Here is a 56,996-nt window from a genome sequence, read left to right on the forward strand (position 1 = left end):
CGAACCCCACCGGGGACCGGGAACCGGCCGACACGGGAACCGAACCCACCGGGGACCGGGAACCGGCCGACACGGGAACCGAACCCACCGGGGACCGGGAACCGGCCGACACGGGAACCGAACCCACCGGGGACCGGGACCACTCGGTCCCCCTCCGGCGGAGGCCCACCCCGCGGTCCCCGGGCACCGGGCAGCGGAGCGGACGGCCCCGCACCTCCCAAGCGAAGCGTCGACCCAACAGGCCAGAGCCGTCCGTGGACCAGCTCGTCGAGCAGGTCCTCCCCCATATCCCCGCCCTGCTCAAGCGGGACGGCAACGCATCCCTCACGCGCGTTCAGCTGCGGGAGATCCTGCGCCGCGAAGACCTCAAGGGCGGCCGAAACGAACGGCTGAGCCTCGTCCTCGCGAAATTGCGCGACGACAACGCCTCAAGAACAAGGACCACCGCCGGATGAAGACCTGCACGCGATTCACGACCCTGCGCTCGGAATACGAGCGGGAGATCACATTCATGCTCGCCCACTCCGCGCGACACGAGGGACGACCGGCGGCGAAGTCCAGCGCAAAGCAGGCCGTCTCCACGAAGGCGCGGATGGCCCGCGCGCTCAACGTCCACGTCGGACGATGCCCTGAATGTGGGTGAACACGCAAAGACGCAGCTCACCGCCACTATCCGCCCCAGGTGACCCGGCTGGAAGCCGGGTCACCGCCCCCTCCCCCACTTGTAGGAGACACTCCGTGACGTCGCCCCATCGACGCTCATCCGGACCCACCGCCGCCGAGGCCAGTGCATGGGCGGACGCACTCGTCCGTCAGCAAGTCCTGCACGCCGCCGTCCTCATGCCGACGGGCCAGTGGCTCGTCCAGCACACGCACGCGGGCCGCGTGCAGGTCCTGGCGGGGGCGGCCGACGTCCTCGCGCTGGTCGCCACCGTCCAGCACCGCATCCGCTCCACGAGGCCCGCGTCCTGATGGCGAACCCGATCCGGAACGACCCGACCTCGGCACCTGCCGCCGACCCCAACTCGGTCTCAGGCAGAGCAAGTTATCCCCTTGGATACTCCGCCCAGGCCGGAGTATCCAAGGGTTCCCCTGCCCCCGTGGGGCAGGGGCTCGTCCGGCGCCGGGGGACGCCAGACGAGGAGGCTGCGACCGAGGGCGGATCGCAGCCAGCAGGGACATGGGAGAGACCTGAGCAGCCGCGCACCCGCCGCCGCAAGTACCAGCGCCGCCAGCGTCCGCATGTCCGCAACACACGCTTCAGCGATGACGAACTCGCTCTTGTGTCCGCCGGCGCGAAGGCCGCCGGGCTCACCCTCGCGGGCTTCCTCGCCCGCGCCGCGCTCTCCGCCGCCCAGGACCTCGAACGGACCGCGAGCGCCGTCGCCGATGAGCGTGCGGTGATCGCCGAGTTCTTCGCCGCCCGCCGGTACCTGGGACATGTCGGCAGCAACCTCAACCAGATCGCCCGCGCGATCAACGCCGGTGCCCACCCGCCGGAACTCGATGCGGTCATCGCGGCCACCGACCGGGCGGTCCAGCGTGTCCAGCACGCCACCGACCGGCTCCTCCACCAGCACTAGGACCCCGTCACCGGCATGATCCCCAGGATCCAGAAGCGCGGACAGCGCACCATCGGCCTCCTCTCCTACCTGTACGGGCCAGGTAAGTACGAGGAGCACACCGACCCCCATCTGGTCGCTTCCTGGGACCACAATGCCCCCGACCCCGGCCGAGATCCGGCCGCCACCCTCAAGCATCTCCAGCAGCTCCTCGACCAGCCCGTCGAGAACATCGAGGAGGCTCACCGGCCGACGAAGCACGTGTGGCATCTCTCGGTCCGCAACGCCGCGGAGGACCGAATCCTGACCGACCAGGAGTGGGGTGAGGTCGCCAGGCGCATGGTCGCCGCCGCCGGCATCGACGACCCCGAACTGGGCGGTGGCTGCCGGTGGGTGGCCGTACGGCACGCCGACGACCACATCCACATCATCGCCACCCTCGTTCGGGAAGACGGCTTCAAGCCCGACCTCGACCACGACGCCGTCCGCGTCCAGGCCCAGGCCCGCACCCTCGAACGGGAAATGGGCCTTCGTCGCCTGACCAAGGGCGATGGCACCGCCGCGAAGCGGCCCACCAGCGCCGAGCGCCACAAGGCCGAGCGGCAGGGCCGCGAGCGCACCGCCCGTGAGGAGCTGAGGGAAACCGTCCGGCGCGCGGTGGCCGGCGCGCGCGGCGAGGACGAGTTCTTCGCCCGGCTCGCCTCGGCCGGCCTCCTGATCCGCAAGCGCTCCGCACCCTCCGGTGACCTCCTGGGGTACAAGGTCGCCCTGCCCGACGACCGGAACAAGAACAGCGAGCCGGTGTTCTACCCCGGCGCACGCCTGGCCCCGGACCTGTCCCTGCCACGCATCCGGCAACGCTGGTCCGCCGACAACACCCAGTCAGAGCCTCAGGGCGTACAGCCGGAGGCACTCGCACGCGGAGGGCCCGGTGCCCCCGCCGCCGCCCGGCGCACGACGGCGGCAGCCGCGTGGCAGGCCGTGCGCATCATCGAGCAGGGCAAGGATGCGGCCGTCGCAGGGTCCATCGCAGCGGCAGGCGAGGTGCTGGACGCCCTCGCCACGACCTCGGCCGCTCACACCCGTCGCGAACTGCGCGACGCCGCCTTCGCCTTCGAGCGGGCATCCCGCTCTCACGTCCGCGCCGAGCGCGGCCACGACCAGGCCCTGCGGCAAGCCGCCCGCGATCTCGTCCACGGCGGCCCCGCCCTGGGCCGTGGCGAGGACGGAGCGACAACCGCGATGGCGATCGACATGCTCGTCTTCCTCGTCACCGCCGCCGTGCACTGGCACGCGAAAAAGGGCCACGCCCAGCAGGCCGCCGCCGCCCGGCAGACCGCCGAGCACCTGCGCGCCGCCTACCAGAATGCAGCCGCACAGCCCCTGGCCGTCCTCCACCAGCGGGGTCGGCGACTGAACCGAACCGTCCTCCACCGGCAGAGCGTGGTGATCCGCGATGCCGTGCCCGCCCTGGCCGACCAGATCCTCGCCGAGCCCGGCTGGTACGCCCTGGCCGCGACCATCGCGGACGCCGAAGCAGCAGGCCGCGACACGGCGGCCCTCCTGTCCGCCGCAGTCGGGCACCGCGAACTCCACAGCGCCGACTCCATCAGCGATGTGCTGATGTGGCGGCTGCGTCACCTGGGCGAGCTGCCCGCCGACGCCTCCGCTTCGCCCGCGAACAACGCCGTGACCAGCCCGTCCGCAACCCGCAGGTCGGTGTCCCGACCCAGCTCGCCCGGCCGTACTCGTGGCGAGGAGGCAACGGGCAACATCCGGTGAGCACCGGCCGCCGCCCGAACACAGAAACGCTCCCCGTCTGGCCGCCGGGCATGAAGGGTGCCTCGCTCTCACGGAACCCGACTGTCGACTTTGTGAATTGAAGTCGCCGGGCGCACTGAGGGACGATCATGACGCGAGCAGGACCAGGCAACGGGAGGGCTGACAGGTTGCTGCACCGGATACGCCGACGGGCCACCAAATCCAGCGAGGACCAGCGCGAGTTTCTAGAGATGTCGGCGCAACTCGAAAGCCAGGTGCCGCGGGAAGTCGACCAGGTACGGGCGGAACTGGAGCGAGCCGAGTCGTCCACCACGGTGGACGACTTCCTCCCGCCGGAGCTGCGTGTGCTCAGCCACGACCAGGTCGACGGCAAGATGATGCCGTGGAAGCAGCCTCTCGCTGTCGGCGGTGAGCTGGTGGCATGCCAGCAGTGCGGGGCGTACCGGGACTGGCTGGTCCTCTCGACCCGGGACCAGATCTGGCTGCGCTGCCGGGCCGGCCACCAGCAGCAGGAGCCCCGACTCGACACCGCCTGGTTCAACCGGAATTCCGGCCCGGCCGACGCAACGTACGCCACGTTCGAGGAGTGCCTGCGCCACCACGGCCGCTGAACCCCACCCCTACGACCCCACCGGGCCACGAGGCCCGTACTGACCATCAGTCACCTACCGTCAAGGGGTCCATTCATCGTGCGCGTTCGCGTCGCCGCCACCGTCCTGGGTATCACCGCCGCTCTCCTCGCGGTGCCCGCCTGCTCCACCAGCACCACCGGGGCCGAGCCCCGCACCCCCACCCCCACCCCCTCGCGTACGCCGGCCGATGCCCTCCCCAACGCGGCTCCGCTCTCGTCGGCGGCGCTGGAGAAGCGCCTGCTCGACCGGCAGGACCTGGGCAGCGGCTACCTCCGCAAGCCGGAGCAGCCCGCTGAGCACGAGGACGTGACCGTCATCGGCTGCCCGGCCCTGAGCAAGCTGGGCGGCAACGCGGCCACCGGCGGCCAGCTCACCTTCCCGCGCAACGCGAAGACCACCTTCGCCTACGGCTCCGGCAGCGACTCGGAGGTCTCCGAGGCGCTTTACAGCGACAGCCCGAACAAGCTGTCCGACGTCATCGGTCGAGTCTCCGATGCCATGACCCGATGCTCCGCCTATCAGGTCGTGGCGGGCGGAACCTCGATCGACGTGACCTCCCGGAAGCTGCCCGCGCCCGTCAGGCTCGGTGACGAGCAGTGGAGCCAGCTCCTGACGTTCTCCGCCGCGGGGCGGAGCACCGTGGTGCAGCAGACTGCGATCCGCGACGGCAGCGTCCTGCTGATCGTCTCCGGCTCCCCGGCTCTCGTCGACCGCCACCTCGACAAGGCCCTCACCAAGGCGACAGCAGCCGCCTGATCCTCGGGCCCCGGCCGTCACCGTGCGGCCGGGGCGCCGTCCCACCCCAGCGTGGGTGCACGAAAGCCCGGCCTCCCCTAGGGGAGGCCGGGCTTTGCTGATCGAGCACGGCCACGCCGCAGTTCGTGCCTGCCGCGGGCGCCGGGCCTGAACGAGGCGGACGGGATCCGAGGGCGCCATTCCCACGTTGGGGCTCCAGGGGCCCAGGGATATCTTCGGGCGTCCCCCGGCCCGCCCGCCTCTCCTGCTCTGGCCGAGAGCAGGGGCCTTCACCGCCGCACGGTGAACGCCTCCACTCTCGGGCCGAACAGGTCGGCCCCGGGTGTCACCGCTTCCAAGAGCGGTGGAGAACGTGTCGGTAGATCGTCTGCGGGCTGACTCCGAAAGCCCGTGCCGTAGCGGCGACGGTCGTGTGAGGCGTGGCGAGCATCTCGCGGGCGCGTGCGATCTGCTCTTCGTCGAGCGGCTTCTGCCGTCGGAGGTATGGGACCCCGCCCGGCTCCGGTTCGTAGCCGAAGGCGAGGGCGTCCTCGTACGGTGTGCCGGTAGCCATGCAGTGGTAGAGGCTCAGCAGGACTTTGCGTCCCAGCTTCCTCAGCGCGGTGGCGTGCGCGTCCCCGGCGTCACGGCGCTTCTGGTAGTACGCGCGGGCGCCCGGCGAGTGACTGGTCATGGAGAAGGCCACCGTGTGCAGCGTGCTGCGCAGATATGTGGAGGACGCCCGGCGGAAGGCGACCCGTACGGTCTGGCCGGAGGCCCAGGTGACCGGCGCCACGCCGGCGTAGGCGGCAAGGGAGCGGCCGCTGCCGAAGCGCTGGAGCGGCCGGTCACCGATCTCCGCGAGGAGGTAGGCGCCGAGGACCGTGCCCACTCCGGGAATGTGGGCGACCAGCGGGTGGAAGGGATGGGCGGCGTAGTGCTGCCCCAGCTCCCGCTCGAGATCGTCGGCTCGCCGGACTGCCTCGTGGAGAGCGGCAACAAGGTGGCCGATGCGCAGAGCCTCGGCCTCCTCGACCCGGGGATCGAGCAGCATCACCGGTCGGGCGAAGATCATGCGCAAGCGCTCGGCTTCGTCCTCTACCCTGCGCTTCCTGCCCCCTGCGATCAGCAGCGCAGCCAGCCTCGTACGGTCCAGCCGGGCGGCCGCGCGGGGCCCGGGGGCGGCGGCCAGGACGGCCAGTGCCTGGGGACTGCGCAGGCCACCGACACCGGCCGGCCACGCGGATACGGCCGCTGGCCAGATCCGCGTCAGGGAAGCCCGTAGAACGTGCAGGGCTTCGACACGGGCGTTCACGGCGGCCCGATGGGCGTGCGTGACCACGCGAAGTGCCTCTGCGCCCGGGGAGTTCACGACGATGGGGCGGCCTTCCCCGGCGCGGGTCATCGAGGCGATCAGCCGCGCGTCAGCGCGATCGGTCTTGGGGGTGCCGAAGGCGGCGCGGTGGCGGGCCGCGCGGGTGGGATCCACATGAACGACGTCCATGCCGGACGCTGCCAGGGATCGGGCGAACAGGATGTTCACGTCCTCGATCCCGGTGACCGTCGCTCGCCACCGGCGCCCGAGTGGCGCGAGGAACTCCCGGTAGCGGGCGACCGGATCTGAAGTTTCGGCGTAGACGATCCGGGTCTCGCCGACGACAGCTCCGGACCGGTCGACAACGGCGACGTCGAGCCACTGGTCCGACCAGTCGCATCCTGCAAAGAGCAAGTAACCACCTCCGAGTGGCGAGGAATGAGACGCGAGTGAGTTCTAGCTGGCTGGGACTCGCACGAGTCGCTCCTTGGTTGCTGCGGGCAGTACCCGCCGGAGCACCGGTGCGGTCGAGCTGAGGGAGGCGGCGAAAGCGGCCACGAGGTCGTGCGGCACGCTGGCTCCGAATGACGCCACCCAGAAGCACGGAGCACCGAGCACGGGCTCGGCCCATGCCTGCCATCCGGCCTGACCGGCGTCATCGACTCCCTCAGTCAGGGCTCGAGGATCGCCGTCCTGGATCAGGGACGGCACCTCGCCGAGGCTGATGTGCGATGCGAACGTAGGGTCTGCGGCTCCCATGTGGGGCCGGTCGATATCGCGGAACCAGTTGTGCCTGGACACCGCGTTGAGAACCAGCTCGGGGGCGACGAGGGGTTCGGCGGGCTGGTTGCGGGCGTCGAGCGTGACGAGGAAGTCGGCCACCGCCTCGCCGGGGACCTCCGGAGTGAAGTAGGCGGACCACGTCGCGATCGGGCTGCTCGCGTCCTCGCGGGCGGATATCTGCCAGGCGATCGGCAGATCTCCCAGGCTGACCGGTTCGTCCGCCAGGCTCCACTGAGCCCAGCGCAGGGCATCGGGGCTGATATGCAGGACGGTGCTGCGCAGCACCTGCCGGTCCTCATCTGCTTCGTCCGGCTCCTGGCGTCCCCGGACGATCGTCAGGCTCGTCCAGCCCAGACCGCCGAGCGTGTCGGCGACGACGTCGTAGAGGCGGCCGTCGTCTCCCGCCAGGTGCCGGGGACCGACCCAGAACGCGGTCTGCCCGTCAGCCGGAGTGGACGGGTCGCACGGGGGGTCGGGGTACAGGGGCGCCTCCAATGGGTTGATGGGGTTCTACTTACCGCCGGCACTGCGACGGGGACGGGAAGGGGGCGACTCGGTGTCGCCCTGCCAAGCGAGGGCGACAGCGACCTCGGGCGGCAGCAGGCCGAGCTGCGTGGCCTCGTCCCGCCCTTCGGCGAGATAGACCACGGTCTGACCGCCGCGGTCCACCGCCTGGACGACCTGGGCGAGGCGGTGTGCCATCGGGAAGAACGGGTTCATGGCCTGACGGACCGGAGAACTCCGGTCGCATTGCGACAACAGGTCGATGAGTTCGCCGACGGTCATTTCCGGGGACAGCACGAACAGCCTCCTGAAACGTGAAGATGGGGGGCGGAGGGACGCTCCGGGCGGCATAAAGGCAGCCGCTCTCGGAGCGAAAACTGCCGGGGGGGCGCGCTTTCAAGCGCGCTGTGCGGTCTCCAGCACACGTGCTACGGCGGCGGCCACGATGTCGGCCGGCGTCTCGGTGTCGAACGACAGGTGGTAGCCGGGCACCGAGGCCGTGCCGGTGACCGCTACCACCCAGCCCACGCCCTCGGTTCCGGGGCGCCCAAGAGGGAACCATCCGAGATAAAACCGACCGTCCTTGGAGCTGACGTGGACGTCGGCGCGGTCGTCCACGACGAGGTGGAAGTCCTCAGCTGAGAACAAGTTTGTAACGAGCGCGGGCTGACCGGCGCCGAGCTGCCACTCGTGCAGTCGCAGGGCCTCGATCGTAGTGGAGAATCCAGGGCCGGCAGGCGCCACGGACACGGGTAATCACCTCTCTGACCTGGGGTTTCTTGCAAGGTCGTCTACGTTGACATGGCCTCGCACACGTTGGCCAGTCTTTCCGTGGTATTTCCTGTCTGCCCCAGGCGAACTGTCGCCTCATGGCCGCACATGGCCAACCTCCGCAGGAAGGGCGGTCTCGGGAAAGACCCGAAGCGCGCGGCGGAGCGCGGGAAGCAGCTGGCGGCGGTCGACCCGGACTGGAACTGCCCCTGGCCGCTGAACTGGCAGCGCCACTACCGGGTGCTCGCCGACCTTGCCGACGCCGACGGCGTCCTGCCCTGCATCGCGCCCGGCGTCACGTTCGAGGGCGACGACATCGGGACGTGGCGGTGGAGGCAGCAGGAGGTGGGCGCCTGGGCGCAGCTGATGCCCGAACAGCGCGAGCGGCTGGAGGCGCTGGGCGTGCGGGGCGCGGCCCTCCCCGTGGCGGCCGCCGCCACGCCGGAGCTCACTTTGGCGCTTGCCGCCCTCCAGGGCGCGCGTAAGGCCGGGAGCAAGGCGGAGGCCGCCTTCCAGCGCGGCCTGACCGCCCTCACCCAGTGGGTGGAGAAGGAGGGACAGCGGCCCGTCCCGCGCGACGCCGTGGTGGACGTCGTGGTCGACGGCGAGGCGGAGCCGGTGAAGCTGGGGGTGTGGCTCTCGAACACCAAGAGCCGGCGGGACAAGCTCACTGCGGAGCAGCGCGCCGCCCTCGCCGCGCTGGGCATGGAGTGGGCGGGCCCCGCCCCGGCGAAGGCCGCCCCGGAGCCGCCCGCCCAGGAGCCGCCCACCGCGCAGCCCGCGCTGTCGGCGGCCCCAATGAAGCGGCCGGTGCGGGAGCACCACGAGGAGTGTGACGAGGAGTTGTACGAGGGCGGGAACTGCACCTGCGGGCCCATCACGCGGTTCGGGCCGCCCTCCGAGCGGGAGAGCTACTGGGACAACCTCTAACCGCTCCCCACCCGCCGTGAGACCCCGGGCCCGCCGACAGGGCCCGGGGTCTCGTACGTCACCGCCTGGCGGCGCGGGCCGCTACCAGCGGCGGGGAGGATGCCCCGGACCCCCGCCAGACGGTCCGGTCACGGGTGCGCCCGCCTGGTCAGGTCTCTTCCTTGGGGAAGAGACGCCGCGCCATCTCGATCACGAAGGCCGAGGGGCCAAGGGACATCCAGTATCCGTTCTTGGTTTCGTACCCGGGGCCGACGATCATGGTTACGGTCGACTCGGCGCGGGTGAGGGCGACGTAGAAGGTGCGCCTTTGCTCCTCGAGCTCGGCTTCCGTGGGCTTCCGCCACTGCTTCCCGCTGGGGACATCGCGCGGTATGAGGCCTTGGAGGAGGCCCGGCAGGATCACCGTGTCGAACTCTCGTCCCTTGGCCGCGTGGTAGGTGGCGAGCAGGACTTTCCCGACGACTTCCTCGCCGCGCGCCAGGTCCTGCAGCACAAGGTCCTTGGACCGGCACAGACCGGCCAGGTCGGCGAGGCTGCTCGTGTTGTCCTGATCAGGGTGTCCTGCGGCTACTTCGTCGAGGGCCAAGGCGGCGCGCAGCTGCTCCAGCCAGGCGAGGGCCGGGGCGTCGGCGGGGTAGAGCGCCGCGGGGTCGAGGCACTGTTGCAGAGCCCTGGGCAGGAAGAGCCGCGAGGGAGGCGGGGGGAGCTGGGCCTCGGTGTGCAGTGTGGTGAGGGCGCGGGACAGGGCGGCAAGGGACGGTGCTTGCGCACGGCGCAGCATGTCGGCGCGGTCGGCGCCGGATGCGGCGTGGATCTGGTAGTTGGTGACGGCGCGGGCCGCACAGCGCTGGACGAAGCGGGAGAGGCTGCCAGCGGGCAGCTTGTCGTCGCCCTCGTGCCGGAAGTCCAGCGTCCGTCGTGTGAGTTCACGGCGTACCTCGTCGAGCAGGCGTCCCCGAGCGGGGTAGAGGATGGCGATCCGCTCGGGGCTGATGCCCTTGCTCTGTGCCTGTTCGACGAGGTCGCAGGTCACTCGGGCATGGTCTTGGAGGCCTCCCTCGACCTGTTCGAGGTTGACGTCGCCGGGGGGTGCGCCTTCGCGGGCGAGGCGGCCTCTGGAGAGTCCGAGGGCGGCTTCGGCGGCGGTGATGATGTCCTGGCCGCTGCGGTAGTTGACCTCGAGTTCGAGGTCGCGGAAGTCCTCTCGGTCCGCCAGTTCGGTCAGGTACTTGGCGTCGGCGCCGGTGAAGCCGTAGACGGACTGGTCGGTGTCCCCGACGGCGAAGACGGTGATGCCGGCCAGGTCGCGCAGGGCGAGGACGAGCTCGTGAAGGACTCCGCCGAGGTCTTGGTACTCGTCGACGACGAGGTGGGGGAAGCGGGCACGCAGGAGGTCGCGGACATGTGCGTGCTCCCTGACGAGGTGCACGGCCCGGATGACCATGGCCTCGAAGTCGATCTCGCCTCGAAGGATGAGCTGTTCGTCGTAGAGGCGTGCGGCCTGGACTTCCCGCGGGTCGAAGCTGTCCAGGGCTTCGTTGCAGGCTAGGGCCCGGCGGATCTTGGTGCTCTGTGGCACGCGGTGCTGGGCGAGGACCTCGCCAATGCCGGCCTGGTCGAAGCAGCGCTGCAGGAGTGCCTCGATGGCCGCCTTGCTGAGGACTTGTCCCGCCTCGGGCGTCGGCTGCCCGGTCAGGTGTCCGAAGGCGCGCAGGATTTCGTTCAGGCAGAAGGCGTGCACGGTGGAGCAGGTGATCCGTCCCTCGGCGCGCACGCCGCTGCGGTGAACGCGGCGGCGGATCTCCTCGGCCGCCGGGTTGGTGTAGGTGATGCAGGCGACGCCGCGGAAGGGCGAGATCTGCGTCTGGAGGACGTAGGCGATCCGGGCGACGAGGGTGCGTGTCTTCCCGCTTCCGGGGCCGGCCCGCAGAACGACGTTGCCGTCGTGGAGAACGGCGGCCCGCTGCCTGGGGTGCAGACTTTCGAGCTCCGCGAGCAGGGTGTCACTGAGCTGCATCGCTGCCCTGCCCGTTGACGTGCGGCGTCGAGGAGTCGGGGAACAGTGACGTTCCACGGGCCGCGAGGCTGATGCGTTCCATGGCCAGGAAGATGTAGGAAGCCGTGCCCAGGCGACGCAGGGCCTGCTCGTCGAGTGCAAGGTTCCAGGGGGTCTGGGTTGCGGCTCGGATGCGTCCGTGGAGGTCGACCCGTGCGATGTGTGCGGCGAGGCGCTGTGCGAAGCGGCCCTTGCCGAGGGCGCCGATCCGCTTGAGCATCTTCTTCCGCAGCTCGGGGTCGACGGTCGTATTCCGCTCGTTGGCGACCCCGCGGCTCACGTCGTCTCGCGCGGTGGTGTTGCTGTTCAGCTCCTCGAAGGCCTGGATGATCTCCTCGCCGAACAGGGAGCACAGGTCGGTCTCCAGGGTCTGGGCGCCGATGAAGATGCCGTGGCCCTGGAGCTCTGCGGCGAGGGGATCGCGGATCGTTCGGTAATCGGCCGCACCGCCGTCCGGAAGCAGGGCAATCTGCTTCAGGAGTGCCGTGCTGCGCGATGCCTCGGGGTGGAGTTTCGCGCCCCGCTTGAGGCCGGCTTCCCGCACACCGCGCTTATCGAGGGCGGCGTCTCCGTCGGTGAGGACCACATGGGGGGTGTCAAGGCCCTTCGGGCCGAGGAGCGCCCGGTATGGCTTGAAGTCGGTGCCGTGGGCGCTGGCCACCACGATGCCGTAGCCGTCCAGGTCGAATCCGGCGGCCTCGGCCAGGGCGGGGAGGATGTACAGCTCGGCCAGTCCTTCGACCAGCACAACGGCGGAGGCGAAGAGGACCTCGGCACGGCTGACGTCGAGGTAGCGCTCCAGGTCCGCGGCTTCCTCGTCGCTGACGGGGAGGGCGGACGTGGTGGCTCCGGTCGTGCCGTTCTCCGTGGCGCGCAGCACGATGAAGGAGCGGACCGGGGCGACGGCGGCGATGTGCGGGCTGTGGGTGGTGAGGAGGAGCGACGGCCCGGTGCGCAGCAGATACCCGAAGAGGTGTCGCTGGAGGGTGACGTGGAGGTGGGCCTCGGGCTCTTCCACGGCGACCAGGGTGGCGATGAACTCTTCGTCGAGTCGCTGCTGGCTGAGGGCTTCGAGGAGCAGACCGAGGTAGATGACGTTGGCGCTGCCCAGGCTGGTGTCGGAGATACTCCTGCGGCGGGCCGTGTCGAAGAACAGGCGTACGGCGCGGATCAGTTCGTCCGGCTTGGAGGAGGCGAAGCCGAGGGTGGGCTGGACGGCCAGGCGGGGCCCGAACATGTCTCCCAGCCGGTCCGTCAGGTGTCTCTCCAGCTTGGCGACGTTGTCGTCCTTGGTGAGCTGGTCGACGGCTACGGCGATCGCCGAGGCGGTGGCTTCCAGGTTCGCCGGGTCCAAGGGAAGTCGTTCGAGGAGGTCCCGCATCGGGCTGCGCCGCCAGTTGTGGAGGTCTCCTTCAGCATCACGCAGGGCCGGAAGGACGCGCAGGGCCACCGCGCGGCGGATGGCCCGCACGTCGTTGGTCTCACGGTCGCCGGCGAAGACGACGACATCGTAGTCCTTCGCGGTCAGCGGCCGACCGGCGGGCTGCACCTGGGAACCGTCAGCGGTTGATACTTCAGTGCGCGGGGCGAAGCGGTAGGTCAGCCGCGCTACATAGGGGTCGAAGTCCACCGTGGCGCTGGACAGGATGCTCTTGGCGCCAGCATCGTCGTCGAAGCCGCGCAGCTCGACCACGATGGTCACTTCTGCTCCGCCGGCGAGGCCTGCGGGGTGCCCTTCCCAGACGTCTTCCTCGCGCAGCATCCGCCGCGCATCGGAGATGGACGGGTCGAGGACTAGGCGGATCGCTTCCAGCAGGTTCGACTTGCCGACGCCGTTCTCGCCGACGATCACGGCATGGGTGGGGAAGTCGTCGACGACGAGGTGCCGGAAGTTGCGGAAGTTGCGTATCTCGATCCGCGAAATGTGCAGGCCCATTCGTCCCCTTTGGCCATCTGGTGCGATGTGGTGATTCATCATTCCAGGGCCGCCTGTGTCGGCGGGCAAATTCTCGGCTCCCAGGAAACACAGTCCCGCGAGTGAGGTCGTTCACCGTCGGTGCGCGGACTCTGTCCACAGGGCTGCGGTTCGAAGACAGCGGCCTGGACCTGCTGATCTACGACGAGGCGGGCGCACTGTTTGACGTGTCCTACGTCCCGCCAGAGCTGATGAGCGTCAACCTGCGGCGACGAGGGGGGCCAGACGCTCGGCTTGTGATCGAATCGTGAATGCGGGCGGGCTCTTCGGGCTGAGAGGCTAAGTGCTCACACGGACGCACTGGAGAGCTGGAGCCGCCCACCTTGATCATCTTGGACACGAGCATCCTGTGGAGCATCACCCCCGATAGGGCGAGCGCCGACCTGCTCAAGACGATCCGCGCGACGGGGGTCGAGAGTGTCGCCGTCCCGTGGACGGTGATGGAGGAGCTGGCCGCGCAGAGGGCGTTGAAGCACAAGGCCAAGTACGACGCGGCGTACGCGGCCGTCGAGGCACTGCGAACCAACACGCCCTGGGGCCTGCCCACTCAGCTGCCGGACTACGAGCCGGAGCGTGTACGCCAGCACGAACGGGACTCCTTCGCCGCCATCGTGGACGTGCTTCCACAGAGCGCCCAGGTTCTGCAGGAAGCCGCGTTTCGTGAGGCCAACGTACTGGCGCCGTGCAAGCAGCTGGAGATGAAGGCAGGGAAGAAGCCGGTCAAGACCGGCGCTCGGGACGCTGCGATCTGGCTGACCGCTGTCGAGTACGCGCGCGATCACCCCGACGAGACGGTGTACTTCATCAGCAAGAACACGGACGACTTCGGGCACGGCACGTCGTACGCTGAGCCGATGGGCTCGGACCTGAAGGGGCTGGAGGGACGGTTCAAGCACTACACGTCGCTTGACCCGGTGGTCGCCCAGTTCACTCAGCCCACGGAGGTGGACGAGGCCGCGGTTCAGGCCCGTCTCGGTGTGCCCCCGGCGGCGGCGACCATCGCGCGGGAAGCCCTCTGCCGGTGGGCGTTCGACGTGGCCGACACCAGCACGGTCGCGTTCTTCGGCTCGCTGTGGCCAGAGATGAACGCGGACGGCACCAACGGTCCTAGTGAACGGGCGGCCCTGCGGGGCTGGCTGGTGGCGCCCACAGCCCATTTGGGGCCAGTCAACGATGTGTGCGCCTACCAGAGCGGTGGGCACGTGTGGTACACCGCCACGGTCCGCTGGGTGCTCACCGGGCTTGCGCTGAACGTCACCGAGCCGCGGATCAGCCGAGTGGCCTGCTCCTGGGAGACGGGCGTCTTGCTCAGCACGACCAACGCCGACTCACAGATCACCGTCCTGCGCAGCGAGTCGCCCAAGCCCATCCCTGTTGCAGACTTCCAGGGGCTCGGGGACCCTCTCGCCGCTCCCCTTCCCGACAGCGCCAACAGCTCCATGGAAAACGTGTGGCGGCGGGTCGCGGAAGTGAGAACAGGGACGGGGCCGGAGCTCACCGGCATGGAGGCCATTGCCGCCCTGGTTGCGCTGGGCGTGACGAGCTACACCTCCTTGCGCCGGGACCGTAGCGACGCCTAAGCCGGAGCCGAGCGTGTCCTGGGCGAAGTCGGCCGAGGCCGGGGGACGGAGCGCCGTCCGGGCGGGCGGCCTTCCAGCGCTCGGCCAGCTCGTCCTTCCAGCCCTTGGGCGGGGCCGTAACCGAGTGTAGGACCCGCCCTGACCGTGAACCAGCCGTTGACCCACGGGGCGTCGGTGGACGTCAGCTCGATCCCGGCGAGCGGGCTACCCATGAATCGAACAGTCACAGCAGTACCTCCGTCTGGCGGGAGTGTCCCGCCTCACCCCTTGGTGGGGCTTGCCGTCCGGAGGACAGCACCACGGCATCGGCGACTTTCGTCCCGGCCCGGCCGCCGGGGCCGGCGGCGGGGTGGCGCGGCGGGTCCGGCCGCCGCGCCACCGGCTGAGCGCGCCCCGGTCCCCGGCCGCGGCCTCGCCGCCCATCCCGCCCGTCCCTTCCTCCTTCACTCCAGCCAAGGGACATGGGCAGAGCAGCCGCAACGGGGATGTTCAGCAGGCCGACCACTCCCTCGCGAGCAGCGAAGAGACGTCGTCGCCTCACTTCGGGCGGCTGGCCTGAGCGTGCGTGCCATCGCGTCCGCAACGGCCTCCGGCGTCGGGACCGTCGCAGATGATCTGGCGAAGTGTTCACTTCCGAACACCTCGGTCATCGTGGGCACGAACGCAAAGCAATACCGCGCCTCAGCTCCTGAACCCGCACGTACGGAACCCGGTAAAGCACGCTGCTCTCGTCCGCCGCCTCGTCGCAAGCTCGCCAGGGTGGCTCGCCAAATCGAAAGGACGGCCCTGCCCGACGCGTGAACATGCTACTCAGGCCCACCATGACGGAATCGCGTCCTTCCATCGGACGCAGGCGAAGCTCACTCGTCACCGGGAATGCCGTCACCTCTCAGCGCGAACAGCGCCGCCGAGACAGAGCAGCACGGAGGTCTTGCCTGAGCAACAGAACGAAGGGGCACCGTGCTACTCATGCGACGTCAATGCCCAGCTCGGTTTCAGGGCAACAGGTTGAACACGGCGTGATGCCCTCCGTGAGCGCAGCGCGAGCTTCATCGGCCCGCATTTTGCGCGGCGTGCCCGTGATCTGGTCGCAGCCGGCCACGTGCACGACAATGTCGCCGGGATCGTCCGGGGCGCGCATCATCTGGACCTCGTAGTCGCCCGCCCGCGCGGGCCGGGCAAATCCCGCTGAGGGCAGAGGGCCGTCTGCGCCCTTGGCTCGTCGCATCGAGCGCTGCCGTGGGGCCTGCCGTTCGGCCCGCGCGAGCGCCTGCCGCACCTCGGCACGCAGGAGGCCCAGGTATGTGGCGACCGTGTCGGTCTCCGCGATCTGCCGGTCCAGGTAGTCGCAGAGCACTCGGAGCCGAGGCGCGTCGTCAGGCAGCTCGGCCATGACGAGCACCACCATGCAGGGCGGCCCACGCCCCGGTGCGGCCCTGCCAGTGCGGGTGGACCAGTACGTCGGCGGACAGGGCGAGCAGTCGCCGCCGGAGCGCGGTGCTGGGCCGGAGGCTGAGCTGCCGGTAGACGGCGTGCCACTCCCGGTGCGCGGCCACGAGGTCATCAGGGAGAGAGCTCATACCCGTATTAGAGCACGTGTTCGATTTTCTGTGCATCCTGGGCCAGACACGGCTGCTGCACTGTTCCACGGTGTCCCGTGCCAGTGAACCTTGACCGTTTGCCATCGAACCTTGACGGACGCGAGTTAGTGTCAACGAAGGTTGAGTACCGCAGCTCAAGGAGACGCGACGCGATGTCCGAGCCCATCCCCGACGATCTGCGCTGTCCTCGCTGCGGTGCCCTGCCGGAGCCGCTCCTCTGCCTCGGCCACAACCCCGACGGCACGCCGTCCACCGACACGCCTCCGGCGATGCTCGCGCTTGAAGCCGAGCTCGGCCTTGCCGAGGACGCGCGCCGCCGGGCCACCGGTACCCTGCTCACCGATTCCCAGGCTGCCGCGACGCTGCATGCCATGGCCAACGACCCCGAACTGGGCGCCGGCGAACACGGGCGCTGACCAAGCATCCTGAACACCTAACGATGCCGATCAAACTTCGATGGCAAACAGTCAAGGTTCACTGGCACGGGACACACGGGGCGCCGTGCCAGCGCATCCCCGGTAGGGCGTGGCGCAGATGGCGTCGGCCGGGCGCCGCCTGAGGTGCTCGGCGTGCTCGTGATCCGGAGTCGCGGGGCCGTCGCTTTCGCCGTAGACCGGACTCATGGTGCTGCGACCGCCGGTGGAGCCGATGCTCGCGCAGGCGAGCGACCAGCTACCCCCACCCCGGATGCGGGGCGATCTCTCCTTCCAACCCAAATTCGACGGATACCGCGGCCTGGTGTTTACGCCGAGCGAGGCGGTCGCGTCCGTGCAGATCCAGTCCCGCCGGGGAGCGCTGCTCCAGACCCGCTTCCCCGACCTGGTCCGTGCGGCCGCCGCCCTGCCCGACGGCCTGGTGCTCGACGGCGTTATGTGACCTGCACAGGTGTCTCAAGCGCACAGTGTCTCAGGTAGGCAGGAATCAGCGGGGGACTTCTTCGCCAGTCTGATCGCTTGTAGCTACAGATGCCTGGAGCGGGGATGTAGAGCGTCGAAGTGCCCTGACTTGGGGAGACGCCAGGGCGGCAAGAGTGGCGAATACGACGACAGCTGCGCAGCCGACCAGAGCCGTGCCCGAACCGACCCCTTGAGCCACGGGGCCAGCGGCGAGCAGGCCAAGCGGGGCGAAGGCAAGGGATCCGAACAAGTCGTAGGAGCTCACGCGCGAAAGTACCTGCTCTGGAATCTCTCGTTGCAAGGTGCTGGCCCACAGCACGTTGAAGATGTCGCTGGCGACACCAGCGCAGAAGGTGGCGGCGGCGATCAGCCAGACCGGTGCCGAGATACTCAGGAAGACCATGGGCAGCGCTGCAGGGAAAGTGGCGAGGACCGCGACCAGGATCGGTCGGGTGACCCGGACCCGCACAGCCAGTCCGGCGCCCGCGATTGCTCCCAGAGCTTGGGCGGCCACGATGATCGACCACGACCTGGCCCCGCCCAGATGCTGTTGAGCTTCCAACGGCCCGAGAACTCCGAGGGTCGCACTGAAGACGGCGACTACAGCTGTGCACTGGGCGACAACCACCCACAACCACTGCCGTGAGGTGAACTCCTGCCAGCCCGCACGCAGGTCTGTCCACACGGAGGACGCCTCTACCGGTCTGGCGGGCAATCGCAGCCGCCCCGTCAGCACCGCACTGACCACGAAAGAGACAGCATTTAGTGCCAAGGCCCAACCAGCACCGACCCATGCGACGACCACGCCCGACAGCGCGAGGCCGAGAAAGAGGCACGTGTTCGTGCTCATCCGCAGGAGACCGTTGGCCTGCTGCAATCGGTCTGCGGGGACCACGAGCGGCACGACACCGTCCATGGCCGGTGCGAACAGTGCGGTCGCCAGACCCGCCACCACCGCCAGTGCGCACATCAGAGCCAAGGGTGCATGCCTGGTCAGAGTCATTGCCGCCAGGCCCGCATAGGCGAATGCCCCAACACCGTCGGCAATGGCCATGAGGCGAGACCGTGACATCCTGTCCGCGATTACGCCCCCGAGCAGGATGAACACCAATTGGGGCAGCGATTGGCAGGCGAGTACCAGCGATAGCTTCCCGGGACTGGCGCCGGGAAGTGCCAGCACGGAGAAGGCCAAGGCCACCCGAGCGAACCCATTGCCCAGAACCGAGATGGTCCGAGCTGAAGCGAGCTGAACAAACCGCTGGTCAAGCCACAGCGCTGACCTTCCCGAAGTGATCGTCATGAACATGAACTCTATGACGCCGCACAGATCACACGATCTCAACCAGCCACTGCGACAGGCACTGAGCGACCAGCGCTGGAAGTGCGAAGCAGTACTCACCGGCGTGGGCGACGGCCGAATCGCAAAGTTGCCGCTGCTGCCTCCGGCTGGGGTACGGGCGCGGTAGTCCTTCGGTTGGCAGCCTTCAGGACGTGGCGGGAAAGGAGGCTACGTTGTCACTGGTCTGGTGGAGAACCTCGCGCAAGGCGGCGTTCTCCGCTTCGAGTTCGGCGTTACGTAGGGTCAGCGCCTGGATGTGGTTGGCATAGGCGGCGATGGTGGCGCGCGCCTCCCGCTGTTCAGCCGCATGTTGTGAGCGCAGCGCTCGGTCCGCCTTCTTGAGGCGCACAATGTCCGCAGCCAGGGTGTCGGTCCGCGGGCGAGGCGCGTCCGGCGTCCGTAGCAGCCCGGTGATGATCTTTGCCAGGGGTGAGCGGTAGTAGGTGGCGCGCGAGATGCCGGCCTCTGTGCACAGCGTGGAAACGGTCAGGGCGCCGCTGGTGTGTTCGGGAGTTCCGGCCACGATCCGCTCGAAGGCGTGGACGACAGCCTGGTCGGCGCCCGGCCGTACGGGGATACCGGCCTGCTCCAGGGTGTGCCGCAGTCGCAGCGTGTCCGGGTCGTTCATCCGTTGGGGCTTTCTGTGTCCGTGCGGAGTTCCGCGATCGCGTGGTCGAGTTCGGCAATGTGGGTGGTCAGCGCGGCGGTCTGAAGCCGGGATAGTCCTGCCGGGGCGTCGATCGGGCGTTGGGCCTGGGCACGGGCTGCGGTCAGACGGGGCAGGTGGACGCTGGAGCGGCGGGCGTTGGGGCAGGTCAGGCACATGGTCAGCAGAGGCAGGGGGCGGCCTGTGCGGTTAGCCCGTTTCGCGCAGACGGCAGTGGAGTGCTGGTAGAAGCAGTCGTTGAGGACGCCAGGGTGCAGGGTTTTCGTCAAGTGCTGCAGCATGGTTCGTAGCCGTGCCGGGCTGGCAGTGATGCCAGGCAGGTCGCCCAGTTCCCGGCGGATGCGGTCGAACTCGGCGTTGACACGGTCGGCGGCGCCGCCGCTGGTGCGGTGGCCGTCGTTCCAGTCGCGGTAGAGGTCCTCGACGTAGTCGAGCTGGGCGATGGCGCGCTCGGCGGCGACCTCGGTGGCGAATCCGGAGGCGGAGGTGCCGGCGTAGCCTTCGAACAAGGCGAGTTCGGCGTGCTGGTATTGCCGGGCGCCCGCGACGACACCGAACGGCTGGTGGGCGATGTGCCAGGCAAGGGTGCGGCGGAACTGCCGGGTGCTCAGCCGCCACGGCACGAGTTCCTCCTCCACATCGTTCCCTTCCTCACGGTCCGGTTCTTCGTGAGCGGGCGGGTCGGTGTCCGGCGCCGGTGCGGCCGCGTGCAGGGGCACGTAGGGGCCGTCTGGGGTGCTGAACAGTGCGTTGAGGTGGTCGCGGAAGTCGTTGAGGCGTCTGTTGACCGAGCCGAACAGGACGAGGTTGTTGCTGGTCATGCCCTTGTGCCCGAACAGGTGGGTCGGGTCGTCGTTGACGGCGTTGAGGAGGGCGACGGCCTGGTGGACGATGTCGAGGACAACCCATTCGGCTTCCTCGCCGGCGAGCTTGCGGCCTTTGAGGACCCGGCCGCGCAGTTTGTGGCGGATCCGGCCGTCAGGGCCGTTCTCGGTGAACGCGCAGTCGGGGGCGAGTTCCCGAACCTCGGCATCTCTCATTCCGGACAGGTACGCGATCACAATCCAGCAGGCCATTCGCATTTGAACCACTTCGGTGGCCAGCTCCAGCGGGCCGAGGCCCGGCCGCCACGGACGTCCGCTGCCGGGCCAGTTCGACAGCGCGGTCCGCAGACCACCGATCTGGTAGCCGAGCTCGGTGGCCGCTTCTGTGAGGTACCGACGGACCTCAGCGGACTTGGACACCCCGGTCAGGCGCGCGACGAGCGCGACGTTGGGTGCCTGCGGTACTCCGTCGACCGCCAGGACGCCCGGCCCGCGCGACGCCTGGCGCGCGGGTAGGGCGGGAACACCGCGACCGGTGGCACGCAGCTCGGCCACGTACTCCTCGATCCGGGCCCGGGCGGATCCGCTGCCCCCAGGACGCCGCTGTGCCTTGTGCGCGGCGGCCAGTTCGGCGTACTCGGCCCGCGCGGCCAGGATGTCGGGGCCGGCGGTGGTGACGTAGAAGACGGCGCCTTTCACAAGCGGAGCGATGATCTCCTCGGGGATGCGCTCGGTGGTGTTCTCCTCGTCGCGGACGACTCCGGCCACTGCGTGCGCGGACCGGCCGGGCCAGGGGTTGATCAGCAGCCGGTCGGCGGTCAGGAACGGACCGTGGGCGAACAGGTGTTTCACGGCGGTCACCCGCAGGGCCGCCTCCTCAGCCGAGACGGCCTGCCAGCGCTCCAGCGCGGCTTGCAGGTGATCCGAGGTCACCTCACTCAGCCGGCGGGCGCCGACCGCCTGCAGGGTGGCGATGACGGTCCGGGCCTTCTGAGCGGCACCGAAGATGCCGGTGAGCTTCATCGGGCCTCGCCGGACCAGAGCGGAGTTGCCGCGCCGCAGACGGGAGTAGAGGTATTCCCGCAGGACCAGAGCAGTGACCGGGTCGGCCACCGAGGTGAACACGATCGTGCGCTGGCTGGTGCTGCGCGGCAGGAACGGGCCCAGGTCCCACACCGCGTCAGCGAAGCGAGGTCCCGGCCCCGGATGGCCCGTAGCGGCCAGCACATGATCGGGCAGCACCGGCGCGTCGGCCGGGACGGGCTCGGCCTCCGTCGCCCGGTCCGGCCCGGGCGGTTCAGCGGGAACCGCGGAGGTGGCGGTGGAGGTCATGTCAGTCCTTGGAGGATCTGTCCGGGCAGGTGCAGGGCGGCCTCGTGGCTCTCGGCGATGAGCCGGGCGGTGGCCTGCTGCTCTGTGCTGAACTGCGGCAGGATGCCGGTGGTGATTCGTTCCCAGGCCAGTGCGTACCGGGCGTTCCACTCCGGCATCGTCATCTCCTCACGCTGAGCGGTCAGGAAGCTGGCGAAGCTGAGAATCGCGGGCAGGTGCCGGGTGGTGAAGACGGCGTTCGGGCACTCCAGGCAGCCCCACACCGCCACTGGGCAACCAGCCCCCGGGCGGCGGGCGAACGGCGAGGCATGGAAGTCACGGCAGGACGCCAGCCACACGTCGTTGTCCCCGGACAGGGCCACCGCCACCTCGTCGGGAGGCAGCTCAGCCGCCGACGCGTCCAGGCGACTGCCCTGCTCGTCGAGAACAACAGGGGCTTCCAGCGCGGCCTGCAATGCCTCGTGCAGGCCCTTCTCGACGGCTTCCTCGTGCAGCGGACGGTGCGCGTCGATGTCGGCGTAGTGCTTGACCGCGACCCGGGGGCTGTGGCCCTCGGCGAAGTCCTCCAGCACTCCCCCGGTCTGCCGGTAGCGGCGTGACTTGTAGGTCTTGCGCAATCGCCGCAGGCTCAGTGACGCGTCTTCTCCAGCAGCCTCCAGCAGCGGGGCGAGCTGGTGGCGTTCGAGGAACGCCTGTTTGACCGAAGTGAGAGAGGTGGCCCGGTGGCGGCCGAAGGTGGCAATAACCTGCCCGCCGCGCAGCACGTGTGTCCACAACAGTTCGGTGCCGGTCAGGCTGCGGCCGTGAGCGGTCAGCCTCAGCGCGAGACGGACCAGGCCGCCCGGCTGGTGCACGGCACCGCCGTCGGTCACCCGCAGCGTCTTGCGGGACTGGCCGTGGGACCGGTTCTTGACATAGGCGATGCTCACATACCCGCGGGCCGGGTTGATCAGGCAGTCGGCCGAAAGACCGCACGCGGCCTCCGGCTCCAGGCCGGTCTGGCACATCAGCAGCACCACGAAGGCCAGCACGTCGTGAGCCGTGAGGAAGAAGTGGCTGTTGAGCCGGCCGATCCCGCCCAGCTCCGTGATCTTGTCCATGGCGCCGCGCTCCGCGCGCAAGGCTCGCGTCAGCGGGCCGCGGCGCGTGATGTGCCACGCCGCGTTCTCCCGGGTCCAGCCGTGCCAGCCCCCGCCGACCGGATCCCGGCCGGCTGCGGCTAGCCGCTCACCGGCCAGCATCCGATCGCGCGCCGCCCGCACATCGGCCAGGGCCGCGGCCTGCACCACATCGAACAGCGCATCGGAGTAGGCGTCCAACGGTCGGCCCCGGCCCCGGCCGACCCGGACCGCGGTGAAGCCCAACCGGGCCTGCATCGCCGTGCTCAGCCTGTCCGGGTGATCATCCCGGATGATCCGCAACAGCTTCACCACCTGCTGCATCCGCACGTACGGCGTGGTGCAGGACTCCTTGTAGCGGGCCGCCAGGCTCATCTCGAAGGAGTACAGGAACTCCGGGAGGAGGTCCTCCAGGTCCATGCCGTCCGGCGTGTCCGTCCGCTGCGCCACGTGGGCGACGAATTCCGTCAGCGTCTGCGCGTAGCCGTCCGTCGTCCCCACGTACTTGTGGCGGTTCTCCACCCCGGCCAGCCCCGCCAGCGCCCGGGCCAGATGGCGCACCAGCCGCGGGCAACCCAGCGCGGAGAAGTCGTAGCACCGCTCGATTCCGCCGGAGAACCTCGCGGTGAACGCCACCGGGCCTACCGCTGGGACCGCCTCCGGCTCCGGGGGCAGATCCTCCGGCGCCGGGAACCGTACCCGCCGGCTCACGATGCTTCTCCGGCCCGCTCCAACGCCACGCTCTGCGCGTCCCATTCGGCCAGCGCGGCCAGCACAATCTCCTGCGCCTCGTCCAGCACGTCCAGATACACGTAGACGGTGGCCTCGCGGGCATGGCCGAGGAGCAATTGCAGGGTCCGCATCGGATTTCCGATCAGCAGCCGCCGCAGCTCCGCGCGCGAGAGCGGCCCGTCCAGCCGCCGGCCCAGCGCCCGGACCGTCTGCCGCAGCAACAAGCCCAGCATGTACACGGCATAGGTGTGCCGCAGCGTGTGCGGGTGCACCTCGATCTCGATCCCGAACGCCGCACAGCGTGCGTTCGCCCGCCGGAACACCGCCTGCCACGCGGCCGGCTCAAGCGGCCGCCCGCCATCGGCCAGCCACAGCCACAGCGGCTCACCGGTGCGCCGCACCAGGCGGCGCCGCTCCGCCGGGTCGATCCGCCCGTACGGCCAGTTCCGGGCGCTGCCGCTCAGCACCAGCCCGTACCGGCCCGTGCGGATCACCGTCCGGTCCGCAGCCGGAGGAACGAAGCGGCCCTCGGCCATGCAGCGGGCCACGATCGCGTCGCGCTCCACGGCCAGGAAGTGGTGAAACTGACGTACCTTGCGCGGCGGCAGGAACACCCGACGGCCCTTGCGCCGCTTGGCCACGGCCCCCGCAACACGGAACTCGCCCGGCCCGCCCGTCGGGGGCACCTCCGGCACCAGCAGGCAGGCTCCCTCGCCCAGCCGCATCCCGCTGTGTACGAGGCCGTCGGCGAACAGGGCGTTGCGCTCGCCGTGCCGACCCCGCCACGCCGGATCCGCGCCGCCCTCCGGCAATTCCCCTCGCAGCCCGACGTTCCGCCACAACAGGTAGTCCTCGAAGGACACGAACCGCAACGGCTCGTCCAGCGGATCCGACTCCATCTCGGCGTTCACGTGGACCCGGCGAGGGCCGGCCGGCGTCATCACCGTCTTGTCGACGTACCGAAACGGCGCCCGCCTGAGCAACCCGGCATCCAGTGACCACGCCACCCATTTGTCCAGCGCTGCCACCGACCGGTTCCACGTCCCCACCGACACCGCATCCGGACCGCCGCACAACAATCGCACCCGCTTGTAGGCCCGCAGGTCGTCACCGTCACATGCCCAGATCGGTCTGCCGTACCGCGACGTCTCCAGAAACCGGACAAACAGCATCACGTCCCGGGCATAGCCCAGCACGCTGTTCTCGGCCCTTACACCCCAACTCGGCAACTCCCGCAGGAAACGGTTCAACTGCAAGTCATACGACCCGTCTCCGCTCAGGATGAACGGCTGACCCTCACGAACGCCAGCACGGTCGAGCACGGCCGCCGGGTCCCTGATACCCAAGCAGCTCTCCACACGAGCTCGGCTCGTCGCGCACAGATCCGCGATCACAGCAATCCCCGCCCTACGTCGATCGCCTCGGTGACTCCGGATCCATCCACCATCCCGGAGCGCGAGCTCGGCCGCCTTCCCCACTCCTTCGAACCACTCACACCAGTGGTCTCCTGTGGATGAAGAGCCTTTGATGAGACAGATGTGGTAGCTCACATAAACGGAGAGGTGGTCGTATGGGACGGCGCCCACCTCTCCTTCGAGGCGGTGCAGCAGCGCGCGGCCGCCGGGAGCCGGAGCGCCGGACTGCTCTCGGGGCAGCTCCCCGCCCACTTCATCGCCTTCGACCTGCTCCAGGCGGACGGCGAGGAGCTGCTCACCATGCGGTACAGCGAGCGCCGCGACCTTCTGGCGCGCCTCTTCGCCGAGCACGGCATCGGGCCGCCGTGGACGCTGTGCCCGGAGACGGAGGACGTGCGGGTGGCGCAGGACTGGCTCTCGACCTGGACGCGCGTCCCCGGTGTCGAGGGCATCGTTGTCCGGGATCGCCGACAGCGATACTTGCCCGGCGCCCGGGGCTGGTACAAGATCCGCCGCCGGGACACCACGGAGGCGGTGGTCGGCGCGATCACGGGCACGGTGGCGCGTCCACAGGCTCTCATCCTGGGGCGCCGTGACGAGGAGGGTGTGCTGCGGGCGGTGGCCCGCAGCACAGTCCTGCACCCGGACCAGGCCCGCCGTATCGGCGCCCAGCTCGCCCCGGCCCGGCCCGGACACGCCTGGGAGGGCGTGACGTTCACGACGTCCTGGCGCTCGCCCACCCCGCTGGACGTCACGCTCGTCGAGCCGGACCAGGTGGCCGAGATCTCGGTGGACACCGCTCAGGCCAACGGGGTCTGGCGGCATCCCGTGCGGGTCCTCCGACTCCGCACCGACATGACACCCGCCGAGGTGCCAGCCGTGGGCGAGGTCGCCCCAGCCGGGTGACCAACTCGAGTGCCCTGAAGGTGACAGCGCCGAATTACCGACCGGGCTTCCTCGGAACACAACGACCGGCACACCCGGTCGTAAGGCCGCCCACCGGGTCGCGCCCGGCTCGCCGTGATCAGTGGGGAGCGCCTTCGACCGTGCGGATTGGCGTGTCAGGGCCACCGTCCGGTCTTGGGAAAGGTGACGAACGATTCGCTCATCATGGCGAACAGACCGGTGCTCAGTTGCCAGCATAAGTCGATGCGTAGCCGAAGGTGCCCGCCCGGGGTTGGCGCGGCGAGGTACGTGTTGCCCACGACGGTGCTGTCGTGAAAGGGAAGGCAGAGTTCCGCGAAGAACTCAGGGGCTCGCGAGGGCAAGGAGGGTCTCCGGTCGGGTCAGAAGCTTCTACCGGCTGGGGCCGGGCAGGGCCGGTCGGCTGCTGGTGCTCCAGCGCGTGATGCTGGGTGCGGGGAGGGCGGTGGGTCGTCGGGATGCTGCCGCACGCCGGACCTCCAGCGGGGTAGGGGCCGTGGGCCGCGGTGGAAGTACGGGGATGAGCTGGGCGATGCCCTTCATGTAGCTGGAGGTTTCTGCGCGCCACCGGGGCAGCGGGGCCGGGTCGGCGACGCAGCGGGTCAGGGCGGTGAGCAGCGCGACGGGGGTGTCCGTGCTGGCCGTGGCGTACCAGTAGGGCCGGTCGATGGACTTTCCTGCCCACAGATGCCATCGGGCGTCCCGTGTGGACAGCTCGGCGGCCGGGTTGAGGTACCCAGTGGTGTACTCCAAACCGCCCAGTCCGTCGGGGGCGTTGACCGCGAAGACGCCCCAGCGCGGGCGGTCGATCTTCCAGCCCTGCTGCAGGAGCGGCACGACGGCGTGGAACGGATCGCGCTCAGCGCTCCCGGCCACCGGCCGGGCGAGGTAGGCGCCTGCTTGGTAGGTCGTGGCGAGCGATGTGGTGAAGGCGGCCACGAACTCGGTGGGGACTCGGTCGTTGAAGCAGACGCCCCAGACCGGCGGGTCGAACGGCGTGGCCTTGTAGGCGTTGATGCGCCAGAGTCCGTCGTCCTCTCCTTCGGGGAGGTAGCCCAGACGCACGCGGCCGTCGGGGGCGTTCACATATACGTTGTCGTCCTCGTCGTACTGGAGGTCCCAGCCGCGGTCCAGAAGCGGTGCGAGGGCGGGGTCGCCGGTGGGCGTGCTGCCGGCGAGGTGGCGCGGGAAGACGTAGACGTCGCCGTCGATGTCGCGGTGGAGATCGGGCCGGGGGCTCATCGGCCGGTCCTCGTGGTTACGGTGATCTGGCCGTCGACGGTGTCGAGTCGCTCGCGGACCTCGGCGGTGTCGCGGCCGGAAACGACGTAGAACCCGGCCCTGGCGGTGAACACATCGCCTTCGGGCGCCAGGACGAGAGGTTCGCCGACCTCACGGAGCCACTGCACCTGCCGCAGCCATGGGGTTAGTGCGGCGAAGGGCGGGTTGATGTGCCGCTCGGTGAGGGTGCCGGAGGCGGCCGGGTAGAGCATGCGGATGCCCGCGGCTTCGCGGCGGGTCGGGGTGAGGTCCGGAGCTGCATCACAGGCGACGTCGGCGGCCGCCCTGGGCAGGTCGATACCGGTGGCCAGCCGGACGAGCTGGCCGATCATGTCGCCGCCGATCCGGGCGTTCACCTCGATCAGCCTGGGCCGTCCGCCGACAAGGCGCATCTCGACATGCTGCACGCCGTCGGTGATCCCCAGAGCCTTGACGGCAGCAGCGGCGACGGGGGCGACCGGTGCCAGGAGCGGGTCGGCGGCGTCGACCGTGTGCCCGGTCTCGTCGAAATACGGTGCGGGGCCCAGGTGTTTGCGGGTGACGGCGACCGCGGTGGTGCTGCCGCGGTGGGTGACGCACTCCACGGAGACTTCCGGCCCGTCGAGGTACTCCTCGACCAGGACGCCGGTGTCCTCGCGGCTGCGGCTTGCTCCAGCCGAGGCGAAGTCGAAGGCGGCGGGGAGGTCGTGGGGCTGGTCGACGCGGATGACGCCGACGCTGCCGGCGAACGCGGTGGGCTTGAGCACGGCGGGGTAGCCGAGGGTCTCCGCTGCCGCTTCGGCCTCCCGGAGGGTGCGGGCCTTCAGGGAGGCGGCCGAGGGCACACCGTGACGGGCGAACTGGGCGCGGGCGACCGCCTTGTTCCGGCAGGCGCGCACCGCCTCGACGGGGTTCGAGGGCAGGCGGAGGGCGCGGGCGAGGCGGGCGGTGGTGACGAGGTGCCACTCGTCCCAGGTGACGATGCCGGCGAGTTCGTGCCGCGCGGCCAGGGTGTGGCCGGCGGCCAGCACGGCGGCGGGGTCGTGGAGGTCGGTGACGGCGTGGTCGACGAGGTACGGCGTCTCCCAGGACGGGTTCGTGCCGGTCAGCAGGACCACGTCGTAGGCGGCGGCCGCCTGCTCAAGGCAGTAGCCGCGCAGCGGCTCATCGCCCGGTGAGACGACGAGCAGGCGGGGGCGCGTGGACAAGGGAAGGGATCTCCGAACGATGGACGGCGGGATGGCGCGAGGAGGTGGTCAGGCGGAGCGGCGGCGGCGCAGCTCGAACTTGTCGGCCCAGTGCGGGTGGACGGCGATCAGCCGACGGGCGTAGAGGGCGCTGAAGGCGTTGTTGAGCCCGGCGACTCCGTCGGGGAGGTCGCGGCGCAGGTCCTCGAAGAGGTCCTTCACCCCGGCCCGCGTGGCGCCTGCGGCGAGGCGGCGGGCAGTCATGCGCTCCAGCGCCCGGTAGATGTTCGGGTTCTGCGTGTCGAAGGTGTGGAACCGCTCGGTGGTGGTGCGGCTGCCAGAAGTGGCAGTGGACATGGGGGAAGTTCTCCACAGGCGGGGGAAACGGATGTCAGGTGCGCAGGATGGGATCGGCGCGCAGGCGGGTGAAGGTGAACAGCAGCCCGAGGGCCTGCAGGACGGCGCACGCGGCGATGACGTGGCCCAGCGCGTCGGTCGGGGTCAGCGCGGTCAGCACGCCTGCGACGGGGGCGGGCAGCAAGAGGATGAGGATGGTCGCCGACAGGGTGCTGCCGAACGTTTCCTCCGGGATCAGGTGGGAGCGCAGCGTGCGCAGGACCACGGTCATGCCGCCGTCGGCCGCCATCAGGACCGCGACCAGGGCGGCATAGGAGCGATAGTCGGGCGCGCGGGCAACAGCAAGGCAGGCGAGCGAGGCGAGCAGGGCGCAGGCGGCGCCGACCGGCCACAGGCCGACGCGGTCGATGACGAACCGGCAGAGGGTGGCGCTGAGGAGGGTCGCTCCCGCAGCGGCGGACCAGACCAGGCTGGCAGCGGTGGTGGACTGCCCGTAGAGGTGGACGACGAGCACGGGGCCGGCGGCCTGCAGGAGGCTGATCGCGAGGTTGGAGAGGGTCAGGCCGGCCACGAGCCAGCCCAGGGTGGGCAGGCGGCGGATGGTGCGCAATCCGGTGAGCAGGCCGGCGCTGGGGGTGTCCTTCGCCGCGCGCGTCGGGGCGCCGGGCGAGGGGGGTGTGCGCAGGGCGAGCAGCGCGGCCACGCCGGAGAGCACGGTGATCACCGCGAGCATGTTCGGCGGCCCGGTGAGCAGCAGCAGTCCGGCGAGCGCCGGGCCGGCCAGGTTGGCGCTCTGGTCGATCCCGAGCAGGACGGCCTGGACGCGGTGGGCCCCGGTGCCCGCCCGGCGGCCGGCAGCGGCGCCCGCCGTCTCGGCCGCGATGTAGCTGAACTCGGTGAGTCCCCCGGTGACGGTCGCGAGCACCATCACGGTCGCGGCCGCCGCCGCCCCGGAGGGGTGGAGGTGGAGCAGGACCGCGCCGGCGGCGAGGGCCAGCGCGCGTGCAGAGGAGGCGAGGAAGGAGATGACCGAGGCCCCTCGCCGGTCCACGAGGGAGCCGGCCCATCCGAACGCTGCGAGCCGGGGTACCCATTCCAGGGCGAAGGCCAAGCCGGTCAGCGTGGTCGAGTGCGTGGTGGCCAGGACCAGCAAGGGGATGCCGTAGGTGGACATGGCGGCGGCAAGGGCGCTGGCCGTACGCGGGATGTAGATGCTGCGCAGCAGCCCGGCGGTGTGGAGCGCGTGCCGGGGAACGGCGCCCGCGCTCACGCGGCCGACTCGCACTCGGGCAGGGCGCCGATCTGAGGGTTGCCGGTCAGCCACTGGATCAGCAGAGCGCGGGGCCGGACGAGATCCTGCTCGGCCTCGGCGCTGGGCACGCCCCGAACGCTCGGCTGAGCGTCGGTGTCTTCAGCGACCCGCGGCCGCGTCAGGAGACCGAGGGTGTGGTGGACGCGGGTGGTGAAATCGCAGACCTGCAGCGGATAGGCGTGGCGTCGTGCCCAGCGCCCAAGCGTGTCGTAGAGGTCGGCCAGCTCCGCGCCGGCCGGGGTGAGTTCGAGTCCGGCGCCGGGCGTGTCCCGGACGAGGTCGTGGGCACGGGCCGCTTCGGTGGCGCGCCGCAGGTGGTGCGAGGTGAGGTCGGGGAGAGTACCGGCCAGCCGCCGGGGAGGTATCGACCCGTGGTCGTCGATCTCGGTGACCAGCCGTATCAGGGACGGCGAGGCCAGCAGCATGACGGCGCTTCGCAGGTCGGCCGGGACGACGGAGGTGGTCATCGGTGCGGGCCTCCCGCCGGGAGAGCAGCTTTCGGGCGCGCGGTCGGGGGGTGGGAGAACAGATCGCCGCTCTGAGGGAGCGCGGTGCGAGGGGCCCGGGGCTGGTTGCTGACCCACGGCTTGGCCGCGGGCGCCGTTCGCGGATTCCCCCACAACGGGTGTCGCGCGGCCTGGGCGAGGGGCTGTCCCGCAGCCCACGTGGACAAGGCGCCGAAGACAGGAGCCAGGCTGGCCCCCGCAGCAGACAGCCGGAAGGGGTGGCCCGCGCCCTCGCTGTCGACCAGCCCGTCCGCGACGAGCTGCCGCAGCGGTGGGTAGACGTTGGACGACCTGTCCTTGGGCATGATCATCCGGCCCAGAGTGCCGCCGTCGACCACCCCGCGCTCCTTGAGCACCCACAGGATGGCGGCGGCGTGCCTCCGGTTGAGCAGGGTGAGGCTGTCCTCGATCTGTTCGATCGCGGTCAGCGGGCTGTCTGCCTGCTCCAAATGCTCCTCGGCCCACGCGACGATCAGCGGCAGGACCGGGAGTAGCTCCTTGGCCCGCTCTGTGTGGGCATAGGTGACGTGGCGAGGGCTGTGCTTGGTGCGCTGCACAAGGCCCGCGTCACACAACGACGTGAGCTTGGGGTGCAGTTGGGCGGGCTGCAGCCAGGGCAGCTTCTCCCACAGCTCCATGTAGCGCTGGGGCCGATCGTTGAGCGCTAGCAGGATCCGGACATTCCATCGCGGAGTGATCATGGCGAGGGTTTCCGTGACCCGGGCGATGTCGGCAGCGGTGTGAGGGGGCAAAGCGGCGGCGATGGCCACGGGATGAAACTCCTCGGTGAGTAAAGGGGACCTGCGAGTCAGCGGTTCGGCACGGGGCTCTCAGCCGGACGGGGCGGAGCCGGTACGGGCGGTGACGAAGTTGGAGCGGCAGGAGTCGAGGCCGGGGCGCGGGCCAGGCTCTGCAGGACAGCGACGACCGACGTGAACTGGGCGTCGCGGACAGCGACTGCTTCGGCCAGCCGACGCGTGCTGTCGAGAAGATGGGAGACCTCGTGCCGGCCGATCTGCCGCTCGGGATGGATCAGCCGGGCGAGATGGCCGCGATGTGAGGCGACGCCGCGCTCGGCGCGAGCGAGGGTGTCGTGCATGCCGAGCAGGGCGGAGAGCATGCCGGGCGGCTGCGTATGGGCATGGGCTTCGAGGGCGGCGAGCGGTGCGCCGTACAGGTTCTCGATCCGTCCGGCTATGTCGGTGGCGGTGAGATCGGGCAAGAGGGGGCTTTCACGGGCGGTGGGGCCGGGCCGCCCCGGCACGGACGGGTGCCGGGGCGGCAGCGGAAGGGAGCGGGACGGCGGTCTTCATCTGCGCCATGCGGACGGGCCGGGGCTGCGGGGCAGGCGGCGGCATGGTGCGCAGCAGCTCGCCGAGGGCGGCGCGGTAGCTGTCGCGGGCAGCGAGCGCCGCCTCCAGCCACTGCGCGTCGAAGCGGAGCTTGTCCGCCGACAGCTCGCCCATGTCGCGGTCCGGGGCCATGTCCGCGTGCACCCGGTCACGGACTCGGGCGACCTGATCCTCTGCCAGCGCGAGGAAAGCACGCAGTTCCAGAGCGCGGCCGAGCGCGGGCGAGGCGTCCGGTCCGGCGGCACTCGCGTGGAGCGAAGCCACCGGGGCACCGAAGACCTCCTGCAACTGGCCGTCCGCGGTGCTGGGCTTGGGCTGGAGGCTCACAACCCGGTCCTTCCTGCGGAGGGCGCTCGCGACGGCGTGGGAGGGACTGCGGGTCGACGTGCGGGGCTGGTCTGCACCGCCGGGCCGTTCCGCGCCGCGCGGTTGAACCGGGCCATCAGCTCACCGGCAAGGGCCGGGGTGACCAGTTCGAGGAGCCATCCCACGATCATGGCCCGGCCGTCACGCACCCTGACGGCCGCGTTGACACGCTGAGCAAGGTCCGTCGTCGGATCGTCGACCTCGCTGGGCTGTGTCTCCAGCACCGCGAGAAGGTCGCTCTCCGCGTGGTCGAGCACCTCTTGGGCGTCGACGAGGAGGCCGTGCCACCGGACGAGAACGGTGGCGTCGGGATGCGCGGTCGGCGCCGCGGCGACCGCACCCTTCAACTGCTCCATCCTGATACTGAAGCGGGCTTCGATCCGCTCGGTGATCAGGCCCACGACATCGTCGCGGCCATCGTTCACGTCGGACAAGGGGGCAACTCCGTTTCCGGAACGAGGCATCTGGAAGGGACTGGTCCGCGCCACGGCGGCCGACCGACCCGCACGACTGCGGTGCGTACGAGTTAGTCCAGGCACATGCGGGCGTCGCGGTAGACGTAGGTGCCGGAGACCCAGCCGTGGACGCCCGTGGACTTGTCCGTGATGTAGAGCCAGGAGCCGCTCCTCTGAGTGACGGTGAAGGTGTGGCTCGGGTAGAGCACGCCCCGCGCGGTGGACTTCGTCGTGGGCTTGGACCGGATCGTCACGGCCTTGGCGTGCACCTTGTACGGCAGCGGCGGCAGAGACGAGCAACTGGTGTCGGGCGTCGCGGTGGTGAGTGGGGCGGCGCTCGCCGCGGTGGCGGACAGCACCGACAGCGTCAGTGCGCTGAGCATCGTCGCGGACAGGGCAATTCGGGTAGAGCGCATGGGGAGGGGACCTCCGTGAAGGCAAGATGATGACGAGGTGGGGTGCCGCGGAGTACTCCCGGCGGCTGTCCCAGAGTCCGCGGAATGGCCGGTTTGGCTAACCGGCGGCCGGCGGCTATGTTCCGCCGCCCGTCGGCGTCGACGTCACGGCGCGCGGCCGGGCGCGCGTGAAACAGCAGGAGCCGTTGGCGGGGCGGCCGTACGAGGTGCAGCTGCCGGGCGTACCGGCGGGAGAGGACCGGCCTCGCCCACGATCCGCTCCCAGCACCAGACCGACGCATCGGCAAACTCCGCGAAAGCGCCCTCGCGGAGAGTGAAGGTCATGGCGTCCACGTCGAATTCCTCGACCACGACGCGGAACGGGGCCCTGGCCTGTGCGTCCGGGTCCTCCAGGACGACGACGACCACGTCGTTGTGGTCGTCGGTGTAGGACTCCCTCATGACGTAGCGGGTACCGTCCCTGACGAGTCGGCTGGCCAGATCCCGCGTTGCCCAGTCAGCGGGCTGAGGCGACCCGGCATCGAGTTGGAGGGCGTCGGGCGGACACCCGCGACGGATGAGCCAGGACTGGGCCAGCTGGGGCAGCGGCAGTACGGAGTACGCCGGGATGAACGTCCGCTGCTCCCAGTCCCGCTGCAGGTGCACGGCAATGAGCTGCGGCTCACCGGGGATTCCCCAGGTGGCAGTGCGGTCGAGCAGAACGTAGTAGCTGTGCACGCCGTCGGCCGTGTGGTGCTCGGCGAGGGACTCCGCTTCCGTGCCGACCGCGCGGTAGAGCTGGCGGGCGACCTCCTCGTCGGCGCGGAAGTCCTTAAGATCGAAGCCCGCATCGCGAAAACACTTCGGTGGCCTCGGTTCGTTGGGCAACAAGCACGAATCTTTCGGTTGGGTTCAGCGCCGGGGGGCTGCGGAGGTGGGCCAGGCCCCTGGCCGTGGCGCGGGTGTGCCGGCGGGGGCGGGGCGCCGGGGAGCGGCAAGCAGCGCGGCGCGGCCGGTGGCAGTGAGGGTGACCGGCTGGCCGGCGTGCACGGGGCGGCCGGTGTCGCGGGAGACCAGGCCGGAGTCCTCCAGCCTCTGCAGCTCGGCGTAAGGGATACGGGTGCCGGACGCAGTGGTCACGGACTTCCGGCCGGTCAGCAGGTGCTCGTAGAGCTTGGCACCGCTGGCCAGGGACAGCAGAAGCGCCTGATCGCGCTCCGGAACCGGGCCTCCTCCGGGGGGCAAGGCCGTTGCGGCGGTGGACTCGACGGGCGCCAGGGCGGCGATCACCCGCTCGATGGCGGCATCACGTGTCTTCGTCGTCTGTGCCAACTGCTCCACAGCCCGGCCGATGCGCTCGAACAGGGCGCTGTCGATGGTGAACTCACCGCCGGACAGCCGGTGGATCAGTTTCAGGTAGAAGGCCACGCCGGTCTCGGCCTTGACCAGTTCACGGTGCTCATCGACCAGGTGGGCATGTCGCTCGTCGAGGACGCCCCGGTCGCGGTACTCCCACAGAACGTCGAGCCCGCGCCCGGTGCTGGCTTCGATGCGGCCATCGAGCGAGGAGACCGCGCGCCGGGCGGCGCTGGTCGCGCGTTCGGGTGCCATAGGCGAGCTCTCCGTGGGGTCAGCGGGCATGGGGCGACGCGGGGTTCGGCGCGAGGCGGCGCGGACCCGGCGGCGAGGTGGCGGGCGGGCTGGGCCTGGGCGCGGGGTGGGGTGCGGTGAGCTGCGGGGAGCGGGAGCGCGCCGCGTGGGTCCGGGCGCTCACCGGCCGACGGGACATCCCCAGTCGGGCACCCACCGTGTCGTAGACGTTGTTGCCCGCACGCGGCCGGACCGCTACGACGAAGATTTCCCGCCGGTGCGCGGACGCGTCGGGGGCGGGGCGGATGCCGTAGATGACGCGCCAGTCCTTGCGGGCATCCACGAACAGCTTGCGATATCCCTCCAGGTCGCCGTCGAGTCGCTTCCCGAAGCGCTCCGCGGTTACGAGTTCCTGCAGGTAGAGGAGGGTGAGGTCGCGTACGTCGCTGGGGGCCTGGAGGAGATCGGTCAGGGCTCGGGGGTCGAAGCTCAATCCGAAGGCGGCTGTGCGATGCGGCTCGCTCATGCCGTCAGCTCGAACCCGCTGCTGGCGGGCTCCGTCGGGGCCTCGCTGGCCTGGTCCGAGCGGGCGGACGGTGTCGGGCCGGGAAGGATCCGGTGCGTGGGCCGCTCGGGAGAGGTCATGCACGCCGACAGCGGGCCGCCGGGTGCGCGGATCGCCGCCATGGCGTGGGTGAGGAAGTCGCGGTGCCACACGAACAGGCCGCTCAGTCCGGCTTCAGGGTCCTTGTGCTGCTGGTACGCGAGCCACAGGGCGTGCAGCCAGGCCAGCACATCGTCGTGCTTCTGCCACTGCGGGCACCACGGCGCCGCGGTGGTGACCTCCGCGCCGTAGACCGGGAGGAGGAAGTCGTCCACCCAGTCGGTCAGGGCGTCCTGCTCGTCCTCGCGCTCCTGTCCGTGGAGTTCGAGGATCGGGCGGGGCTCTGGCGGTGCGGCGCCCGGCAGTGCACCGGGCCCCGGCATGCCGAACGCGGCGAACGGCGACGGGCCCGGAGCCGGGGCGGAGGAGAGGTGGTCGAGCTGCCGACCGTGCTGCACCGACTGTTCCATCAGTCTGCGCACGCTCGCCTCGATTCCCTCCAGCTCAGAATCCGGAATGCGAATGGGCTCCAGCTCCCCGCCGTCCGGAGGGTGTATGGATTCAGGCAAAGGTGTGGCCTTCTAATAGCTGCGGAAGGTAAGGGGGCATGGAGAGCGGAAAATAGGCGGAATGACGGACCGCGCCGAAGGGTCACCCGCTCGGGAGCCGGAAAGGCGGGCCGCGGCGCGTGCAGCGCGGCCGTCGATTCAAGCCTTGAGGATTACGTCGTCCTGTGTGAGAGATTCACGGAGCGTTTCGGTAAGCCGGTCGGCGGCGATGGACGCGTAGTGCTCCGTCTTCTCCACTCCGATGAAGTCACGCCCTTCCAGGAGGGCGGCGACGCCTGTGGAGCCGGACCCGGCGCAGAAGTCCAGGACCGTGCCGCCCTCGGGCGCGATCTTGACGAGTTCCCGCATCACCTCGACGGGCTTCTGGGTGATGTGCTGGCGCTTCGCGCCCGAGGGCTGGGACCCGGAGTACATGCCGGGCAGGTACACAGGGTTGCGGGAGCCGTCGATGGGGCCCTTGCTGGCCCAGACGACGAACTCGCAGTTCTGCGTGAACCGGCCCTTCTGCGGTCGGGCCTGGGGCTTGTGCCAGGCCAGCACGCCACGCCACAGCCACCCGGCCGCCTGGATCGCGTCGGTCGTGGTGGGAAGCTGGCGCCAGTCGGTGAACAGCAGCGCCGTGCCGCCAGTCTTCGTGAGGCGGTGGGCCTCGGTCATGATCTGCGTCAGCCAGAAGCCATAGCTGCGCTGGTCCATGTTCTCGCCGGTGAAGTCGGCGAGGTCGTTCTTGGCGTCGGCGGAGGTGTACTTCTGCTTCGCGGAGCGGCTCGTGCGCTCCTTGGCCGTACGCCCTCCGCTGTTGTATGGCGGGTCGGTGATCACGGAGTCGACGCAGCCGTTCGGCAGGCCGGCTAGGACGTTGAGTGCGTCGCCCTGGTGGAGGGAAAAGGGCAAAGAGGGACCTCATTTCAGGTGTCGAGGCGCGGAGAGATTACCCGTCTCGCCGGAGAGCCCCGCAGGCCGGAATCAGGCAGGCAAAGTCCCGCTGCGGCGGAATGAGAAGGGCGGGGGAGTCCGCAAACCGTAGGGGCGAATCCGCCGATGGCAAAAAAGCGCACTACTGGTGTATCGGATTCCGGCACACCAGCCCGGTTTTTTGGCCGTCCGCCCATCGGGATCTACGGTTTTGGAACCGCCCGGCGCACACCGCCGCTGGCCATACCCCTGCTGCCCCGGCCGCCACGCCCTTCCGCCCCTGGCTGCGCACGCGGCACGCCGGACACCGCACTCCGAAGGACGAGTCCATGACCTCTCGCCATCCGCCTCTGCTCCAGAACGTCAACCCCCGCGTGCTCCGCACGGGTTGAAGGCCCTCGCCGCCGGAATCGGAGCGGTCTTCCTCTCCCCGCTCCTGATCGCCGGCACCGGCATGGTGCTGGTCTCCTCCAACCAAGCCGCCCGGAGCAGCGGCTCCTTCAGCACCTGCGCGATCCACGTCGACGCCGACCAAGTCGCCAGGCAGGTCACCAAGGTCCTCAACGGAGCGTCCGGCAGGGACGTCCACATCACGGGGCTGGACCTGCCCGGTGAACAAGTACCCAACGCCCAGACCATCGTGGCCACTGGCATCAGTCTCGACATCCCCACGAAGGGGCAGATCGTCGCGCTCGCCACGGCGATGCAGGAGTCACGGTTGCGCAACCTCGCCTACGGCGACCGCGACTCCCTCGGACTGTTCCAGCAGCGTCCCTCCCAGGGCTGGGGCACCGCCCAGCAGATCCGCGACCCCGTCCACGCCAGCCAGCAGTTCTATGAACACCTGCTCCAGGTGGACGGCTGGCAGCAGATGGCCGTCACGCAGGCCGCCCAGGCAGTCCAGAGGTCCGGCTACCCGGACGCGTACGCACGGTGGGAGCCCCTCGCCACCGCGCTCCAGACGGCCATCGCCAAAACGTTCCCCAACGCCGGGGCCCACAAGCCGGCCCAGACCACCACCGGCTGCCCGCCGGACCAGGACGGCTCAAGCTTCGGTCCCATCCCCGAGGGCAGCGTCCCGAAGGGATACACGATCCCCAAGGACGCCGCGCCTAAGGCGCGCAAGGCCATCACATGGGCGATGCGCCAGCTCGGCACGCTCTACCAGTGGGGCGGCTCCTGCACCAACGCACACGGCCCCGACCCGATGGGCCGCTGCGACTGCTCCAGCCTGACGCAGCAGGCATACGCCCACGCCGGCATCACCCTCACCCGCACCACCTACACCCAGGTCACTGAGGGCAAGGCGGTCTCACCCCGGCAACTGCGGCCCGGCGACCTGCTCTTCAGCCGCGGCACCGCCGCACGTCCCGAGCACGTCGGCATGTACCTGGGCGAGGGCCTCGTGATCGAGGCACCACGCACCACCAAGCCGGTCCGGATCACCCCGGTCAAGGACTGGGACATCCTCGCCGCCCGCCGCGTCACCTGACGCCGCCCGCCCGGCCCCCGCTCGTACGGGCCGCCGCGACGGCTACCTCCGCGCCCCTGTGCGCACACCCCTTCTCGCTTCCCTTCTCCCCCGCCGGCCCCCCGCCTGGCCCGCTTTGCACGGAGTCCCGCCACACCCATGTCCCACCCCCTCGCAGCCCGCGTTATCCAGCTCGCCTACGACCCAGGCATCTCCCCCCAGGGCGGCGGCCTGCCCGGCATCGCCGTGCTGAAGAACGTCGTCAACAGCATCAACCTGTTCGGGATCATCGCCGTCGTCGGTGCCCTCGCCGTCTCCCTCGGCGTCTGGGCCTGGGGCCACCACACCGGTGGCCACCAGGCCGAAGCCAACGGCAAGAAGGGTGCCGTCGTCAGCGCCGGCGCCGCACTCGGCCTCGGCGCCGCCAACGGCATCATCGCTTTCTTCTCCGCCCTCGGCACGCAGGTCCACTGATGCCGAAGCGACCGTCCGCGCTCTCGCTGTCGTCGTACGGCATGGGCTGGTCAACGAAGCGACGCACCGCGGTCATCGCTCTGGCCGCCGCCGTCGTGCTCACCGTCACGGCAGCCGTCGCGTGGCTGTCCGGGGCCGGGGACCAGCCCCCGGCCCCGCAGACCGCCGCACCCGTCCCGCCGCACCCTCACTCTTCACCGCAGAACGGCGCACAGCACGCCCCCGGAACCGGGTCCGGGCCCCGGAGCGTGGCGAAGCCTCCACGGACCGCCGAGCCGGTCCCCTACGCGAAGGCGGCGGCCCGGATGCTGTGGTCCTACGACACCCGCGATACCAGCCGGGACCAGCAACTCGCCGGGATGCACGCCTGGATGACCAGGCAGAACGGTTACACCGACTGGGCCTCGGTCTCCGTCCAGGTCCCCGATCCAGTGCTGTGGTCACGGATGGCAGACCAGGATCAGCACGCCACTGGCACAGCGACCGAAGGCCACTACCCCGGCGCCTTCAAGGCGGCCCTCGCCGAAGACCCGTCCGCGATCACCAAGGCGTACATCTACGTCGTCACCGTCAACGGGCACCAGAAGATCGCCTGGAAGAAGGGCGGCAGCGGAGCCGAGGAACGCGCCGTGACCCTTGCCGTGCAGTGCCGCCCCGGCCACGACTGCGCGCTGGCCGGTATCGCCCCGAGCGTCACGCAGTGACTTCCCCGCCTTAGTGAAGAAAGGAGGGACAACTCCCCTTGGGTTTTTGCGATTTCCCCCTGGCCGACAAGCTGTGCACCGTCGGTGACGCGGTCGACTTCGCGTCCAACCCGGGCCAGGCCATCGGTGACTGGCTGGCCAAGTCCGCAGGTGAACTCGCGGTCGCGGCAGCCGACCTGGCCGCCAAGGCCGTGGACAGCACGACCCGTGTCGACCTGAACGCAGCCTGGTTCCGCGACAACTACGAGACGTTGCTGCCTCTCGGCCTGGTACTGCTCGTCGCCACATTCTGCGCGCAGCTCGTCCGGGCTGCCGTCCGGCGCGACGGACAAGCCCTGATCGGGGCCTTCACCGGCACCGCCTCCGGTGTCCTGTTCGCGTTCTGCGCCATCTCTCTGACCACGGTCGCCATCGAGGTGGTCGACGCCGTCAGCGACGGCCTGCTCGCCACCGCGCACCTGTCCATCGAGTCAGCCGTACGCCGCGTCGTGCGGGTCAACCAGCTCGCGTCCCTGTCCGGACTGGGCTGGCTCGTCCCGGTCGTCGCCGGACTCGCCGCTGCCATTGGCGCCTTCCTCTTCTGGTGCGTGATGATGGTCCGCAAGGTGGGCATCCTCGTCATGGTCACCTTGGCGATCTTCGCCTCCGCCGGCGGCGGCTGGGAGGTCGCGCGCCGCTGGCGCAAGGGCTGGATCGAAGCCACCGCCACCCTCGTCGTCTCCAAGCTGCTGATGACCGTGATCTTCGTGCTCGGCGTCGCCGCCATTGGCAGAACCGAGGCCAAGGACGGCACCGCCGCCCTCGCCGACGTCATGTCCGGCATCGTGATCATGGTGTTGGTGATGCTCTGCCCGTACGCGGTCTTCAAGTTCGTGCACTGGGCGGCGGATACAACGGACGGCGAGTCCATCCACCGTGCCGGTGGCGCCGGAACCCAGATCGCCAGGGCACACGCCGAGAAGGGTGTCCGCAAGGCAGCCGCGGCAGCAGCCACCGCCGGAACCGGTGGCGCGGCAGCGGCATCGGGCGCAGTCCCGCACGGCCCCGATCCCGCGGGCGGAGGGTTCCCCGGCGATATCGCCACCAGCCCGACCGGCGGCAGCACAAGCGGCTCCGAAGACCCTCACGACACCGGCACGAGCGGCTCGCCCGGCAGCCACGCCGTCAGCTCCGGCCTCAACAAGGCGGTCCCGACTCCCCCGGCGACCGCGTCCGAGAACACCGGTGGCCAGCCCGGCGGTGCAGCTGGGCCGGGCGGAACCGGCGCGCACGCCGCGTCCGGCCCCGGCGGCGGATGGCAGTCCGTGCCGCCGACCACCACCCCGCCCCCGCAGGCCCCGTCCTCCCGTCCGCAGGATGCCGCCAGCGGTGCGGCCGGACCGCCGCCCCCCGCCGGCCTCTGACCCTTCGCCCGACAACCGGGGGCGGGAGCACTTACCGCCTCCCGCCCCCGGTCCACCCCCGCCTTCTGGACCCGCCCCTTGACTGATCCCTCCGTCCCCCCGGTCACGGTGAAATTCCCCCACCGGTCCCGCCGCCGCATCCTCCTCGGCCTCTCCCTGCCCCAGCTCGTCCTCGTCTCCTCCGCGGTGACGCTGCTGCTGATGACGGTCGTCACCACCGGGCTGCTCGGCGCCATCGCCCTGACCCCGCTATGGGCAGCGGTGGGCGTACTCGTGGCGATCCGCCGGCACGGCCGCTCCCTGATCGACTGGGCGCCGATCACCGCCCGCTACGCCCAACGCCGCCGCACCGGCCAGACCCTGTGGCTCGCCCAGCCGCTCACCCGGCCCCGGCAGGACGGCGTCCTCCACCTGCCCGGCACCGCCGCCTCCCTCACGGTGGTCACCCCCGGCGACTCCGCCACCCAGGCCGCGGCCGTACACGACCCGCACCAGCAGACCCTGACCGCCGTCGCCCGCGTCACCTCCCGCGCGTTCGCCCTCCTCGACCCCGCCACCCAGAACCACAACGTCAGCCAGTGGGGACGCACACTCGCCAGCATCGCCCGCACCGGCCACATCGCCAGCGTGCAGGTGCTGGAACGCACCGTCCCCGACAGCGGCGACACCCTCGCCCGGCACTGGGCCCGAAACGGGCAGCCCCAGACCCCGGTCGCCGGGCAGATCTACTCCGAACTGGTCGCCTCCGCCGGGCCCGCTGCCGCCCCGCACGAGACCTACCTCGCCATCTCCCTCGACATGAAGGCCGCCAAGCGCCTCATCAACCAGGCCGGCGGCGGCCTCGGCGGCGCCTTCACCGTCATGGAGCAGACCACCGCGTCCATCGCCCAGGCAGCCCGCAACGCCGGACTCACGGTCACCGGCTGGCTCACCGCGCGGGAGATCGCCGCCGTGATCCGCACTGCCTACGACCCCAAAGCCCTCGCCGCCCTCCAGCAGTGGTCCGAGACCGGCCGCGCCGAAGCGGACCCCGCCGCCGCCGGCCCCGTCGTCCAGTTCGAGGAATACGACCGCCTCGCGACCGACAGCGCCCGACACGCCACGTACTGGGTGGAGAACTGGCCCCGCACCGAGACAGGGGCCCACTTCCTGCACGGGCTGATGTTCACGGCCGGAGTACGGCGCAGCCTCTCCCTCACCTACGCCCCACAGAAACTCGAGTCCGCGCTGCGGGACGTGCAGCGCACAAAGTCCGCGATCATCGCCGACGCCAACGAGCGTGTCCGCCGGGGACAAGTCGAGCGGGAGGAAGACTCCGCCGAATACGCCGACATCCGGGCCCGGGAGCGTCAGCTCATCGCCGGACACGCAGACGTCGCCCTGACCGGCCTGGTCACCATCACCGCCGAGACCGATGCCCTCCTGGACGCCGCCTGCGCCCAGATCGAAACCGCCGCCGTCACCGCCGGAGTCGACCTGCGCCGCCTGCTCTACCAGCAGCCGCCCGCCTTCACCCTTGCCGCTCTGCCCCTCGCGCGCACCAGCACCCCGGTGAAGTACGGCCTCGCCGCCTGACCCACCCGGACCGAAAGGCCCCTCCGTGACCCCACCGCCTTCCGCTCCCGGCGACGCCCACCCCTACCTCCGCGCCGCCAGCGCCGGAGTCCGCCACCACGCCCGTGCCCTGGCCCCCACGGACACGAACCCGCCGCAGCCGGCCGACCGCCAGCACCTGGACGTGCTGCACGCCCACCTCACCGTCCTGCACCAGCTTCTGAACCAGATCGCCGACACCACCGGGCCTCCGCACCCCGCCGCCGGACGTCACCTGGCCACCGCTCACACCCGCCTCTGGCAGGCCGCCAGCGAAATCCACACCGCCTTCCACCTGCTGCCCGGCACCCTGTCGGCAGACGAGACCGGAACAAGCGGCTGCCGTCCGGAACGGCTGCCGGAGGGGCCGCCCGTGCTGACCATCTGCCACCGCCACCTCGCCGCCGGACACAGCATCCGCCGCAAGACCACCCCCACCGACCTCCGCGCGCACACCACGGCCTGCGTGCGATGAGCACCACCCGCAGAAACGAGGGCCACCGATGAGCCACCGGCCCGCCCGGCGCGCGTCCGCCACCCCGCTGTTCACCCCGCGCAGCACCGATCGCGCCTCCCGCAAGGCCGCCCGCCGTCAACTCGCCGCGGCGACCGCCAAGGCGAGAGCCGAAGCCAGGACCCACCGGGAGAAGGGCGCCGCCACCGAGCGCAAAACCCCCGCCCCGCTCTACCCGCCGAGCGGACGGCCAGGCACCGCCTCAGCCCGCAACAACCGGCTCACGCTGCCCGCCCACCGCATGACGACCGCCGTGGCCGCCACGGCGTACCCGTTCCTCGCCGAAGGCGGCTTCGGCGCCGACGGCCTCTACGTCGGAACCGACGTCCATGCCCAAGCCAGCTTCGTCTACGACCCATTCGCGCTGTACGGCCGCATCGAGGGATTCACCAACCCGAACCTTCTCCTGGCAGGGGTGATCGGCCAGGGCAAGAGCGCGCTCGCCAAGTCCATCGCCCTGCGCTCGGTCGCCTTCGGATACCGCGTCTACGTGCCCTGCGACCCGAAGGGCGAGTGGACGTCGGTCGCACGGGCGCTCGGCGGCACCACGGTGGCCCTCGGGCCCGGGTTGCCCGGCAGACTCAACCCCCTGGACGCGGCCCCACGCCCGGCCGGCATCTCCGAGACCGACTGGACCGGCGAGGTCCGCAAACGGAGGTTGCTCCTGCTGGGCTCCCTGGCCCGGACCGTCCTCGGCCGGGACCTGATGCCCATGGAGCACACCGCCCTGGACATCGCGTTGGACACCGTCGTCACCCGCGCCGCCGAGACCGGCCACACTCCGCTCCTGGGCGACATCGCCTCCACCCTGAACAATCCCCACACGCTCGACGAGGCAGCCGCGACGACGGCGGGACGAATAGCAGACGCGGCCCGCGACCTCGCCCACGCCATGCGCCGCCTCGTGCACGGTGATCTGGCCGGCCTGTTCGACGCCCCCTCCACCGTGGTCTTCGATCCAAGCGCACCGATGCTCAGCATCGACCTGTCCCGGCTCGGCGGCTCCGGCGACGACACCGCTCTCGTCCTCGCCATGACCTGTGCGTCCGCCTGGATGGAGTCCGCCCTTGCCGACCCCCACGGTGGCCGACGCTGGGTCATCTACGACGAGGCATGGCGCCTGATGCGCCACGTCGGTCTCCTCCAGCGCATGCAGGCCCAGTGGAAGCTCTCCCGCGGCCTCGGCATCGCCAACATGATGGTGATCCACCGACTGTCGGACCTGCTCACCGCCGGCGATGCCGGATCACAGGGCCGCGCCCTCGCCGAGGGCCTCCTCGCCGACTGCTCCACGCGCATCGTCTACCGCCAGGAGACCGACCAACTCCAGGCAGCAGCCTCGCTGCTCGGCCTCACTTCCATCGAGATGGATGCCATCGCCCACCTCAACCGAGGACGCGGCCTGTGGAAGGTCGCCGGACGATCCTTCATCGTCCAGCACCTCCTGCACCCACAGGAACTCGAGCTCTTCGACACCGACGCCCGAATGCATTGAGAACCAGCAGCTCCGTGCCGCCCAACTTCCAACATGACCTACCTACCGCGCGCCGAGGCCGACCACCTTCTCGCTGCGCTGAACGCGCTGAAGGCCAAACTCCACGCAGCCGCTCAGCAGTGGGAGCTGCTCGACGCGAACGGACACATACCGGACGCGCCCTCGTACACCGCGCTGCTCCAGCACGCCCTCGACGCGCAGGACCTGTCCCGCGAGGTTCTCGGGCTCGCGGCCGACTTCGCTCGGAGCCCACACCACACCTCCTCTGCCAGCAGCACGGTTCTGAGGCATCTCGGCACGGCGGCGACCATGTCGAGCCACGCAGCACTGCACTTCGCCGAGACCGCCGAGTGCGCCCTGGCCCTGCCCCGGTCCGCCGCCCCGACCGACCGGCGCTACCTCGCCAGCCGCATGGTCATCGACCACGCCTCAGCCCGCGCTTACCTGCGCCGCACCTCAGAGTCCCTGCGCGACGCGGCCAAGGAACTCGACAATCGCCTCGACTTCCAGGGCCTTCTCGCGACGCTGACCCGAAGGGGAGGCCCGCCAGCGCCTCCGCCACCCCAGCCGGGTGGTCGCCCCCGCTGACCACACCAGCCAAGAACTCCGCGCTACCAAGGAGCATTCTGAACCGCCCCGCTCACATCAGCGACGCCGACTGGGCCGACTACCAGCAGTGCCAAGCCGAACACGACGACCTCATGGCACAAGTCGCCGACCGCGAAGCCCGGATCGAACACGGCCTGGACTCCGCTGACGACGAGTACGACTTCGACTTCGGTACGGTGCCGAAGCCGGAAGCCGAACTCGCTCACCGAACGCCTCCGCGACACCGACCGGCGTCCCGCACCGGGCAGATTCACATCGTGTGGGACTGGAACGGCACCCTCAAGGACGATCGCGACGATCTCCTCGACGCCGTGAACCACACGCTGCGACGCCTCCGAGCCGCCCCCATCGACCTGCCGACCTACCGCGCCCAGCACATCCTGCCCGTCCGGACGTTCTACGACCGTCTCCTGAGCCGGTCACTCACCGACGAGGAATGGCGGTACGCACAGGCCGACTTCGCCGCCTTCCTCACCACCCGCCCACCGCGGCTGCGGCCTGGGACGGACCACCTCCTGGCGCGCGTTCGAGCCCTCGGACACAGTCAGTCCGTTCTGTCGCTCTACCCCCAGAAGCTGCTGCACGCGGAGGTGGAACGCCTGGACATCGCCACCTACTTCGCCCGGGTGGACGGACGCCGAGGCGGCGACGGGACCAAGGCCGGAGCCCTCCGCGCGCATCTAGCAGCACTGCACGTTCCACCGTCGGATGTCCTTCTCATCGGTGACACGGCCGACGACGGTCATGCCGCCCTGGCCAACGGCGTGCACGCGGTTCTTCATTCCGGCGGGATCGAGCCCGTAGAACGTTTGCGGTCTACCCAGCTGCCCGTCGTGGCCACGCTCACGGAGGCAGTGATCACCGGCGTCGACGGCGTCATAGGCCGCACAACACCAGAGCCGCGTTCGACGCTGGCCGCACCAAACCCGCCGCTTAGGCCCTTTCGCTCCAGGGGCACACCCTGACCCGCCCTGACGCTCACACCCCCGCTCCCGACAGGAACCCCCTGAACCACCCCACGCGCCCGGACAGCACTCCTGCGCTCGCTCCGCTGCCCAATCACCGTCACGTGAACACCCCCTGGTGGCAGGAAGCGTGGCGCAGATACGCCCACATCACCACGCCCCTGCGGCAGCGCGGACTGGAGTGCGACATCGCGGAGACGCTGGACGCGTACATCGTGCGCGTCACCCTCCCCGATGGCAGCCGACTGGTCATCGGCCCACCGCTGAAGACGGCCTCCGAACGTTCCTCGGGAGAACCGGAGGGTTGGATCGTGACCCGCCGCCGGGAGGTGATCTACGACTCGGCTCCCGCTGCCGATCCAGGAGCGCCCGTGCGGCCCGAAGCTCAGCACCGCGGCAGTACCACGCACCTCATCGCAGCGATCGACCGCCGCCTTATCGAGCTGGGGCTGCTGCCCGCCCGCTCCTCCTCCAGTCCCGGTGCGGGGCCGCTCCCCCCGCCTGCCCACACAGCCCTGGACCCGCAGTCCTCCGCACACCGCGCGGACCAGGAGGGCCAACCCGTCGCCTACACCTACGGCGACGCTCTCCTCGCGCTGACCGACCTGCTGAACGGAACCGAGTCGTATACGGACGCCGCGGCTCTGCTGCACCAGATCGCGGATCCCGTCAACGGCCTTCTGGAACGGCTCGGAGACTTCTTGGAAGCAGCCGGGGAGAAGGCAAAAGAAGCCGAGCAGGACGACGGCTTCGACCTGTCATACGACCTCGCCGACGCAGCGGCCGAAATCCGCGGGCTCGTAGAAGTCCTGGGCGTGGCCGAGGACCGGATGAGGGCTCTCAGCCCGATAGTGCAAATTCCACGGTCCCCCTCCACTCCCGCCCGCCCGGCGTCTCTCCCCCAGCCAGCGCTCCCTCCGACGCAGTTCCGGCATATGCGCTGACACCGCCGAACGTCCCCCGCGGCCAGGTGGGCGACACGGACCTGGAGAACCTGCTCCGTCCACTGCGGACGGTCACCGATGAACCCCATCGCCGCATACCCGGCCCCGTCCGCCCTCGCGTCGCCGAATCACAGCGTCTCAGGCCATCCAGCCAGGCCCCGGCGCCTGAGAACCCACCGCCGTCGCCACCACGCTCACCGCTCCACCCACTGAGGAGAATCCCAACTGACCGGCAACCCTGCCGCCTTCGCCGCCAGCCTCACGGCACGTCTGCCCGGCCCCTGGCTCCGGATACACCTGGGAACGGTGCTGCCCTTCGAGGACCAGTGGCCGATCGCCGACTGGCTCTGGGACTACGGGCCCGCCCACTCCGCCCTGCTCGACTGGGAGTTGCCCATTTCCCTCCTCGACGGCCCCGACGGACAGCAACTCTGCGTGATGCCCCGCCCGCGCCACGCCCGCCAGTACCTGGTGGCACCCCTCGAACCGAGGGGCTTCCAGCTCCACCAGACCTCCGACGTGCTCGCACCGAACGGGATCGCGGTCCCGGACGATCCCGCCCGAGCCGCCGCTGCTGTGGCCCGCCGCGTCCTACCTCGCTACGCCCACGCGCTCGACCAGGTTCGCCGCAACGCCGCCGACAACCCAGAAACATCCATCAGGGCCGAGACCGTCGAGGCCACCCCGCCGCTCACGCTCGTCTCGTATCCGGACGGCGTGGTCGGTGCCCCCGAACCGGACGTACCAGCCGAGGCCCGCTCCGTACTGCTCGCCGCTTCCTTCCTGTACAGCCCACTGGACAACGCGTTCGTCCTGCCGGCCACCTACAGCAGCGCCCAGCGGGCCCTTCTTCTCCAGCGCGTGATCCGCAGCCTGAACGACCAGGGCATCGGCGTCACCTTCCGCCACGCCACACAGGCCCACAAGCTCACGTCGCCACCCACAGCCGCCGCACTGCCCCGCCCAACTCCCGCGAGCCGTCCCTCCCGTGCACGGTAACTCCGCGCCGCCCGATGCTTCCGAGCGTCCCCCGGAGCTGTCCGCTGCCACCTCGGGCAACGATCACGCACCCGATCCCGAACCAACCAGTCCATCGCTGCCAGCAGATCAGGACCCCGTGCCCGTTCGTCTCCTCATCGTCGAATCTGTGCCGACCAGGCCATACCTAAGCGCGTCCGAGCGCCCCTGGATGAACCCCTACGACCACTTCACCTTCACCCGGCGGACCACAGAACGGATCGTCGAGGACCTCAACAACGACGCCTGCGGTCTGACCGCTCTGTGGGATGGGGACGTGCTCGTCTTCACCGCCACCGAAGACTTCAACGGCGACGCATTCATGGAGACTGTCCAGCCGGACGCGCTCGGCCGGTACACCTTCGAGGGCCACTGGCCCTGGGCTGAGTGGAGCGAGGGCCTCGACCAGAACGAGGAACACCGCGCCTACGCGCACGGTGCACTTCGGACTGATGCAGCTCCCGATCCCTCGTACTCCGACGCCGTCCGCGCCGCGTGGCGCCGCGGACGCGACGAGGCCGGAGAACTGCGCCAGACCGCGCCCCCTCCACGTCCGAATTCCTATGTGCCGCTGGGTACCTTCACCGTCGCCCAGGACGCCGCCGTGCACATGACCCTGCACGCCAGAGACCTCGACCACGCCTACGCCCAGGTCGCCGACCTCGCGTCGGCCGAAGTCAGCGCCAGTGTGCCTCTTGGCAACGGCGTCCGGTTGACCCACATCACCTGCGGCGACGTCAACGACGCCGACATCAGCGCCTCCGAAAGGCCCGATCCGGTAGCGCCCGCTGTCCCGCGGTCCAGGACGCCCGGACCAGCTGCGCTTGCTCCTACGGCTGATCTTCCACGCCCGGGAAGGGGACGCGCACGGTGAACAGCCCGCCTCTCGACGACTTCGCCCAGAGACGCCTGGTTCTGTGGCACCGTCGATGTCAAGAAGCTGCTGACCGCCTCGCGTCCTCCGACGAGGAGGCCGCCGGTGAGCCTTTGACATCCGCTCTCGACCAACTCACCGCTGTTCACAACCTGGCAGCCGGCCTCGTCTCCGACCTGCGGCAATCCGCCGGCACCGGCTTCGGCACCAGCCGCGTCGGCCGGAAATACATGGCCCAAGCGGGCAGGGCCCTCGCACACGTTGGCACCGCGCTCGGGCACCTGAGTACTTCGGCGCACAGGCTGGCCGACCTCCCCGGACAACCGCAGAGCACCGCCGGTGCCTCCGCAGGAGCGGAAGCCAGACTGCAGGTCCAGCTCGCCCGTGAGGCCGCCGAGCGAAGCCTGCGCCGCGCGGCCCAGGCCGTCACACCGGCCGCAGACTCCCGTCCGAGTGAACACACACGCGCAGAGCGGCCCAGCGCTCAGCCCACCCGACGCCGTCCCTGACCAGCCACGGCCCGAAGGCCAGCGCCGCCCCGTGCACTATCGCCCGCACCGACGCTCGCCCCCGCGCGACACGCACCGTCGGCCACCCTGCACCTACTGAACCCTCGTTCTGGAGACCAGTCTGTCCACGCGTTCATTCATTGCCCGTCCCAGCAGCTCGGGCTACACCGGAATCTACGTCCAGCATGACGGGGTTCCCAGCCACCACCTACCGCTCCTGCTGGCCGCCTACCAGTTCCGGTTCGGGCACGACCTGGAAACCATGTCCCGCCACCTCATCGACGATGTCGCGGTGGGCTGGGACGAGCTGGGCACCGACCTCCTGGACAAGGCCCCGCGCGAGGTTATGGCCGCGCTGACCGGAGGCGAGCAGTGGCCCAGCCGCACGCTCGACGACTTGATCACACCGGACGGCTCCCCGCCTGTGCGCATGACGGTCACCGCCGACACCGTCGAATCGGCAGACGTGCAGTGGGGCTACGTCCTGCACGAGGAGGGCATCGAGGTGATCAGCCTTCTGAACGCGGACACCGGTCCGATCGTGGGGTGGGCCACCGACGCACGAACCGCCTTCAACGACCACCCCGCTGCCTGGAACCCCCTCGCCCCTGCACCGGTCCTGGGGCCCGCACGCCGTACGCCGCCCCGCACGACCCCAGCCACTCCGCCCGCCCGCGCGGACCGACCCTCTGTCTCGCGCCACTGATCAGCACCAACGCAACCACCTGGAGACCAACTACTTGGATTCCCACACCCAGTTCGCCTTCGGCACCCACCGCGACCACGGCCTGGTCGCGGGCTTCACACACCGCATACCCGCCCACCTGGGCGACTGGTTCCTGAAGCGTCTGCAGTTCGAGCCCGTCACTGGCGAGCAGGGCCTGTACCGGCTCACCGAGCCCGACCGAGACGGACTGCGTCGCACCCACCAGGCGGCACAGGCCTTGCGTACCCAGGGGTACGCCGTCTACCTCGATGCAAACATCGCTCCGGCCACCCCTGCCGAAGGAGACCCCACACGTTCCCTGGTGCCGGCGGAACGGCGCGGACGAATCGCACAGCTCGCCGGAGTCAGGCCCCACTCGCCGAGGCCGGCACCGGCCCCCGAGCCCCCGTTGGGGCGGGCCGTCCCGGTGCCCGCAACCCGCGCGACCGAGGCCGTCACAAGGAGGGCCCGATGACTCCCGGCGCGGTTGTCCGCATCGCCCGCGGACCCGGGGGCGAAGTCGAAGCCGAGGGCGCATCCGAACCCTTCGTCAAAGCCATCCTGCTCCGGGCCGGGTTCCTCATCCACCCAGCCCTGCGGGGCGAGTGGGTCAGGCTCCCCTTCGACATGGGACGCAACTGGGAAAACGCCCACGCCACCTGGGCTGCCCAGATGCTGACCGCCGCTCGCTACCCGGTGGACCTCGACGAGGACCTTCGCCTTCGTGAGCCCGTACAGCCCACTCGACCAGCATCCTCGCCGAAACCTTCCCCGCCAGGCCGAGGACCGCACTGACCCGGCCACCAGAGTCCAGTTCCGATACCCGCCCGAGGGCCGAGTGCCCCCATCGAGATCTTGCAGGAGAACGACCTATCACCGTCCGTACGCAATGGACCATCACGCATGCCTGCGGCCACGAGGACATCCGTGACCTATCCGACCGACCCGCCGACCGGCGGGCGAGCTTCGCCCGCTGGCTAGCCGACCGGGACTGCACCGACTGCTGGAAGGCCACCAGCAACACCGACACCACATCCCGGAAGGAATGGCTCGCTACCAAGCGCGCCGAGGAACAGCGAGCCGCAGCCGAATGGGCCGCGCAGTTCGACATGCCCCCGCTCGAAGGACCCGACAAGGCACTCGCCTGGGGCGAACGCTCCCGTCACCAACTCATGACCGCTGCCCACACCGCGCTCGTCATCGAGGGGACCTGGGACGAAGGCGACTGGGCGGAACTGGAAGAGAAGGCACGCTCGATCACCCGCGCCGGCTGGTGGATCGACCAGCGCGACGCGGAAGGCACCGACTTGGTTGAACTCCTCGACGCCGCCAACGAGGACGAGCGCGGTACCGAAAACCCCTTCCGCTGATCCTCGAGCACTGAGCAGGACATAAACGCCCCCACCACTCGTATGGCCGTACGCCCTTCCGGACCGCAGGACGGGGCAGTCCCGCCAGCCAGTCGCCCACGACGGTTCTGCACCGTGCGACAGGGCTCTGACACCGGCCCCAGCGAGGAGCCGACACGGCAGACCACCGCCATGTGAAGCACCTCAGCCTCATCGCCGCCGACCTGGACGCCCACGCGATCAGGCTGCAGGCGATACGCAACGACCTGGCCGACCTCCACACCGTCCACCCCAATAGGGCCCAGGCAGCGGTGGGAAGGCCACGGCCTCGACACGGATGAACGCCGCTCGGGCCTCTTCGCCGTCGGCCGGGAAGCAGGCACTCCCGGCCGTGCTCCCGACGGAGCCGTCCGCGCGCACCGCGCCGCCGCCCCCGCGCCCCCCGTCCGCCCCCGGTCGCTGACCGCCCGCCGCCATGGAGTCCCACGCGCACCGCACCGGCAGAAGCGAACCCCTCCTCGCCTCCCTCTGCGACCTCGCCCACCCTGGACGGACCTGCCATGCCCAGCCACTACGACGTGCTGCCCGACCTCGCCTTCGGCCACCACCCCGACCACGGCATCGTCGCCGCCAACCCGAAGAACCTCGCGACCAGTTCCTGGATGCTGGAGAGGCTCGACTTCCGGCCCGTCCCGGAACAGCCGACCTTGTACACGCTCGGCGATCAGCACCAGGACGGGGCCGGTCGCACTGCGCGGGCCGTCGCCCTCCTGCGCCGGATCGGCTACCAAGTGGAGGTCGACGCCACGCTCGATCCCGCGCTGAACACCGGCCCGGATCGGTTCAAGCGCCTGCGCTCCGGCGGCGCCCCGGACATCGCGTTCGCTGAGTACCCTCACCTCGGTGTGGTCGCGGCCACCGACGAGCACGCCTTTGGCTTCGGCTCCCTCATCCTGGAGGAGCACGGCTGGCGGCTGGACCCGAGCCTGGACATCTACACGCTGCCGGCCACCACCAACCGCAGTGAGGCACTGGCCAAGATGGCAAGGGCCACCGCGACGATGCACCTGTCGGATGTCCGCGTGGCTGTGCACCCAGGTCTGGCTCAGGACGTGCTCGCGCGTAGCGGCGCCCCCTACGACGCGAACCAGATCCGCGCCGCCCAGCCGCCTTCGACCAGCGCTGCCGCCCTTGCCACCAGCCCGGCCCGCACCGGCCTTCCAGGCAACGCTCCGGCCCCCGCGCCCGTCGAGCCCGCGGCGATCCCGCCGGTCGACCCCCGCATCGCCTTCTCCCGCCCCCGATGACCCGCCCGAAAGGGACGCATCCCATGACACAGCACGCGCCCGACGTGGCCTTCGGCCTCCACCCCGACCTCGGCGTCATGGCCATCGTCAACGACGCTGACGCCGCCCACTACTTGACTCAGGTGCTGGACGAACACGGCTTCGACTACCAGGAACAACTCGACGTCTCCGTGCTTCCGCGCGGCACCCCGCACAGCGTGGCCGTTCGCGTGGTGGAGAACATGGCGTGGGAGCTGCACTGTTCCGGCTGGACGGTGGCAGTCGACGCGACCATCTCCCTGCCCACAGTGGTCGCACCCCACGGACTTTCGGCCGCTGCGCCGACACGCACCGCACTGCCCGGTGGCCCGCCCGAGGAGCGCGCTCGGGTCCGCGCGGCGACGGCAGCCTCCCCACAGTTCCCCACAACCGCGCCGTCCGATCCCCCACCCCCAGCACCTCCCTCCACAGCGCCCCCGCGAGGCGCGGGTCCTACCCGCTGATTTTCGGCATCACCTGCCTCCGGCTTCTCCTGTCCTCATTGACCCAACTCCCACAAGGAAAAGCTCCATGGCCGTTGTTGGTACACCCGGCTATCGGAACGTGCGGAAAGGCGAGTCAGGTAGCTGCGGGGCGTGAGGCCCGCCTTGAAGCATGTCGGCCGTCATTGGCCAGTGTTCGTGGTCCAGCCACGCACCATTGCTGTGCTGGAAGCTCCGGGGCCGCCTCGCCTTCGCCTAACACCCCACCGCTTCCCGCCACCACCGATCGGAGATCCGCCTTGCCCGAAGCACCAGAGCCGTTCATGGCGATCCGGCACGCCATCACCGGCGAGATCACCACCACCGGCTACAACGTCGCCGCCCGGCGGATCCTGCTCCAGGACGGCTTTGAAGAGACGCCCGTCTGCGCCTGCCGAGCGGAACCCGGTACGGAGCGGACGCTCGGGCCTGCTAGGCAGCCAGCCAGCTTCACGTCGCCGGCCACCTCCTGCCCCTGGACCGAGCCCTCGGTCGGCCGGTGAGCGCCGGCAGCAGACCACGGTTGGCCCGGTCGCCGATGTCGGCACAGTCCGCTCCGAGAGCGGCCAGCCTCTCCAGCGCATCGCCAACCCTGCCCGCGCCCGCACCTGTTGAAGGAGTTACGTTGTGACCACACCCGCACCGCCCGCCAGTCCAGCGCGCACCAAGGGCGGTGAACTACGGGCCAAGGTCGCGCGCTTGCTGGCCGACCGGCCGGCAGACGCACTCACTATCGGGGACATGGCCCGGCAGCTGGGCCACTCCCACGGCGCCGTCCGCAACGCCGCCCTCACCCTGGTGCGACGCGGCGAGGCCGACCAAAGCGGCAGCGGGCAACCGTCGTTCCGCGCGAACGCGAAGACCGCCGCCGCGCAGACCGCTGTGATCAGCCCACCGGGCACCCACTCTCCCCGCGCCCAGGCGGCCACGGCCCGCACAACCATTCCCGCAGCAGCCACGCCCCGGCAGACCGGCCCGATCCGCCGCGCCGGGGGCCAGGTCTACCACCCCCGGGAGCTGGCCGATCTGCCCGACGTCGAGGCGTTGAATCGCTTGCGCGACGCCGACGTGCCGGTGCTGCTCTACGGCCCTCCGGGCACCGGCAAAACGAGTCTGGTCGAGGCGGCGTTCCCGGACCTGCTCACCGTCGCCGGTGACGGCGACACCACGGTCGGCGACCTGATCGGCGAGTACACGCAGGCCGACGGTGGAGGTTACGTGTTCCAGTACGGTCCGCTGGTCACCGCGATGACCGAGGGCCGCGCCCTGCTGATCGACGATGCCACCTTGATCTCACCGAAGGTGTTGGCGGCGCTGTATCCCGCGATGGACGGGCGCAGGCAGATCCAGGTCAAGGCCCACAAGGGCGAGACCATCACGGCCGAGCCGGGCTTCTACGTGGTGGCGGGCCACAATCCCGGCGTCCACGGGGCGGTGTTGACGGAGGCGCTGTCGTCCCGGTTCAGCGTGCAGATCCAGATCGGAACGGACTATGACCTCGCCAAGGCGCTGAGGATCGATGCCCGGGTGGTCCGGGTCGCCCGACACCTCTCCCGCCAGGTCGACCTCGGCGAGCTGGGCTGGGCCCCCCAACTGCGGGAACTGCTCAGCTACCAGAAGACCGAGGCCGTCCTCGGCACTCAAGCCGCGCTCGCGAACCTGGTCGGCATCGCTCCTGTGGAGGATCGCGACGCCGTCGCCGCCGCCGTCATCAAGGCTGTCGGCGTCAAGCAGGTCGCGCCCCTCACCCTCGGCAAGCAGCTCCCCGCCTCGGCCGCCCGGCAGCCCCCGGGCAGCACCGGCTCCGCGCACCGGGGCCGCTCGCGATGAGCGTCCACCACCACGTGCAGTCCCCCGCCACCACGCCGGATGACGACGCCGGCCTCGCGCGCTGGGACGACGACGGCGCCCCGCCCGCGCAGCCCCGTTCCTCTCCGGCCGCGTGGCTGCGCGTGGGAGCCGAACTCGGCGATCGGCTGGTCGAACTCTCCGGCCGCCAGGACCTCCTCGTCACCTGCCGCCCCGGCACGCGCAGCGGCGCACCAGCCGCCTATTTCCCCGACCTGGGCGAGGTCGAGTTCGACGCCCGCCTGTTCGCCCCGCTGAAGCCCCACGAGATCCATCCGCGGATCGTGGGCGACGAGGACCGGTATCCCGCCGCCTGGGGAGTGTTCGTCCACGAGGCCGCGCACGCGGCCCACTCCGTCTGGACGGAGCCTGCCGGAGCGAGCCCCCGTGTCGTTGAGGCCGCGCTCCTGCTGGAGGAGAGCCGTGTCGAGGGCGCTCACCTGATCACGCGGCCCACGGACCGCACGTACCTGCGCACCAGTGCCCGGACCCTGGTCATGCCCGACATCGCGCACCCCAGCCTCCAGGGCATCGAGCACGCCGCAGCCGTGGCGGCCCTGGTCCTCGGCCGCCGTGACGTCGGCATCCTGGACGCCGGCGAGACCCAGGCCGTCGCCGATCTGTGCGAACAGGTGCTGGGCGCAGACCTGCTGGCCACCCTCACCCGCATCTGGACCGCAGCCCACCAGTGCGCCGACCACGACGCCACGGCCATGCTCGCGCACGCTCAAGAGTGGTGCGACGCCCTGGACATCGCGACCCCTGCCCTGCCCGTGCCGGAGAACCTCGCCGACCTGCTGTCCGGCGCCGTGGGAGTCGTCATGGACAGCGCGGCAGCCACCGACGCCGCCGACCTCGCGGCACAGGACGCAGCGGCCAACGCCCTGGCTGCGCAGTCCAAGGCGCAGGCTCAGGACCGCGCCCAGCGGGCCGGCCAGCGGCGCAAAGCCGCCGCCACCGCCAAGAGCGTCTTCAACACCCGCGGTACCACCGTCAACCCCGACGGCACACCGGCGCCCTACAGCAACCCGGTCACCGGCACCCGCAGGCCCACCGCCGCCGAGCAGAGTGCCGCCGCGCGCCTGAGCCGCGCCCTGCGTGCCGCCGCCTACCGCGAGCGGACCGAGGAGCGGACCACCAGCCCCACCCCGCCCGGCCGCCTCAACATGGGCCGTGCCCTCGCCCGCGACGCCCAGCGCGCCGCCGGATCGATACCGACTGCAGAGCCGTTCACCCAGACCCGCCGCCGGAACTCCCCCACCCCACCGCTGCGCGTGGGGATCGCCGTCGACGTCTCCGGCTCCATGCGTGCCGCCTGCGCGCCCGTCGCGTCCGCCGCCTGGATCGTGGCACGCGCAGCAGCCCTGACCGACCCCGACTCCCGCACCGCCACCATCGCCTACGACCAGCACCTGACCGCGCTGACCCGACCCACCAACCGAGCACCAGAGCGCGTGACCAAGTTCGATGCCAACGGCGGCAGCCACAACCTCGGCGACGCCATCGACGCACTCGACCACGGCCTCGAACTCAGCCGCCCCGGCGCCGGCCGCCTCCTCGTGATCGTCACCGACGCCCGGTACCGCAGCGACGAAACCGCTCAAGCCGTCACCCGCGTCAAGCAGCTCACGACCGCCGGCTGCGCCGTACTCCAGCTCACCCTCACCCAGAACTCCCTGCACCTGCCGGGGACCACCCTGCTCCACCTGCCCCGGCCCTCCAGCGCCCCCGCCGCCATCGCCACGGCGGCCACAGACGCCATCCGCAGGACACGCTGAGACGACGCAGAAGGCAGAAGGCAGGAACAACCACGTGGCAGTTGCGGTAGAGCGGGATGTTCCAACGTTCGGAATGCCCGGTGCCGGCACCGCTCTTGCCAGGTCCCAGCAGCACCCGCCGGTGCCCGCACCCCGGCGGTGCGGACGGTCCCGTCCCGCTCGGCAGACATGTCATGGCGTCGGCCCCTCCGCCGCGCAGAAGCTTCGGAGCGTAGGCGGTGATCGCCGGTTAGCCAAACCGTCGATTCTCCGGACCATTGTTCCTCCCACCACCCCACTCACGTGGAAGGACTTGCATGCCGTTGCCCCCGGCTACTCCGGCCGATCCGCTCACCGTTGATCGGGATATCACGCACGCCCACTTCCGGGCTGGCGACTCCGTCATCGTCCTTAAGGGCGTAGCTGGCGGAGAACTCTGGGGGGACGCCGTGCGCGTGGTCGCACCGTCCTGGCACACCCCGACCGGCGAAGACGGGTGGCGGGTACGTGATGCGACCGGCGGCGCCCAGTCCTACGTCACCGCCCATCCCCGCTACCTGGTCCACCTCTCACGTCAATGCCCGGACTGCCTGATCCACGTCCGGGCCATGGAGGA

Annotated in this window: 60 protein-coding genes and 1 pseudogene (1 of these 61 cut by a window edge); 33 read left to right on the forward strand and 28 right to left on the reverse strand. The window is 70.3% G+C overall.

Going from position 1 to position 56,996, the window contains the following annotated elements:
• Positions 1-254 precede the first annotated feature (254 nt).
• From ABZ898_RS04025 to ABZ898_RS04055, 7 genes are all read left to right on the forward strand, one after another.
• Positions 255-455 carry a hypothetical protein gene (locus ABZ898_RS04025; RefSeq protein WP_361652504.1) on the forward strand — a complete coding sequence of 67 codons (201 nt, stop codon included), beginning with the start codon at positions 255-257 and terminating at the stop codon, positions 453-455.
• A complete protein-coding gene (locus tag ABZ898_RS04030) occupies positions 452-643 on the forward strand; it encodes a hypothetical protein (RefSeq protein ID WP_361652506.1) in 192 nt (63 codons plus the stop codon). The genes ABZ898_RS04025 and ABZ898_RS04030 overlap by 4 nt, the downstream gene beginning before the upstream one ends.
• Before the next feature lie 95 nt (positions 644-738).
• On the forward strand, positions 739-972 hold the full coding sequence (locus ABZ898_RS04035; protein ID WP_361652508.1) for a hypothetical protein: 234 nt from the start codon (positions 739-741) through the stop codon (positions 970-972).
• Between the two features lie 311 nt (positions 973-1,283).
• A complete protein-coding gene (gene mobC / locus ABZ898_RS04040; RefSeq protein WP_361652510.1) occupies positions 1,284-1,583 on the forward strand; it encodes a plasmid mobilization relaxosome protein MobC in 300 nt (99 codons plus the stop codon).
• 15 nt (positions 1,584-1,598) lie between these two features.
• Complete coding sequence (locus tag ABZ898_RS04045) at positions 1,599-3,344, forward strand: mobilization protein (protein ID WP_361652512.1); 1,746 nt, start codon at positions 1,599-1,601, stop codon at positions 3,342-3,344.
• Positions 3,345-3,511: 167 nt separating this feature from the next.
• Entirely contained in the window at positions 3,512-3,955 is a 444-nt protein-coding gene (locus ABZ898_RS04050) for a hypothetical protein (protein ID WP_361652514.1), read from the forward strand.
• A gap of 78 nt (positions 3,956-4,033) precedes the next feature.
• The gene (locus tag ABZ898_RS04055) at positions 4,034-4,732 is read left to right on the forward strand and encodes a hypothetical protein (RefSeq protein ID WP_361652516.1); all 699 of its coding nucleotides are present in this window, start codon (positions 4,034-4,036) and stop codon (positions 4,730-4,732) included.
• A gap of 325 nt (positions 4,733-5,057) precedes the next feature.
• On the opposite strand, the gene ABZ898_RS04060 is transcribed toward ABZ898_RS04055, so the two are convergent.
• From ABZ898_RS04060 to ABZ898_RS04075, 4 genes are all read right to left on the reverse strand, one after another.
• Positions 5,058-6,440: an IS110 family transposase gene (locus ABZ898_RS04060; protein WP_361652518.1), complete on the reverse strand. Its 1,383-nt coding sequence runs from the start codon at positions 6,438-6,440 to the stop codon at positions 5,058-5,060.
• 42 nt (positions 6,441-6,482) lie between these two features.
• The gene (locus ABZ898_RS04065) at positions 6,483-7,304 is read right to left on the reverse strand and encodes a DUF317 domain-containing protein (protein ID WP_361652520.1); all 822 of its coding nucleotides are present in this window, start codon (positions 7,302-7,304) and stop codon (positions 6,483-6,485) included.
• Between the two features lie 15 nt (positions 7,305-7,319).
• Entirely contained in the window at positions 7,320-7,610 is a 291-nt protein-coding gene (locus ABZ898_RS04070) for a hypothetical protein (RefSeq protein WP_361652522.1), read from the reverse strand.
• 99 nt (positions 7,611-7,709) lie between these two features.
• Positions 7,710-8,063, reverse strand: coding sequence for a DUF317 domain-containing protein (locus ABZ898_RS04075; protein WP_361652524.1), 354 nt, complete (start codon positions 8,061-8,063; stop codon positions 7,710-7,712).
• A gap of 126 nt (positions 8,064-8,189) precedes the next feature.
• Between ABZ898_RS04075 and ABZ898_RS04080 the strand changes: the two are divergent.
• Positions 8,190-9,014: pseudogene (locus ABZ898_RS04080) on the forward strand (helicase associated domain-containing protein); the annotation flags it as partial.
• A gap of 148 nt (positions 9,015-9,162) precedes the next feature.
• Here ABZ898_RS04080 and ABZ898_RS04085 read toward each other — a convergent pair.
• Both ABZ898_RS04085 and ABZ898_RS04090 read right to left on the reverse strand, forming a co-directional pair.
• Positions 9,163-11,031: an ATP-dependent helicase gene (locus ABZ898_RS04085; protein ID WP_361652526.1), complete on the reverse strand. Its 1,869-nt coding sequence runs from the start codon at positions 11,029-11,031 to the stop codon at positions 9,163-9,165.
• Positions 11,018-13,006 (reverse strand): AAA family ATPase, encoded by a 1,989-nt coding sequence (locus tag ABZ898_RS04090; protein ID WP_361652528.1) that lies wholly within the window; start codon positions 13,004-13,006, stop codon positions 11,018-11,020. Before ABZ898_RS04090 ends, ABZ898_RS04085 begins: the two co-directional genes overlap by 14 nt.
• 101 nt (positions 13,007-13,107) lie before the next feature.
• Here ABZ898_RS04090 and ABZ898_RS04095 point away from each other — a divergent pair, with 101 nt between their 5' ends.
• Positions 13,108-13,296, forward strand: coding sequence for a hypothetical protein (locus ABZ898_RS04095; protein ID WP_361652530.1), 189 nt, complete (start codon positions 13,108-13,110; stop codon positions 13,294-13,296).
• A gap of 81 nt (positions 13,297-13,377) precedes the next feature.
• A complete protein-coding gene (locus ABZ898_RS04100) occupies positions 13,378-14,625 on the forward strand; it encodes a PIN domain-containing protein (protein WP_361652532.1) in 1,248 nt (415 codons plus the stop codon).
• 967 nt (positions 14,626-15,592) lie between these two features.
• On the opposite strand, the gene ABZ898_RS04105 is transcribed toward ABZ898_RS04100, so the two are convergent.
• Positions 15,593-16,018, reverse strand: a complete 426-nt coding sequence (locus ABZ898_RS04105; RefSeq protein WP_361652534.1) for a DUF6233 domain-containing protein — start codon at positions 16,016-16,018, stop codon at positions 15,593-15,595.
• Entirely contained in the window at positions 16,002-16,205 is a 204-nt protein-coding gene (locus ABZ898_RS04110) for a hypothetical protein (RefSeq protein ID WP_361652536.1), read from the reverse strand. The genes ABZ898_RS04105 and ABZ898_RS04110 overlap by 17 nt, the downstream gene beginning before the upstream one ends.
• Before the next feature lie 173 nt (positions 16,206-16,378).
• Here ABZ898_RS04110 and ABZ898_RS04115 point away from each other — a divergent pair, with 173 nt between their 5' ends.
• On the forward strand, positions 16,379-16,642 hold the full coding sequence (locus tag ABZ898_RS04115) for a hypothetical protein (protein ID WP_361652538.1): 264 nt from the start codon (positions 16,379-16,381) through the stop codon (positions 16,640-16,642).
• Between the two features lie 205 nt (positions 16,643-16,847).
• A complete protein-coding gene (locus tag ABZ898_RS04120; RefSeq protein ID WP_361652540.1) occupies positions 16,848-17,102 on the forward strand; it encodes a hypothetical protein in 255 nt (84 codons plus the stop codon).
• 45 nt (positions 17,103-17,147) lie between these two features.
• Here the strand turns inward: ABZ898_RS04120 and ABZ898_RS04125 are convergent, their stop codons facing one another.
• From ABZ898_RS04125 to ABZ898_RS04145, 5 genes are all read right to left on the reverse strand, one after another.
• Entirely contained in the window at positions 17,148-18,422 is a 1,275-nt protein-coding gene (locus ABZ898_RS04125) for an MFS transporter (RefSeq protein WP_361652542.1), read from the reverse strand.
• Positions 18,423-18,606: 184 nt separating this feature from the next.
• On the reverse strand, positions 18,607-19,089 hold the full coding sequence (locus ABZ898_RS04130) for a hypothetical protein (protein ID WP_361652544.1): 483 nt from the start codon (positions 19,087-19,089) through the stop codon (positions 18,607-18,609).
• The gene (locus ABZ898_RS04135) at positions 19,086-21,284 is read right to left on the reverse strand and encodes a hypothetical protein (RefSeq protein WP_361652546.1); all 2,199 of its coding nucleotides are present in this window, start codon (positions 21,282-21,284) and stop codon (positions 19,086-19,088) included. Before ABZ898_RS04135 ends, ABZ898_RS04130 begins: the two co-directional genes overlap by 4 nt.
• Entirely contained in the window at positions 21,281-23,038 is a 1,758-nt protein-coding gene (locus ABZ898_RS04140; RefSeq protein ID WP_361652548.1) for a hypothetical protein, read from the reverse strand. The genes ABZ898_RS04135 and ABZ898_RS04140 overlap by 4 nt, the downstream gene beginning before the upstream one ends.
• 71 nt (positions 23,039-23,109) lie before the next feature.
• Complete coding sequence (locus tag ABZ898_RS04145) at positions 23,110-24,480, reverse strand: site-specific integrase (protein ID WP_361652550.1); 1,371 nt, start codon at positions 24,478-24,480, stop codon at positions 23,110-23,112.
• A gap of 192 nt (positions 24,481-24,672) precedes the next feature.
• On the opposite strand from ABZ898_RS04145, the gene ABZ898_RS04150 reads away from it, so the two are divergent.
• A complete protein-coding gene (locus ABZ898_RS04150) occupies positions 24,673-25,455 on the forward strand; it encodes an ATP-dependent DNA ligase (RefSeq protein WP_361652552.1) in 783 nt (260 codons plus the stop codon).
• Positions 25,456-25,845: 390 nt separating this feature from the next.
• Here ABZ898_RS04150 and ABZ898_RS04155 read toward each other — a convergent pair whose 3' ends face one another.
• The 15 genes from ABZ898_RS04155 to ABZ898_RS04225 all read right to left on the reverse strand — a co-directional run bounded on the left by ABZ898_RS04155 (position 25,846) and on the right by ABZ898_RS04225 (position 36,320).
• The gene (locus tag ABZ898_RS04155) at positions 25,846-26,715 is read right to left on the reverse strand and encodes a DUF317 domain-containing protein (protein ID WP_361652554.1); all 870 of its coding nucleotides are present in this window, start codon (positions 26,713-26,715) and stop codon (positions 25,846-25,848) included.
• Entirely contained in the window at positions 26,712-27,941 is a 1,230-nt protein-coding gene (locus ABZ898_RS04160; RefSeq protein WP_361652556.1) for an ATP-grasp domain-containing protein, read from the reverse strand. The genes ABZ898_RS04155 and ABZ898_RS04160 overlap by 4 nt, the downstream gene beginning before the upstream one ends.
• Before the next feature lie 48 nt (positions 27,942-27,989).
• Positions 27,990-28,277, reverse strand: coding sequence for a hypothetical protein (locus ABZ898_RS04165; protein ID WP_361652558.1), 288 nt, complete (start codon positions 28,275-28,277; stop codon positions 27,990-27,992).
• 34 nt (positions 28,278-28,311) lie between these two features.
• Positions 28,312-29,547 (reverse strand): MFS transporter, encoded by a 1,236-nt coding sequence (locus ABZ898_RS04170; RefSeq protein WP_361652560.1) that lies wholly within the window; start codon positions 29,545-29,547, stop codon positions 28,312-28,314.
• A complete protein-coding gene (locus ABZ898_RS04175) occupies positions 29,544-30,056 on the reverse strand; it encodes a regulator (protein WP_361652562.1) in 513 nt (170 codons plus the stop codon). The genes ABZ898_RS04170 and ABZ898_RS04175 overlap by 4 nt, the downstream gene beginning before the upstream one ends.
• Positions 30,053-30,865: a winged helix-turn-helix transcriptional regulator gene (locus ABZ898_RS04180; protein ID WP_361652564.1), complete on the reverse strand. Its 813-nt coding sequence runs from the start codon at positions 30,863-30,865 to the stop codon at positions 30,053-30,055. The genes ABZ898_RS04175 and ABZ898_RS04180 overlap by 4 nt, the downstream gene beginning before the upstream one ends.
• Before the next feature lie 38 nt (positions 30,866-30,903).
• Positions 30,904-31,317: a hypothetical protein gene (locus tag ABZ898_RS04185; protein WP_361652566.1), complete on the reverse strand. Its 414-nt coding sequence runs from the start codon at positions 31,315-31,317 to the stop codon at positions 30,904-30,906.
• Between the two features lie 10 nt (positions 31,318-31,327).
• Positions 31,328-31,774 carry a hypothetical protein gene (locus ABZ898_RS04190; protein ID WP_361652568.1) on the reverse strand — a complete coding sequence of 149 codons (447 nt, stop codon included), beginning with the start codon at positions 31,772-31,774 and terminating at the stop codon, positions 31,328-31,330.
• Positions 31,771-32,247, reverse strand: coding sequence for a hypothetical protein (locus tag ABZ898_RS04195; protein ID WP_361652570.1), 477 nt, complete (start codon positions 32,245-32,247; stop codon positions 31,771-31,773). The genes ABZ898_RS04190 and ABZ898_RS04195 overlap by 4 nt, the downstream gene beginning before the upstream one ends.
• A 92-nt stretch (positions 32,248-32,339) precedes the next feature.
• A complete protein-coding gene (locus ABZ898_RS04200; RefSeq protein ID WP_361652571.1) occupies positions 32,340-32,684 on the reverse strand; it encodes an SH3 domain-containing protein in 345 nt (114 codons plus the stop codon).
• Positions 32,685-32,828: 144 nt separating this feature from the next.
• Entirely contained in the window at positions 32,829-33,554 is a 726-nt protein-coding gene (locus ABZ898_RS04205) for a hypothetical protein (RefSeq protein WP_361652573.1), read from the reverse strand.
• Between the two features lie 21 nt (positions 33,555-33,575).
• Entirely contained in the window at positions 33,576-34,274 is a 699-nt protein-coding gene (locus tag ABZ898_RS04210; RefSeq protein ID WP_361652575.1) for a hypothetical protein, read from the reverse strand.
• Between the two features lie 19 nt (positions 34,275-34,293).
• Entirely contained in the window at positions 34,294-34,779 is a 486-nt protein-coding gene (locus ABZ898_RS04215) for a hypothetical protein (protein WP_361652577.1), read from the reverse strand.
• Positions 34,776-35,327 carry a DUF4913 domain-containing protein gene (locus ABZ898_RS04220; protein ID WP_361653106.1) on the reverse strand — a complete coding sequence of 184 codons (552 nt, stop codon included), beginning with the start codon at positions 35,325-35,327 and terminating at the stop codon, positions 34,776-34,778. Before ABZ898_RS04220 ends, ABZ898_RS04215 begins: the two co-directional genes overlap by 4 nt.
• Positions 35,328-35,564: 237 nt before the next feature.
• Positions 35,565-36,320: a site-specific DNA-methyltransferase gene (locus ABZ898_RS04225; protein ID WP_361652579.1), complete on the reverse strand. Its 756-nt coding sequence runs from the start codon at positions 36,318-36,320 to the stop codon at positions 35,565-35,567.
• A gap of 409 nt (positions 36,321-36,729) precedes the next feature.
• Here ABZ898_RS04225 and ABZ898_RS04230 point away from each other — a divergent pair, with 409 nt between their 5' ends.
• The 20 genes from ABZ898_RS04230 to ABZ898_RS04325 all read left to right on the forward strand — a co-directional run.
• Positions 36,730-37,833 carry a C40 family peptidase gene (locus tag ABZ898_RS04230; protein ID WP_361652581.1) on the forward strand — a complete coding sequence of 368 codons (1,104 nt, stop codon included), beginning with the start codon at positions 36,730-36,732 and terminating at the stop codon, positions 37,831-37,833.
• A gap of 138 nt (positions 37,834-37,971) precedes the next feature.
• Complete coding sequence (locus tag ABZ898_RS04235) at positions 37,972-38,286, forward strand: DUF6112 family protein (protein WP_361652583.1); 315 nt, start codon at positions 37,972-37,974, stop codon at positions 38,284-38,286.
• Entirely contained in the window at positions 38,286-38,990 is a 705-nt protein-coding gene (locus ABZ898_RS04240; RefSeq protein ID WP_361652585.1) for a hypothetical protein, read from the forward strand. The genes ABZ898_RS04235 and ABZ898_RS04240 overlap by 1 nt, the downstream gene beginning before the upstream one ends.
• Before the next feature lie 38 nt (positions 38,991-39,028).
• Positions 39,029-40,393 (forward strand): ATP-binding protein, encoded by a 1,365-nt coding sequence (locus ABZ898_RS04245; RefSeq protein WP_361652587.1) that lies wholly within the window; start codon positions 39,029-39,031, stop codon positions 40,391-40,393.
• 78 nt (positions 40,394-40,471) lie between these two features.
• On the forward strand, positions 40,472-41,968 hold the full coding sequence (locus ABZ898_RS04250) for an SCO6880 family protein (protein ID WP_361652589.1): 1,497 nt from the start codon (positions 40,472-40,474) through the stop codon (positions 41,966-41,968).
• Between the two features lie 25 nt (positions 41,969-41,993).
• A complete protein-coding gene (locus tag ABZ898_RS04255; RefSeq protein ID WP_361652591.1) occupies positions 41,994-42,461 on the forward strand; it encodes a DUF6238 family protein in 468 nt (155 codons plus the stop codon).
• A gap of 28 nt (positions 42,462-42,489) precedes the next feature.
• Positions 42,490-43,995: an ATP-binding protein gene (locus ABZ898_RS04260; protein ID WP_361652593.1), complete on the forward strand. Its 1,506-nt coding sequence runs from the start codon at positions 42,490-42,492 to the stop codon at positions 43,993-43,995.
• Positions 43,996-44,028: 33 nt separating this feature from the next.
• The gene (locus ABZ898_RS04265) at positions 44,029-44,583 is read left to right on the forward strand and encodes a hypothetical protein (protein WP_361652595.1); all 555 of its coding nucleotides are present in this window, start codon (positions 44,029-44,031) and stop codon (positions 44,581-44,583) included.
• Positions 44,584-44,696: 113 nt separating this feature from the next.
• Positions 44,697-45,569, forward strand: a complete 873-nt coding sequence (locus ABZ898_RS04270; protein WP_361652597.1) for an HAD hydrolase-like protein — start codon at positions 44,697-44,699, stop codon at positions 45,567-45,569.
• A gap of 104 nt (positions 45,570-45,673) precedes the next feature.
• Positions 45,674-46,513 carry a hypothetical protein gene (locus ABZ898_RS04275; protein ID WP_361652599.1) on the forward strand — a complete coding sequence of 280 codons (840 nt, stop codon included), beginning with the start codon at positions 45,674-45,676 and terminating at the stop codon, positions 46,511-46,513.
• A gap of 306 nt (positions 46,514-46,819) precedes the next feature.
• Positions 46,820-47,512: a hypothetical protein gene (locus ABZ898_RS04280; RefSeq protein ID WP_361652601.1), complete on the forward strand. Its 693-nt coding sequence runs from the start codon at positions 46,820-46,822 to the stop codon at positions 47,510-47,512.
• 190 nt (positions 47,513-47,702) lie between these two features.
• On the forward strand, positions 47,703-48,404 hold the full coding sequence (locus tag ABZ898_RS04285; RefSeq protein ID WP_361652603.1) for a hypothetical protein: 702 nt from the start codon (positions 47,703-47,705) through the stop codon (positions 48,402-48,404).
• Positions 48,405-49,175: 771 nt separating this feature from the next.
• Entirely contained in the window at positions 49,176-49,619 is a 444-nt protein-coding gene (locus ABZ898_RS04290; protein ID WP_361652605.1) for a hypothetical protein, read from the forward strand.
• 872 nt (positions 49,620-50,491) lie between these two features.
• The gene (locus ABZ898_RS04295; protein WP_361653108.1) at positions 50,492-50,989 is read left to right on the forward strand and encodes a hypothetical protein; all 498 of its coding nucleotides are present in this window, start codon (positions 50,492-50,494) and stop codon (positions 50,987-50,989) included.
• 539 nt (positions 50,990-51,528) lie between these two features.
• Positions 51,529-52,275, forward strand: coding sequence for a hypothetical protein (locus tag ABZ898_RS04300; RefSeq protein ID WP_361652607.1), 747 nt, complete (start codon positions 51,529-51,531; stop codon positions 52,273-52,275).
• A 23-nt stretch (positions 52,276-52,298) separates the two neighbouring features.
• Positions 52,299-52,757 (forward strand): hypothetical protein, encoded by a 459-nt coding sequence (locus ABZ898_RS04305; protein WP_361652609.1) that lies wholly within the window; start codon positions 52,299-52,301, stop codon positions 52,755-52,757.
• Between the two features lie 302 nt (positions 52,758-53,059).
• Complete coding sequence (locus ABZ898_RS04310) at positions 53,060-53,278, forward strand: hypothetical protein (RefSeq protein ID WP_361653110.1); 219 nt, start codon at positions 53,060-53,062, stop codon at positions 53,276-53,278.
• A gap of 238 nt (positions 53,279-53,516) precedes the next feature.
• Positions 53,517-54,605 (forward strand): AAA family ATPase, encoded by a 1,089-nt coding sequence (locus ABZ898_RS04315; RefSeq protein ID WP_361653112.1) that lies wholly within the window; start codon positions 53,517-53,519, stop codon positions 54,603-54,605.
• Positions 54,602-56,401: a hypothetical protein gene (locus ABZ898_RS04320; RefSeq protein WP_361652611.1), complete on the forward strand. Its 1,800-nt coding sequence runs from the start codon at positions 54,602-54,604 to the stop codon at positions 56,399-56,401. Before ABZ898_RS04315 ends, ABZ898_RS04320 begins: the two co-directional genes overlap by 4 nt.
• A gap of 296 nt (positions 56,402-56,697) precedes the next feature.
• Positions 56,698-56,996, forward strand: partial view of a hypothetical protein gene (locus ABZ898_RS04325; RefSeq protein WP_361652613.1) — the 5' portion only. It continues 112 nt past the right edge of the window; 299 of the gene's 411 nt are visible here — the first part of the coding sequence; its start codon is at positions 56,698-56,700; its stop codon lies off the right edge, out of view.

The sequence above is a fragment of the Streptomyces sp. NPDC046860 genome, assembly GCF_040645115.1.
GTDB lineage: Bacteria > Actinomycetota > Actinomycetes > Streptomycetales > Streptomycetaceae > Streptomyces.

Coding starts and splice junctions, on each gene's coding strand:
- ABZ898_RS04270 (WP_361652597.1), top strand. CDS start 44,697: ATGGCACAAGTCGCCGACCGCGAAGCCCGGATCGAACACGGCCTGGAC.
- ABZ898_RS04120 (WP_361652540.1), top strand. CDS start 16,848: ATGGTGCTGCGACCGCCGGTGGAGCCGATGCTCGCGCAGGCGAGCGAC.
- ABZ898_RS04290 (WP_361652605.1), top strand. CDS start 49,176: ATGTCCCGCCACCTCATCGACGATGTCGCGGTGGGCTGGGACGAGCTG.
- ABZ898_RS04030 (WP_361652506.1), top strand. CDS start 452: ATGAAGACCTGCACGCGATTCACGACCCTGCGCTCGGAATACGAGCGG.
- ABZ898_RS04300 (WP_361652607.1), top strand. CDS start 51,529: ATGCCCAGCCACTACGACGTGCTGCCCGACCTCGCCTTCGGCCACCAC.
- ABZ898_RS04265 (WP_361652595.1), top strand. CDS start 44,029: ATGACCTACCTACCGCGCGCCGAGGCCGACCACCTTCTCGCTGCGCTG.
- ABZ898_RS04135 (WP_361652546.1), bottom strand. CDS start 21,284: ATGACCTCCACCGCCACCTCCGCGGTTCCCGCTGAACCGCCCGGGCCG.
- ABZ898_RS04130 (WP_361652544.1), bottom strand. CDS start 19,089: ATGAACGACCCGGACACGCTGCGACTGCGGCACACCCTGGAGCAGGCC.
- ABZ898_RS04235 (WP_361652583.1), top strand. CDS start 37,972: ATGTCCCACCCCCTCGCAGCCCGCGTTATCCAGCTCGCCTACGACCCA.
- ABZ898_RS04285 (WP_361652603.1), top strand. CDS start 47,703: ATGAACCCCTACGACCACTTCACCTTCACCCGGCGGACCACAGAACGG.
- ABZ898_RS04220 (WP_361653106.1), bottom strand. CDS start 35,327: ATGGAACAGTCGGTGCAGCACGGTCGGCAGCTCGACCACCTCTCCTCC.
- ABZ898_RS04305 (WP_361652609.1), top strand. CDS start 52,299: ATGACACAGCACGCGCCCGACGTGGCCTTCGGCCTCCACCCCGACCTC.
- ABZ898_RS04105 (WP_361652534.1), bottom strand. CDS start 16,018: ATGGCCGAGCTGCCTGACGACGCGCCTCGGCTCCGAGTGCTCTGCGAC.
- ABZ898_RS04210 (WP_361652575.1), bottom strand. CDS start 34,274: ATGGCACCCGAACGCGCGACCAGCGCCGCCCGGCGCGCGGTCTCCTCG.
- ABZ898_RS04110 (WP_361652536.1), bottom strand. CDS start 16,205: ATGAGCTCTCTCCCTGATGACCTCGTGGCCGCGCACCGGGAGTGGCAC.
- ABZ898_RS04115 (WP_361652538.1), top strand. CDS start 16,379: ATGTCCGAGCCCATCCCCGACGATCTGCGCTGTCCTCGCTGCGGTGCC.
- ABZ898_RS04215 (WP_361652577.1), bottom strand. CDS start 34,779: ATGAGCGAGCCGCATCGCACAGCCGCCTTCGGATTGAGCTTCGACCCC.
- ABZ898_RS04165 (WP_361652558.1), bottom strand. CDS start 28,277: ATGTCCACTGCCACTTCTGGCAGCCGCACCACCACCGAGCGGTTCCAC.
- ABZ898_RS04175 (WP_361652562.1), bottom strand. CDS start 30,056: ATGACCACCTCCGTCGTCCCGGCCGACCTGCGAAGCGCCGTCATGCTG.
- ABZ898_RS04045 (WP_361652512.1), top strand. CDS start 1,599: ATGATCCCCAGGATCCAGAAGCGCGGACAGCGCACCATCGGCCTCCTC.
- ABZ898_RS04320 (WP_361652611.1), top strand. CDS start 54,602: ATGAGCGTCCACCACCACGTGCAGTCCCCCGCCACCACGCCGGATGAC.
- ABZ898_RS04090 (WP_361652528.1), bottom strand. CDS start 13,006: ATGGGCCTGCACATTTCGCGGATCGAGATACGCAACTTCCGCAACTTC.
- ABZ898_RS04200 (WP_361652571.1), bottom strand. CDS start 32,684: ATGCGCTCTACCCGAATTGCCCTGTCCGCGACGATGCTCAGCGCACTG.
- ABZ898_RS04315 (WP_361653112.1), top strand. CDS start 53,517: ATGGCCCGGCAGCTGGGCCACTCCCACGGCGCCGTCCGCAACGCCGCC.
- ABZ898_RS04085 (WP_361652526.1), bottom strand. CDS start 11,031: ATGCAGCTCAGTGACACCCTGCTCGCGGAGCTCGAAAGTCTGCACCCC.
- ABZ898_RS04125 (WP_361652542.1), bottom strand. CDS start 18,422: ATGACGATCACTTCGGGAAGGTCAGCGCTGTGGCTTGACCAGCGGTTT.
- ABZ898_RS04240 (WP_361652585.1), top strand. CDS start 38,286: ATGCCGAAGCGACCGTCCGCGCTCTCGCTGTCGTCGTACGGCATGGGC.
- ABZ898_RS04260 (WP_361652593.1), top strand. CDS start 42,490: ATGAGCCACCGGCCCGCCCGGCGCGCGTCCGCCACCCCGCTGTTCACC.
- ABZ898_RS04310 (WP_361653110.1), top strand. CDS start 53,060: ATGGCGATCCGGCACGCCATCACCGGCGAGATCACCACCACCGGCTAC.
- ABZ898_RS04155 (WP_361652554.1), bottom strand. CDS start 26,715: ATGAGCCCCCGGCCCGATCTCCACCGCGACATCGACGGCGACGTCTAC.